Annotated in this window: 50 protein-coding genes; 29 read left to right on the plus strand and 21 right to left on the minus strand. The window is 59.7% G+C overall.

Features of this window, described 5'->3' with window-relative positions; translation table 11 throughout:
• Window positions 1-80 precede the first annotated feature (80 nt).
• Window positions 81-1163 carry a hypothetical protein gene (locus tag ACVW0B_RS06355; protein WP_457491243.1) on the minus strand — a complete coding sequence of 361 codons (1083 nt, stop codon included), beginning with the start codon at window positions 1161-1163 and terminating at the stop codon, window positions 81-83.
• Window positions 1164-1696: 533 nt separating this feature from the next.
• Between ACVW0B_RS06355 and ACVW0B_RS06360 the strand changes: the two genes are divergently transcribed.
• Window positions 1697-2677 carry an integron integrase gene (locus tag ACVW0B_RS06360; RefSeq protein ID WP_414343089.1) on the plus strand — a complete coding sequence of 327 codons (981 nt, stop codon included), beginning with the start codon at window positions 1697-1699 and terminating at the stop codon, window positions 2675-2677.
• A 241-nt stretch (window positions 2678-2918) separates the two neighbouring features.
• Window positions 2919-6881 carry a magnesium chelatase subunit H gene (locus ACVW0B_RS06365; protein ID WP_457491244.1) on the plus strand — a complete coding sequence of 1321 codons (3963 nt, stop codon included), beginning with the start codon at window positions 2919-2921 and terminating at the stop codon, window positions 6879-6881.
• A 77-nt stretch (window positions 6882-6958) separates the two neighbouring features.
• Here ACVW0B_RS06365 and ACVW0B_RS06370 read toward each other — a convergent pair whose 3' ends face one another.
• The 3 genes from ACVW0B_RS06370 to cphA form a co-directional block, all read right to left on the minus strand.
• Window positions 6959-7825 (minus strand): prepilin peptidase, encoded by an 867-nt coding sequence (locus tag ACVW0B_RS06370; protein ID WP_457491270.1) that lies wholly within the window; start codon window positions 7823-7825, stop codon window positions 6959-6961.
• A gap of 127 nt (window positions 7826-7952) precedes the next feature.
• Window positions 7953-8153 (minus strand): hypothetical protein, encoded by a 201-nt coding sequence (locus ACVW0B_RS06375; protein WP_011432545.1) that lies wholly within the window; start codon window positions 8151-8153, stop codon window positions 7953-7955.
• A gap of 322 nt (window positions 8154-8475) precedes the next feature.
• On the minus strand, window positions 8476-11172 hold the full coding sequence (gene cphA / locus ACVW0B_RS06380) for a cyanophycin synthetase (protein ID WP_457491245.1): 2697 nt from the start codon (window positions 11170-11172) through the stop codon (window positions 8476-8478).
• 257 nt (window positions 11173-11429) lie between these two features.
• On the opposite strand from cphA, the gene ACVW0B_RS06385 reads away from it, so the two are divergent.
• Both ACVW0B_RS06385 and ACVW0B_RS06390 read left to right on the plus strand, forming a co-directional pair.
• Entirely contained in the window at window positions 11430-13706 is a 2277-nt protein-coding gene (locus ACVW0B_RS06385) for a ComEC/Rec2 family competence protein (protein WP_457491246.1), read from the plus strand.
• A 203-nt stretch (window positions 13707-13909) separates the two neighbouring features.
• Window positions 13910-15127: an RNA-guided endonuclease InsQ/TnpB family protein gene (locus tag ACVW0B_RS06390; RefSeq protein WP_457491247.1), complete on the plus strand. Its 1218-nt coding sequence runs from the start codon at window positions 13910-13912 to the stop codon at window positions 15125-15127.
• A gap of 81 nt (window positions 15128-15208) precedes the next feature.
• On the opposite strand, the gene ACVW0B_RS06395 is transcribed toward ACVW0B_RS06390, so the two are convergent.
• The gene (locus ACVW0B_RS06395) at window positions 15209-15484 is read right to left on the minus strand and encodes a hypothetical protein (protein WP_238376900.1); all 276 of its coding nucleotides are present in this window, start codon (window positions 15482-15484) and stop codon (window positions 15209-15211) included.
• Between the two features lie 236 nt (window positions 15485-15720).
• Here ACVW0B_RS06395 and ACVW0B_RS06400 point away from each other — a divergent pair, with 236 nt between their 5' ends.
• From ACVW0B_RS06400 to ACVW0B_RS06410, 3 genes are all read left to right on the plus strand, one after another.
• Complete coding sequence (locus ACVW0B_RS06400) at window positions 15721-16524, plus strand: prohibitin family protein (RefSeq protein ID WP_457491248.1); 804 nt, start codon at window positions 15721-15723, stop codon at window positions 16522-16524.
• Between the two features lie 80 nt (window positions 16525-16604).
• Complete coding sequence (locus tag ACVW0B_RS06405; protein ID WP_457491249.1) at window positions 16605-17543, plus strand: prohibitin family protein; 939 nt, start codon at window positions 16605-16607, stop codon at window positions 17541-17543.
• Between the two features lie 194 nt (window positions 17544-17737).
• Window positions 17738-18763 (plus strand): HD-GYP domain-containing protein, encoded by a 1026-nt coding sequence (locus ACVW0B_RS06410; protein WP_457491250.1) that lies wholly within the window; start codon window positions 17738-17740, stop codon window positions 18761-18763.
• Here the strand turns inward: ACVW0B_RS06410 and ACVW0B_RS06415 are convergent.
• On the minus strand, window positions 18741-19445 hold the full coding sequence (locus ACVW0B_RS06415) for a ComF family protein (protein WP_414373186.1): 705 nt from the start codon (window positions 19443-19445) through the stop codon (window positions 18741-18743). The two genes, ACVW0B_RS06410 and ACVW0B_RS06415, sit on opposite strands and share 23 nt — an antisense overlap.
• A 209-nt stretch (window positions 19446-19654) precedes the next feature.
• Between ACVW0B_RS06415 and rpsL the strand changes: the two genes are divergently transcribed.
• The 6 genes from rpsL to dapB all read left to right on the plus strand — a co-directional run bounded on the left by rpsL (window position 19655) and on the right by dapB (window position 25578).
• Window positions 19655-20062 (plus strand): 30S ribosomal protein S12, encoded by a 408-nt coding sequence (gene rpsL, locus ACVW0B_RS06420; RefSeq protein WP_011432553.1) that lies wholly within the window; start codon window positions 19655-19657, stop codon window positions 20060-20062.
• 83 nt (window positions 20063-20145) lie between these two features.
• Window positions 20146-20616 carry a 30S ribosomal protein S7 gene (rpsG, locus tag ACVW0B_RS06425; RefSeq protein ID WP_011432554.1) on the plus strand — a complete coding sequence of 157 codons (471 nt, stop codon included), beginning with the start codon at window positions 20146-20148 and terminating at the stop codon, window positions 20614-20616.
• Between the two features lie 153 nt (window positions 20617-20769).
• A complete protein-coding gene (gene fusA / locus ACVW0B_RS06430) occupies window positions 20770-22893 on the plus strand; it encodes an elongation factor G (protein ID WP_011432555.1) in 2124 nt (707 codons plus the stop codon).
• Between the two features lie 31 nt (window positions 22894-22924).
• Window positions 22925-24154 carry an elongation factor Tu gene (gene tuf, locus ACVW0B_RS06435; RefSeq protein ID WP_414328727.1) on the plus strand — a complete coding sequence of 410 codons (1230 nt, stop codon included), beginning with the start codon at window positions 22925-22927 and terminating at the stop codon, window positions 24152-24154.
• Between the two features lie 124 nt (window positions 24155-24278).
• Complete coding sequence (rpsJ, locus tag ACVW0B_RS06440; RefSeq protein WP_011432557.1) at window positions 24279-24596, plus strand: 30S ribosomal protein S10; 318 nt, start codon at window positions 24279-24281, stop codon at window positions 24594-24596.
• 121 nt (window positions 24597-24717) lie between these two features.
• Window positions 24718-25578, plus strand: a complete 861-nt coding sequence (gene dapB, locus ACVW0B_RS06445) for a 4-hydroxy-tetrahydrodipicolinate reductase (RefSeq protein WP_457491271.1) — start codon at window positions 24718-24720, stop codon at window positions 25576-25578.
• Here the strand turns inward: dapB and ACVW0B_RS06450 are convergent.
• From ACVW0B_RS06450 to ACVW0B_RS06490, 9 genes are all read right to left on the minus strand, one after another.
• Entirely contained in the window at window positions 25575-26492 is a 918-nt protein-coding gene (locus ACVW0B_RS06450; RefSeq protein WP_457392568.1) for a methylenetetrahydrofolate reductase, read from the minus strand. The two genes, dapB and ACVW0B_RS06450, sit on opposite strands and share 4 nt — an antisense overlap.
• A gap of 77 nt (window positions 26493-26569) precedes the next feature.
• Entirely contained in the window at window positions 26570-28165 is a 1596-nt protein-coding gene (locus tag ACVW0B_RS06455; protein ID WP_457491251.1) for a hypothetical protein, read from the minus strand.
• A 224-nt stretch (window positions 28166-28389) separates the two neighbouring features.
• Window positions 28390-29256, minus strand: a complete 867-nt coding sequence (locus ACVW0B_RS06460; RefSeq protein ID WP_457491252.1) for an LmeA family phospholipid-binding protein — start codon at window positions 29254-29256, stop codon at window positions 28390-28392.
• A 106-nt stretch (window positions 29257-29362) separates the two neighbouring features.
• Window positions 29363-30811 (minus strand): NAD(P)/FAD-dependent oxidoreductase, encoded by a 1449-nt coding sequence (locus tag ACVW0B_RS06465; protein WP_457491253.1) that lies wholly within the window; start codon window positions 30809-30811, stop codon window positions 29363-29365.
• Window positions 30798-31412, minus strand: a complete 615-nt coding sequence (locus ACVW0B_RS06470; protein WP_414349906.1) for a nucleotidyltransferase family protein — start codon at window positions 31410-31412, stop codon at window positions 30798-30800. The genes ACVW0B_RS06465 and ACVW0B_RS06470 overlap by 14 nt, the downstream gene beginning before the upstream one ends.
• Complete coding sequence (tatC, locus tag ACVW0B_RS06475; RefSeq protein WP_457491254.1) at window positions 31402-32184, minus strand: twin-arginine translocase subunit TatC; 783 nt, start codon at window positions 32182-32184, stop codon at window positions 31402-31404. Before tatC ends, ACVW0B_RS06470 begins: the two co-directional genes overlap by 11 nt.
• A 158-nt stretch (window positions 32185-32342) precedes the next feature.
• Window positions 32343-33548, minus strand: coding sequence for an amino acid ABC transporter permease (locus ACVW0B_RS06480; RefSeq protein ID WP_414521744.1), 1206 nt, complete (start codon window positions 33546-33548; stop codon window positions 32343-32345).
• A gap of 3 nt (window positions 33549-33551) precedes the next feature.
• Window positions 33552-34724 (minus strand): amino acid ABC transporter permease, encoded by a 1173-nt coding sequence (locus ACVW0B_RS06485; RefSeq protein ID WP_457491255.1) that lies wholly within the window; start codon window positions 34722-34724, stop codon window positions 33552-33554.
• 108 nt (window positions 34725-34832) lie between these two features.
• Window positions 34833-35870: an amino acid ABC transporter substrate-binding protein gene (locus tag ACVW0B_RS06490; protein ID WP_457385320.1), complete on the minus strand. Its 1038-nt coding sequence runs from the start codon at window positions 35868-35870 to the stop codon at window positions 34833-34835.
• 263 nt (window positions 35871-36133) lie between these two features.
• On the opposite strand from ACVW0B_RS06490, the gene ACVW0B_RS06495 reads away from it, so the two are divergent.
• Complete coding sequence (locus ACVW0B_RS06495) at window positions 36134-36922, plus strand: amino acid ABC transporter ATP-binding protein (protein ID WP_011432567.1); 789 nt, start codon at window positions 36134-36136, stop codon at window positions 36920-36922.
• Window positions 36923-36930: 8 nt separating this feature from the next.
• Here ACVW0B_RS06495 and ACVW0B_RS06500 read toward each other — a convergent pair whose 3' ends face one another.
• Window positions 36931-37779, minus strand: a complete 849-nt coding sequence (locus tag ACVW0B_RS06500) for a class I SAM-dependent methyltransferase (protein WP_457491256.1) — start codon at window positions 37777-37779, stop codon at window positions 36931-36933.
• 28 nt (window positions 37780-37807) lie between these two features.
• Between ACVW0B_RS06500 and ACVW0B_RS06505 the strand changes: the two genes are divergently transcribed.
• From ACVW0B_RS06505 to ACVW0B_RS06560, 12 genes are all read left to right on the plus strand, one after another.
• Entirely contained in the window at window positions 37808-38023 is a 216-nt protein-coding gene (locus ACVW0B_RS06505) for a hypothetical protein (protein WP_457491257.1), read from the plus strand.
• 131 nt (window positions 38024-38154) lie between these two features.
• Window positions 38155-39570 (plus strand): ABC transporter substrate-binding protein, encoded by a 1416-nt coding sequence (locus tag ACVW0B_RS06510; protein WP_457491258.1) that lies wholly within the window; start codon window positions 38155-38157, stop codon window positions 39568-39570.
• 61 nt (window positions 39571-39631) lie between these two features.
• Window positions 39632-40447, plus strand: a complete 816-nt coding sequence (gene trpA, locus ACVW0B_RS06515) for a tryptophan synthase subunit alpha (protein WP_457491259.1) — start codon at window positions 39632-39634, stop codon at window positions 40445-40447.
• A 471-nt stretch (window positions 40448-40918) separates the two neighbouring features.
• On the plus strand, window positions 40919-41437 hold the full coding sequence (locus tag ACVW0B_RS06520) for a phycocyanin subunit beta (RefSeq protein WP_011432573.1): 519 nt from the start codon (window positions 40919-40921) through the stop codon (window positions 41435-41437).
• A 98-nt stretch (window positions 41438-41535) separates the two neighbouring features.
• Window positions 41536-42066, plus strand: coding sequence for a phycocyanin subunit alpha (locus ACVW0B_RS06525; protein WP_457385328.1), 531 nt, complete (start codon window positions 41536-41538; stop codon window positions 42064-42066).
• Window positions 42067-42381: 315 nt separating this feature from the next.
• On the plus strand, window positions 42382-42651 hold the full coding sequence (locus ACVW0B_RS06530; RefSeq protein ID WP_011432575.1) for a phycobilisome linker polypeptide: 270 nt from the start codon (window positions 42382-42384) through the stop codon (window positions 42649-42651).
• Between the two features lie 73 nt (window positions 42652-42724).
• Window positions 42725-43495, plus strand: coding sequence for a HEAT repeat domain-containing protein (locus ACVW0B_RS06535; protein ID WP_457491260.1), 771 nt, complete (start codon window positions 42725-42727; stop codon window positions 43493-43495).
• Between the two features lie 64 nt (window positions 43496-43559).
• Window positions 43560-44201: a HEAT repeat domain-containing protein gene (locus tag ACVW0B_RS06540; RefSeq protein WP_457491261.1), complete on the plus strand. Its 642-nt coding sequence runs from the start codon at window positions 43560-43562 to the stop codon at window positions 44199-44201.
• 58 nt (window positions 44202-44259) lie between these two features.
• Window positions 44260-44985, plus strand: a complete 726-nt coding sequence (locus tag ACVW0B_RS06545) for a phycobilisome rod-core linker polypeptide (RefSeq protein WP_414349917.1) — start codon at window positions 44260-44262, stop codon at window positions 44983-44985.
• 124 nt (window positions 44986-45109) lie between these two features.
• Entirely contained in the window at window positions 45110-45421 is a 312-nt protein-coding gene (locus ACVW0B_RS06550; RefSeq protein WP_414343148.1) for a DUF6825 family protein, read from the plus strand.
• Window positions 45418-47154: an ABC1 kinase family protein gene (locus tag ACVW0B_RS06555; RefSeq protein ID WP_049749563.1), complete on the plus strand. Its 1737-nt coding sequence runs from the start codon at window positions 45418-45420 to the stop codon at window positions 47152-47154. The genes ACVW0B_RS06550 and ACVW0B_RS06555 overlap by 4 nt, the downstream gene beginning before the upstream one ends.
• Entirely contained in the window at window positions 47154-47873 is a 720-nt protein-coding gene (locus tag ACVW0B_RS06560) for a PP2C family protein-serine/threonine phosphatase (protein ID WP_011432581.1), read from the plus strand. The genes ACVW0B_RS06555 and ACVW0B_RS06560 overlap by 1 nt, the downstream gene beginning before the upstream one ends.
• Before the next feature lie 11 nt (window positions 47874-47884).
• On the opposite strand, the gene ACVW0B_RS06565 is transcribed toward ACVW0B_RS06560, so the two are convergent.
• Complete coding sequence (locus ACVW0B_RS06565) at window positions 47885-48802, minus strand: histone deacetylase family protein (protein WP_457491262.1); 918 nt, start codon at window positions 48800-48802, stop codon at window positions 47885-47887.
• A 131-nt stretch (window positions 48803-48933) separates the two neighbouring features.
• Here ACVW0B_RS06565 and ACVW0B_RS06570 point away from each other — a divergent pair, with 131 nt between their 5' ends.
• Window positions 48934-50841 (plus strand): serine/threonine-protein kinase, encoded by a 1908-nt coding sequence (locus ACVW0B_RS06570; RefSeq protein ID WP_457491263.1) that lies wholly within the window; start codon window positions 48934-48936, stop codon window positions 50839-50841.
• Between the two features lie 3 nt (window positions 50842-50844).
• Window positions 50845-53199 carry a transglycosylase domain-containing protein gene (locus ACVW0B_RS06575; RefSeq protein WP_457491264.1) on the plus strand — a complete coding sequence of 785 codons (2355 nt, stop codon included), beginning with the start codon at window positions 50845-50847 and terminating at the stop codon, window positions 53197-53199.
• Window positions 53200-53372: 173 nt separating this feature from the next.
• Here ACVW0B_RS06575 and ACVW0B_RS06580 read toward each other — a convergent pair whose 3' ends face one another.
• The 3 genes from ACVW0B_RS06580 to ACVW0B_RS06590 form a co-directional block, all read right to left on the minus strand.
• A complete protein-coding gene (locus ACVW0B_RS06580) occupies window positions 53373-53711 on the minus strand; it encodes a YccF domain-containing protein (RefSeq protein ID WP_457491265.1) in 339 nt (112 codons plus the stop codon).
• A gap of 131 nt (window positions 53712-53842) precedes the next feature.
• Complete coding sequence (locus tag ACVW0B_RS06585) at window positions 53843-55123, minus strand: MDR family MFS transporter (RefSeq protein ID WP_011432585.1); 1281 nt, start codon at window positions 55121-55123, stop codon at window positions 53843-53845.
• A gap of 43 nt (window positions 55124-55166) precedes the next feature.
• A complete protein-coding gene (locus ACVW0B_RS06590; protein WP_414331694.1) occupies window positions 55167-55385 on the minus strand; it encodes a hypothetical protein in 219 nt (72 codons plus the stop codon).
• Between the two features lie 781 nt (window positions 55386-56166).
• On the opposite strand from ACVW0B_RS06590, the gene ACVW0B_RS06595 reads away from it, so the two are divergent.
• Window positions 56167-56388, plus strand: coding sequence for a hypothetical protein (locus tag ACVW0B_RS06595; RefSeq protein ID WP_457402261.1), 222 nt, complete (start codon window positions 56167-56169; stop codon window positions 56386-56388).
• Window positions 56389-56554: 166 nt separating this feature from the next.
• On the opposite strand, the gene ACVW0B_RS06600 is transcribed toward ACVW0B_RS06595, so the two are convergent.
• On the minus strand, window positions 56555-57073 hold the full coding sequence (locus ACVW0B_RS06600; protein WP_457491266.1) for an HNH endonuclease: 519 nt from the start codon (window positions 57071-57073) through the stop codon (window positions 56555-56557).
• Window positions 57074-57077 lie beyond the last annotated feature (4 nt).

The raw sequence follows: 57077 nt of genomic DNA on the forward strand, positions 1-57077 counted from the left end.
GAAGACTTCTTTACTACTGATCAATCCATCCTCCTTCCGAAGTTGGTTTGCTAAGTGCTGCTATTGTACCCCTTGAGCCCTTAACAGGCTGTAGCACGGAAGGCGTTTGTGCATTCGTTCATCAGAGGGTCGTTCCAGAATCTTGCGATAAAAAGCAACTCGCCAAGCGTCGGCGGATGGCCCTCAGCAGATGCACGGGCTTGTATTGTGTCATAGGTCAGCTTGCGTGATTGAATTCTCTTTCTCGCTCGCTCCGATGCCGGCTCTGGCGGGGTCCAAGACGCTTGCTGGAAGTTCCGGCACCAAGGCAGGAATATAGCCCTTGCGAGTTCGCGTTCAACGACCCTGCACAGGGCCAGCGCGACCGCGGTCCAGGAAGTGAGCACTTGCTGGCGTAGCAGGTACTCCATCGAAAAGGCATCCGACAGCTCATCTCGCGACTCCCGTTCCAAGGCTGTCCACACGCTCGGCGTCAAGTACTCGGACCAGAACCGTTCGCTCGCGATCCGAAGGCGACCGACGAGGTTGGGTGCTGGATCGTATTCCGGTCCGCGAAAGTCGCGTTCGATGTCGCGTAGTCTACGCCTGCGTAAGTCTAGTTGTTGGTTTACCTCTGTTGCTTCAGCGACGCGACCCAGACGTGACAGCGCCTCACCGACGCACGCAGCATGCGCAAAGAGCGCCTCATCACTGTACGCCGTGGTTTCTCCGCCCATGTAGTGAAAGAGGAAGAAATCCAATCCACGGAGTTCGTACAAGGTGGCAATGAACGATGGGCCAAAGGGAAATGGCAGGACTTCGACATGAAAGTCCTCGTAGTTCAGGAGATGTTGAATGACCGGATCTTCGTCACGCGTCTGGCTTGCAATGGCGACAAGCAGGTCGCACTTTGCATGAGCCCATTCGGCGTACCCCTCCAATGGCGCCACGCCTTCGAAGGCCTGAAAGTACGCTAACTGGAGGTTTCCGAGCCAGTATGCCTCGTCCGCGGACAGAAAACGTCGCATGGCGTCCAAGTCCCCGGAGCTAAGTGCAGCCCGAATGTCCGACACGATATCTGCGCGTACGGCCGGATCAAGCACTGTCCGCCCGTATCTGGCGAGCGCAGGTTTGATTACATCGGCCACATTTACGATTGGAATGCCGTCAATTTGGTCGGTCATGGCTTCACCACACCGGTCGCTCCTGCCGCCCAACGGCTGAACTCACCCGCCACCCCAAACCAGGGATCCCAGCCCATAATCTATCCCAAGGTCGGGTGCAGTGACTTGTTATGTTGGGTGACTCTCTCTACCTAGATCTACCTGGATCCTCAGTGACCAGCCCCCAGGGATCCTTTGACCCAATCATCCACAATCTACCGGGGCTGGCAACATAACGGCTAAGCTCACCTGCTACTAACAGCTTTGGGAACTGCTCAGAGTATAGCACTGGGTCAGGTGCAGCGACTTGTTATGTTGTGTGGATTTGTGTACCGATCGCCTCTGCTACCCACCGACCCCAGCGCCCCTTCACCAACAACCTTAACTAGGCACAAGTCTGGCGCTGGCAACATAACATGTGTTTCTGCAGCTAGATGACTGATAATCACCTAAGAAGCAGACTTTTCCATCGCCTAGTGTAATGCTACCCTAACTTGTCTGTATAGTCAACATTTTGAGCGATAATTACCTCCAAAGGGTTTTTATCTGGCTGAATGAGCATTAACACACCCATACCTAGACCCAGAAAGCTCCTGGAGCAAGTCAGTGATGCCCTCCGGGTCAAACACTACTCCTACCAAACCGAGAAATCTTATCTTCTCTGGATCCGTCGCTTTATCTTGTTTCACAACAAGCGACACCCCAAGGAGATGGGCGGCGAAGAAATCAACGCCTTTCTCACTCACCTGGCGGTGGAGGGTAAGGTTGCCGCTTCCACCCAAAACCAGGCTCTCAGTGCGCTGTTGTTCCTTTACCGAGAAGTGCTGCATCTGGAGCTAGACCTTGACCTAGACGCCGTGCGAGCCAAACGGTCACGCTATTTGCCTACGGTCTTAACCCCTGAGGAGGTCAAAGCCATCATTGTGCATCTATCCGGGATCCATCGCTTGGTGGTGCAGGTGCTGTATGGCAGTGGCTTGCGATTGGCGGAAGCCCAGCAGCTCCGGGTCAAAGATGTGGATTTTAACCAACGGCAACTGGTGATTCGCAATAGTAAAGGGATGGAGAGCCGGTTAACGATGCTGCCAGAAACCTTAGTGGAACCTTTGCAAGAACACTTGCTCTGGGCAAAGCGACAACATCAGCAGGATTTGGAACAAGGATACGGCTCAGTCTATCTGCCATTTGCTTTGGAGCGCAAGTATCCCAATGCGGAGCGGGAGTGGAGCTGGCAATATGTCTTTCCGGCAGAAAGGTTATCTCAGGATCCTCGCACTGGCATCACCCGCCGCCATCATTTGCATGAGTCTGGATTACAACGGGCGATTAAACAAGCTGTCCAAAAAACCGGGATCCCCAAGCGGGTCAGTTGCCACACCTTCCGCCATAGTTTTGCCACTCATCTCCTGCAAAACGGCTACGACATCCGCACCGTCCAAGAATTGTTGGGCCACAAAGATGTCAAAACCACCATGATTTACACCCATGTGCTGAATAAAGGCGGGCGCGGGGTGAGAAGTCCATTGGATCCTTAGAAGGGGACGCTCTCTGGGGAAGGGATCCTCTTCCCCTTTACAGTACCTCAGCGATCATTGCGAATTATTACGACCTTGCCGCCATGCCCCCAGCAGGGATCCGTTTCTCTGGTAGAACGGGAAACAGACAATAGGGGATTCTGCCTATCGCGTCAGCGGGACGGAGTCCTTTCGCGTCAGCGGGACAGAATCCTTTCCCCGGTTTACCCAATTTTTGCATTGCACGACGGAGAGCGACCGCATGTTTACTCTGGTTAAGCCCATCACCCGCCACGTTACCCCTGCCGAGGTGGGGGATCGCCGCCTGATGAAGGTGGTGTACGTGGTGTTGGAGCCGCAATATCAGAGTGCCCTGACGGCGGCTGCGCAGCGCATCAATGCCCACAACTCCAAGCTGGCGGTGGAGCTGTCCGGCTATCTGGTGGAGGAGCTGCGGGATCCCGCGGGCTATGAGGCTTTTCGGCGGGATCTGGAAACGGCCAATGTCTTTATTGGATCCTTGATCTTCATCGAGGACATTGCCCAGAAGGTGGTGCAGGCGGTGCAGCCCCTGCGGGAGCGGCTGGATGCGGTGGTGGTCTTCCCTTCCATGCCAGAGGTGATGCGCCTGAACAAGATGGGATCCTTTTCTATGGCGCAGCTGGGCCAGTCCAAGAGCGCCATTGCCCAGTTCATGCGCAAGCGCCAGCAGGGATCCAACTTCCAGGAGGGGATGCTAAAGCTGCTGCAGACTCTGCCCAAGGTGCTGAAGTATCTGCCCTTCGACAAGGCGCAGGATGCCCGCAACTTCATGCTCAGCTTTCAGTATTGGCTGGGGGGATCCCGCGAGAACCTGGAGAACTTTTTGCTGATGCTGGCGGATCGCTACCTGCCGGGGATGCGGGGGCAGCTCTCCTTTGCCGAGCCGGTCACCTACTTGGAGATGGGCATCTGGCACCCCTTGGCGCCGCAGATGTTTGCCAGTCTGGCGGAGTATTTGGATTGGTACAACGCCCGCGAGGATCTGCCGCAGGACGTGAAGGATCCCTTGGCTCCCTGCGTGGGGTTGGTGTTGCAGCGCACCCACCTGGTGACGGGGGATGATGCCCACTACGTGGCCATGGTGCAAGAGCTGGAGTCGCGCGGGGCGCGAGTGGTGCCGGTGTTTGCCGGGGGCCTGGACTTCTCCAAGCCGGTGAACGAGTTTTTCTGGAATGCCCAAAAGACCACTCCGGTTGTGGATGTGGTGGTGTCGCTGACGGGATTTGCCCTGGTGGGGGGGCCGGCGCGGCAGGATCACCCCAAAGCAGTGGAAGCGCTGCAACGGCTGAATCGCCCCTACATGGTGGCGCTGCCCTTGGTGTTTCAATCGACGGAGGAATGGGCTGCCAGCGACCTGGGGCTGCACCCGGTGCAGGTGGCTCTGCAGATTGCCATTCCCGAGCTGGACGGGGCCATTGATCCCATCATCCTCTCAGGGCGGGACGCGGCCACCGGCAAAGCTCACGCAATGCAGGATCGGATCGAGCTGATCGCGGCGCGGGCCATTAAATGGGCCAATTTGCGGCGCAAGCCCAAGCTGGAGAAGAAGATCGCCATCACCGTCTTCAGCTTCCCACCGGACAAAGGCAATGTGGGGACAGCAGCCTACTTGGATGTATTTGCCTCTATTCACCGGGTGATGCAGGCCCTGGCCCACAACGGCTATGACCTCGGCCCCGAGCTGCCCAAAACCCCGCAGGAGCTGATGGAGTCCATCCTGCACGATCCCCAGGCCCAGTACGCCAGCCCGGAGCTGAATGTGGCCGCCAAACTGTCGGTGCGGGAGTACGAGGCGCTGACACCCTACGTGAAAGCCATCGAGCAATACTGGGGGCCAGCGCCGGGGCACCTGAATACCGATGGGCAAAATCTGTTGATCTACGGCAAGCACTTTGGCAATGTGTTCATCGGGGTGCAGCCCACCTTCGGCTATGAAGGGGATCCCATGCGGCTGCTTTTTTCCAGGTCAGCCAGCCCCCACCACGGCTTTGCTGCCTACTACACCTACCTGGAGAAAGTTTGGGGGGCGGATGCGGTGTTGCACTTTGGCACCCATGGATCCCTGGAGTTTATGCCGGGCAAGCAGATCGGCATGTCGGGCGAGTGCTATCCGGATAATCTAATTGGATCCCTGCCCAACCTGTACTACTACGCCGCCAACAACCCCAGTGAGGCCACTATTGCCAAGCGGCGGGGCTACGCCTGCACCATCAGCTACCTGACGCCGCCGGCAGAAAACGCCGGCCTCTACAAGGGGCTGCAAGAGCTGCGGGAGATGATCGGCTCCTACCAAACCCTGCGGGAGGGGGCGCGGGGCATCGCCATCGTCAACGCCATCTGCGACAAGGCGCGGCTGGTGAACCTGGACAAGGATGTGGAGTTGCCCCAGGGGGACGCCGCCCAGTTGAGCTTGGAAGATCGGGACACGGTGGTGGGCAAGCTCTACGCCCAGCTGATGGAGATCGAGTCGCGGCTGTTGCCCTGTGGTCTGCACGTCATTGGAGCGCCCCCCACAGCAGAGGAGGCGATTGCCACCCTGGTGAGCATTGCCAGCATTGACCGCCCCGAAGAAGGGATCCTCGGCCTGCCCCGCATTCTCGCCCAAAGCCTGGGCCGGGATATCGATGAGATCTACCGCAACCGGGATCGGGGACACCTGGCGGATACGGAGCTGCTGGATCGCATCAACAAGGCCTGCCAGAAGGCGGTGGCGGCGCTGGTGCAGGAGCAGACCGACGCCCAGGGCCGGGTCGCGCGGGTGGCCAAGCTCAACTTTTTCAACATGGGCCGGCAAGCCCCCTGGTTGGCAGTCCTAAAAGAAGCGGGCTACCCCCAGGTGGATCCGGATCTTTTGAAGCCCTTGTTTGAATTTCTGGAGGAGTGCCTCAAGCAAATTACGGCAGATTATGAGCTGGGATCCCTGCTGCGGGCCTTGGAAGGGGAGTACATTTTGCCGGGGCCAGGAGGGGATCCCATCCGCAACCCCAATGTGTTGCCGACAGGGCGCAACATCCACGCTTTGGATCCCCAGTCCATCCCCACGGCAGCCGCCATCCAGTCGGCGGAGATGGTGGTGGAACGGCTGCTGGCTCGCGAGATGAGCAGTAACGGTGGCCGGTACCCGGAAACCATCTCGGTGGTGCTCTGGGGCACCGACAACATCAAGACCTACGGGGAGTCGCTGGCGCAGGTGCTGTGTTTGCTGGGGGTGCGACCCAAACCCGATGCCCTGGGGCGGGTGAACAAGGTGGAGTTAATCCCCTTGGAGGAACTGGGCCGGCCCCGCATTGATGTGGTGGTGAACTGCTCGGGGGTGTTCCGGGATCTGTTTGTTAACCAGATGGACCTGATCGACCGGGCGGTGAAGCTGGCGGCCGCAGCGGTGGAGCCACCAGAGCTGAACTTTGTGCGCAAGCACGCCTTGCAGCAGGCAGAAGAACTGGGGCTGACGTTGGAGCAGGCGGCAACGCGGGTCTTTTCCAACGCTTCCGGATCCTACTCCGCCAACATCAACCTGGCGGTGGAAAACAGCTCCTGGGAGGACGAGAGGGAGCTGCGGGAGATGTACCTATCCCGCAAGTCCTTTGCCTTCGGCTCCAACCTGCCCAACCAGCAGATGCGACAGCTCTTCGAGGCCAGCCTGAAAACGGTGGATGTGACCTTCCAGAACCTGGACTCCTCGGAGATCAGCCTGACCGATGTCAGCCACTACTTCGACGCGGATCCCACCAAGCTGGTGCAAAGCCTGCGCCCCGACGGCAAGGCCCCCTCGGCCTACATGGCAGATACCACCACGCCCAACGCCCAGATCCGCACCCTGAGCGAAACCATCCGTCTGGACGCCCGCACCAAGCTCCTCAACCCCAAGTGGTATGAGGGGATGCTCAAGCACGGCTACGAAGGGGTACGGGAGATCGCCAAGCGGCTGGTCAACACCTCCGGCTGGTCAGCTACGGCAGGCGCGGTGGACAACTGGATCTACGAAGAAACCAACGAGACCTTCATCAAGGATGAGGCCATGCGGCAGCGCTTGATGAACCTCAATCCCCACTCCTTCCGGCGCATTGTCGGATCCCTGCTGGAGGTGCATGGGCGTGGCTACTGGCAGACTTCCCAGGCCAATATCGAGCGTCTGCAGGAGCTGTACCAGGAAGTGGAAGACCGGATCGAGGGGGTGGAGTAGAGAGTTCTCCCTGTCCTAAGTTGGCCCGAACGGGCATCTCTACCCCTCTCTCTCCTGGGGAGGGGGGCAGGGTAGCTCTACCCCACCAGGTCAAGCCAGCGCAGGTAGCCCTCCACCAGTTGGGATCCGGCTAGAGCGGCTACCCCTCCACCCAAGGCCAGGTAGGGGCCAAAGGGGATGGGTTTTCCCAAGCGGGCCCGCCCCTTGGTCATGGCCAGCAAGCTAGCCAGCAGGCCAAACCCGGAACCAAAAAGAAGGGCCACCACCACCCCCTGCCAGCCCAACCACATGCCGATCAGGGCCAACAGCTTGCCATCTCCCCCGCCCATAGCCTCCCGCCCCAAGACCCAACGGGCCAAGAGGCCAATGCCCTCCAGCAGCCAGAGGCCCAGCACAGCTCCTGCAATCCCTTCCACCAGTGACAGGCCTGTAGCGGCCAGGGATCCGGATCCCTGGAGCCACGGCAGAGCCAGGCGGGCCAAAAGCCCCACCACCAGGCCTGAACGGGTCAGCTCCTCCGGCAGCAAAAAGGTATCCAGATCGATGAGCGCCAGGGCCAACAGCCAGCTCAACAAGATGCAGGTGAGGATCCCTTGGGCAGAAAACCCCAAAGCGCCGATGCTGAGGGCAAACAGGCCCATTGTCAACGCCTCAACGGCAGGGTAGCGCCAGCTAATCTGCGCTCCACAATGGCGGCAGCGACCGCGCAGCAACAACCAGCCTAGGATGGGAATGTTCTCCGTGGGGCCCAGCGGCGTCTTGCAGCTTGGACAATGGGATCCGGGATGGAGCAGAGAAAGACCCTGCGGCAGGCGATAGACCACCACGTTCAAGAAGCTGCCCACACAGGCCCCCAGCACCAGTACCAGCACCCAGGCCAACAGGCGCAGCTCCCAGATTCTGTTGGCGTCGGCGCTGCTCAGCCACATCATGCTCAGCCACATCATGTGAGCGTTGTGCAGTAGGGGAGAACCTCGAGCATGGCAGCCATTCCCATCGCGTCGGCGGGACGGAGTTCCCAAAAGCAGGAGAGGAAGGGGGGATCTGCTCTGTCAGCGCCGACCTCGTGCCTCACCGCAGCGGCTCCAACTGCTGCAGCGGAATAAAAGTTTCCTGGGGCAGCAGGATGGGGAACTCGGAAAAGATCAGATCCCCTCGCAGGGTACGGCGGTGAATAACTACTCCCCGCGGGGGTTGCTCCAGCACTTCCGGTCGATACTGCAGATGAAATTGATAAATCTGGCGAGCCGCTTGAAGCAGAGCGCTGTCCATGAGCTGTTTTCCTTGCCAAATTCACAACTACCCTAACGACATTCCCATCGCGTCGGCGGGACGGAGTCTTTAGACCTTTTGGGATCCCCAAAGTTCTGTCTGCCATCCCTCAGACTTTTTTAGAACGGTTAAGGCTTCTGAAAAGCCGAGGATCCCCTGAGCCGAACACCTGCTGCTGCCCAAAAGACAAGTCACCCGCCCCCGCCAGCCTAAACTTAGGATATCGCCGCCGAGGACTTATGGGTCACCTCCGCCCACTCAATTCTCGATGTCTGTCCAGGAATGGAGGCCATAGAGCACTCTGGAGTTGTCGGCAGCCAGCCTAAGACAGTTTGACGTCAGGGCTGGGGGAGATCAAATCTGGGCCAATGCTGTAGGAAGAGCCACGGTAACTGGGTTTGGGATTGAGCTTGTCTTGAAAGCGGGTGATGATCTGGATGGTGCGCTGCACATCTGCCGGAAAGATCACCACCAGGTCTCCAGGTTCGGCCTTTTCCAAAGCGGTTTCGATAGCAGTTGCCTCATCCAAGACTTCCTGCAGACGATCCCCTGCCTTTTCCTGTTCCCAACCCTGCCGGATTAGGGCGGCCACCTCGCCTGGTTCCCGTCCTCGCCGGTCATCATCTTCTTTGACAATGGCTCGGTCGAACATGCGCGCTGCCAAGACTCCCAGCTCTCGTAGGTCGCTGTTGCGCCGATCCCCAGGCCCGCCGATAACCCCAATTTTTCGTTGGCAATCCCAGCGCTCCAGGGTACTTTGAATGGCCTCGTAACCTGCCGGGTTGTGGGCATAGTCCACCAACACCTGGTAGCCCCCTACATCAAACAAGTTGAGGCGACCGGGGGTCTGGGCTACAGAACTGGTGAAGGTGCCCAGCGCCATGCGGATGTCGTCGATGGAAACCCCGTGCAGGAAGGCTGCCAAAGTAGCGGCCAGCACATTTTGGATCATGAAGCTGGCCTTGCCAGAGAGGGTGAGGGGAATTTTGGTTACATCTTCTATGCGCAGTTTCCAGCCCCGTTTCAAAATTGAGATGTGGCCCTCTTCATAGACAGCTGCTATGCCCCCAGAAGCAATGTGCTTTTGAATGAGGGGATTTTCCGGGTTCATGCTGAAATAGGCCACTGTCGCCTTGACATTGGCGGCCATGGCGGCCACCAGACCATCATCGGCATTCAAGACAGCGTAGCCCCGCTCGTGTACCGCTTCCACCAAGACGGATTTGACGCGGGCCATGTCTTCTAGGGTTTCGATATCCCCCAACCCCAGGTGATCTGAGGTTACGTTGAGCACCACGCCAATATCGCATTCCGGAAACCCCAGCCCCTCTCGCAAAATGCCGCCTCGCGCCGTTTCCAGCACCGCCACTTCTACGGTGGGATCCCTGAGCACCAGGCGGGCGCTGTGGGGGCCGGTCATGTCTCCCTTGGCAATTTGATGGTTTTGGATGTAAACGCCGTCGGTGGTGGTGAAGCCGACCCGCTTGCCGATGCCTTTGAGGATGTGGGCGATCAGGCGGGTGGTGGTGGTTTTGCCGTTGGTGCCGGTGACGGCCAGGATGGGGATGCGGGTGTGGCTGCCGGGGGGAAAGAGCATGTCGATGATGGGCTCAGCCACATTGCGCGGGATCCCTTCGCTGGGGGCCAGGTGCATGCGCAAACCCGGAGAAGCGTTCACCTCGACAATGCCGCCCCCGGTTTCGTTGACGGGCTGGGCAATGTCCGGGCAGATGAGGTCGATGCCCGCCACATCCAGGCCGATGATCTGAGCTGCCCGTTCGGCAATGAAGGCGTTGTAGGGATGGATGATATCGGTGCAATCGACGGCGATGCCTCCGGTGCTCAGGTTGGCGGTGGATTTGAGGGTGCAATGTTCTCCTTTGGGCAGCACCGTATCCAGGGTGTAGCCTTTGCTTTCGAGGATACGCAGGGTCATGTCATCAACGCTAATTTGGGTCAGCACGTTTTCGTGGCCAAACCCCCGCCGCGGATCCCTGTTGACTTCGTCGATCAGCTCTTGAATGGTGGAGCGGCCATCTCCCACCACATAGGCTGGGATCCGCTTGGCCACAGCCACCAGCTTGTTGTTGATCACCAGCAGTCGGTAGTCATCCCCCACCAGGTGCTTTTCCACCAACACCACATCGGAGTATTGGCTGGCGGCATCGTAGGCGATCTCGGCGGCTTCCAGGCTGGTGATGTTGACGGTGATGCCCTTGCCGTGGTTGGCGTTAAGGGGCTTGATCACCACCGGAAAGCCCCCCACATCCTCGATGGTGGCTGCCAACTCGCTGCGGCGACGCACCGTATAGCCCTTGGGCACCGGGATCCCCATGTCCTGCAGCAGCTCTTTGGTGGCCTGCTTGTCGGCGGCCAGGTCGGCGGCAATGATGCTGGTTTTTTCGGTGGTGGTGGCTTCGATGCGCTTTTGATAGACGCCATAGCCCAGTTGCACCAGGGATCCCTTGTTGAGGCGCAGATAGGGGATCCCGCGCAGGGCGGCCTCGTCCAGCAAAGCTTGGGTGCTGGGGCCGAAGCGGACGTTCTCTCGGATCTCTCGCAACTCTTGAATGTCCAGTTCTAGGTCGCGGCGGTAGTCTTCTCCATCCACCAAAGCCTGACAGAGGTAGACTGCAGCTTTGGCCGCAAAGCGCCCGGCCTCTGCCTCTTGATACTCGAACACGACGTTGTAGGTGCCGGGGGTGGAGGTTTCGCGGGTGCGGCCAAAATCCACTTTCATGCCGGCCAGGGTCTGCAGTTCCAAGGCCACATGCTCCACCACATGGCCCATGAGGGTGCCCTCTTCCACCCGTTGCAAGAATCCCCCATAGCAGCCGCGGGAGCACTGGTGTTCCCACAGTCCCGGCAACAGGGCCTCCAACCTTTCTTTGAAACCCGGGATGGTGTTGGTGGGTCGCTCCTGCAAGTCTTCCAGATCAAGCCGCATTTGAATCAGCTTATGACGACGGATGCTCCAGTAGTTGGGGCCACTGAGAACGCGGATGGATCGGATGCGCATAGGGTCTAGGGGAAACAGCGGGGAAGGGGACAGATAACTTAGGGTCGTTTTAGGGTCGTTTTCAGGATGCCGGCGCAGGAAACTGCCAAGGACTACATCCCGCTGGCGCGACCAGCCCTAATCTACACTCCCTTTGCCAAGGTCGAGAAAGAGTATCCTTTAATACAATTCTTTCGGCAGGCGAGCAAGGTTAAGACAACGCAATGGATCCCGCTTGACCACATCGGTACAGTGGGGGGCAGACGGGTCTGCGGCACATGGAAAGAACCTATCTGCTGGGGTTGGGCTGGATCTTGGGCCTGCTGGTGCGGGCTTGGCCCCAGGCTGCCGGGTGGGGCTGGGGGATCCCTCTGGGGTTGGGGCTGGCGGGATCCCTGCTGTGCCGGCGGCAACCGCGTCTGGCCCGCACTTGGCTGGCGATGGGTCTGGTGGGGTGTCTGGCTTGGAATTACCTGGGTTGGCGGCAGCCTTTTCCCGGGCCGACGGATATCAGCCTGTTGGCCCCCCAGCAGCAGATGAACTTGGTGGGCACCGTCCTCTCGGAACCTCGTCCCACCCGCAGCGAACGGCGGCAATTTTGGCTGAGAGCAGAGCAGGTGCTCAACGCCGACTCCACGGCCCGCCAGGTCAGCGGCAAGCTCTACGTCACCACCGGCCCTGAGGCCCTCCAGGACAAGGATCTCCACCCCAACCAACGGGTGCGCCTGACGGGATCCCTGTACCTTCCCAGTCCGGCCTTGAACCCGGGCAGCTTTGATTTTCAAGCCTACCTGCAGCGCCAGGGGGCTTTTGCCGGCTTCAGCGCCCGTGAGGTGATCCTGCAGCCGGGGGGAAGAGGTTGGGGGGGCTGGGTGTTGCGGCGGCGGGTGCGGGAAGCGTTCATCGCCGGGCTAGGAGAGCGGCAGGGGAATCTGTTGGCTTCCTTGGTGCTGGGATCCCGGGCCGCCCAATTGGATTTCGACTTGCAGGATGCCTTCCGGGAAATCGGCATGGCCCATGCGCTGGCCGCTTCTGGGTTTCATGTGTCGCTGTTGGTGGGGGTGGTGTTTGTCCTGACGCGCCGGCTGGCGGTGCGCCTGCAGCAGGGGACCATTCTGGCAGTGCTGGGGCTTTACATTGCCCTGACGGGGTTCAGCCCTTCGGTGTTGCGGGCAGCACTGATGGGGGCAGCAGCCATGGTGGTGCTGACGGAGCCGCGCCTGGAAGGAAAGGTGAAGCTCAATCCGCTGGGCACGTTGCTGGTGGTGGCGGTGGTGTTGCTAATCTATCAGCCCATGTGGATTACGGATTTGGGGTTCCAGCTCAGCTTCGCCGCCACCCTGGGCCTGCTGGTGGGGACAGCTCCCATCGTTTCCCGCTTGGACTTTTTGCCCCCGGCAGTGGCCACCGCCTTGGCCGTTCCTCTGGCCGCCCAGATCTGGACTTTGCCGCTGCAGGTGGCCATCTTTGGCCGCATCCCCACCTATTCACTGCTGGCCAATCCCCTGCTGATGATCCTGTTGCTGCCGCTGCTGGTGGCGGGGTTCGGGGTGGCGTTTGGGGCTTTGCTCTCTCCAGGGCTGGGATCCCTGCTGGCCCGGCCCTTGACGTTTTTGATCATGCCTTTAATCAACTGGGTGAACTGGATGGCCAGCTGGCCCTTCAGCTCCTACTACACCGGCCGGGTCTCCCTGCTCCAGTGCCTGCTCCTCTACGGGGCGCTGGTGGCCCTAACCTTTTGGCCGCGGTGGCGACAGGCCTTCCGCTGGCAGGGCACAGCCCTGATCATGGCCGCCATCCTCCTGGGTCCAAGGATGTGGCCGGGGCCGCCGGTCCAAATTACCGCCCTGGCCAGTGGACGAATTCCCATCCTGGCCATTCAAGCGGAAGGGCGCCACCTCTTGCTCAACAGCGGGGATCCCCGTTTGGCAGAACGCACGGTGTTGCCCTTTTTGCGGCAGCAGGGCTTGCGCCGTCTGGACGGGGCGGTGGCCATGACCTCTGTCGGCTCTGCCAATGGCGGCTGGGAGATCCTGCTGTCGGCTTTCTCCAAAGGAGTACGTCCCGCCAACGCGATTGGGCAATTTTGGGATGGGGGAGGGGCCAATGCGGCTTCCGAAAGTTACCTGCGCTCCCTCAGTGCTGTGCAAGCTGCCGGGATCCCCTATCGAGTGTTGCAGCCTGCCGACCGGATCCCGGTGTCGCAGCGGTTGAGCCTACAGGCCATCCACACCAACCCCCTGGTGTTGACTTTAGAAACAGAGGGATCCCATTGGCTGCTGCTGGGCTCTGCCGGCACCTATGTGCAAGCCGAGCTAACCGGATCCCCGCTGATGCCGGCCCAGATCGACTGGCTGTGGTGGGACGGGGGATCCCTGATTTTGGATCTCCTGGAGCGCTTTCAGGTGCAGGCGGGCATTAGCTCTGGCTCTGTCGGCGAGACGGTGGTCACCTGGTTCCGGCAGAAACAACGACCCCTCTACGTAGCCGATCGGTCTGGAGCGGTAAGCTGGTCGCGGCGGGGAGTGCAAACCTTGAGGTCACAATTGGATTGAGCAGCGCTGTAGTCTGGGGTACAAACTCGGTAGAATTCGAGCAAAAAAGCTTGCAGCTTCCCAAACAAAGTGGGAGAGAGGCTAGCAGGGCAAGGCGGCGGGGGATGTCTTAGACATGTTCAGCTAGAAATCGCAGGAGCCCCGCACTGTACCCGTAGGGTCACTGCCGGGAGGAATGCGCTTTGATGAAGTACAATGAACTTATGAGCCAAATCCTGACCATCTCCTGCAAGCTCAAGGTGTCCCAGTCGCAAGCCGCCAAATTGGACGCGACGATGGATGCCTTTGTGCAGGCACTGAACTGGGTCAACCAGAACACGCCGGAGAAGATCGTTAATGCGGTCAAACTGCAATCCCTTTGCTACTACGAGATTCGCGCCCGATTCGGCTTGTCTAGCAACTTGGCCCAACAGGTCTGCAGACGGGTGGCCGGCGCCCGCAAAGTGGCGAGACAGCGCAACCGTCCAGTTAAAGAGTTCAAGCGTAGGTTCGTTACCTACGACGCACGCATCTTCTCGTTCCGTCAAAAAGACTGGACGGTGTCGCTGACCACGGTGGAAGGGAGAGAACGCTTTGAGCTAGCCATTGGTAACTACCAGAGGGGAATGCTGGCTGGCTCTAACCCCAAATCGGCCACCCTAGTCCAGCGGAAGGATGGCTCCTACTACATCCAGATTTGCGTAGAGAAAAACCCGCCCAAGCAACAAGATACCGACAAGGTGATCGGGGTGGACTTTGGAAGGACAGATATTGCCCATACGTCAGAGGGGGACAACTGGAATGGACAGCAGTTGAACCGAGTCCGCGACCACTACTCCCGGTTGAGGGCGGTACTCCAACGCAAAGCCAGTAAGGGCACACGCAGTTCGCGGCGCAGATGCAGAGAACTGTTGCAACGGCTGTCTGGCAAGGAGAGGCGCTTTCAGTCGCGTCAGCGTTGCGTAGCAAAAACGTGGGTCAATCATCGCATCTCCAAAGCTATTGTCTCTAGGGCAAAGGCGACAAACAGCGCTATTGCTCTGGAAGACCTGACAGGGATCCGGGAAAGGGTCAATCAACAGCCACGCAGCAAAGCCGAGCGGCGTAGGACCAACAGTTGGGCGTTCTACCAACTACGTCAGTTTCTGGAGTACAAGGCGAGGGTTGCAGGGGTTTCTCTGGTTCTTGTGCCGCCCGCCTACACGTCGCAGACCTGCCACAAGTGTTTGCACATCCATCCCGACCCTGCGCAATCCTACCGCAGTGGCAAGTCGTTCAAGTGTGGGCACTGTGGATGGGAAGGAGATGCGGATTTGAATGGTGCGAATGTGATTGCGCTCTTGGGGGCTGTCGTAAACCAGCCTAGAGGTCCGGGCTTGTTTTGTTCTCTGGTAGAGCAGAACAGGCTCAGGGCTACTGAAAGCCCGCTCCGTACCGCTTAGCGGTCGGAGCCGGGTAGTTTACAGTAGCTACAGAGGAATAGCTACAGAAGCCGATCCCGCATTCGTCCACAGAGGGTACCCCTACACCTGCAGCGGTTCCCTGGGACAAGCGGGCAGTTGCCAGCACATCTCCAGCCAGCTTTTTAGCTCCTCAGGTTGGCCCATGAGGCTCATTTCCACCAGCAGAATGGCGGCTCGGTCGGCGGCTCCTTTGGATCCCAGACGAATCAAGGCAGACAGGCTTTCTTCCCGCCAGCAGACGGATACCCCCTGCCGGATCAAGGCCCGGGCGGCAACGGGGATGCACGAGAGTGGCACTTGGATGTCCCGCCGCTCGTAATCGGGAATGGACAGCATGAACGGCAACCCAAATCTTTATTGTGTCTTAATCTTCTTCCCTTTTCGCTTGTCCGTCACGGGTCTTTGCAAAGTATGAAGTAATCTTTTGTAAACTTTGTAGAGAACTCGACATCGTTGCGAATAGTGGGAGAGAAAGACAGGGATCCCTGTAGAAGGCTTAAAAGATAGCGGCGATTTCTCAGCCTCATTTCCCCACAGCCGCGAGAATGGCTGCATGCGCAGGAGATGGGGAGATGCGAGCAGAAGGTTGGGAAAGGCGAGTTGGTCGCTGGTTGCCCAAGGCCACCCTTGCCGGAGCCGTATTGATCCTAGTGGCGATGGGCAGGCCGCTGCGACTGGTGGGCAACGGAGAAAATATGGTGGTGTTCACCTGGGGAGGGGGGGTGAGCCCGATGGCTTTGCAGCCAGGTCTGCATTGGGTGCCGCCTTTTGTCTCTCGCACGGTGATTTTTGATGTAAAAACCCAAGCTCTGACCTGGAAAGACAACGACCCGACCGCCTACGCACCGCGGCTGGTGGCCCTTTCTCAGGATGGGCAGCAGATTGCGGCTGAGGCGACGCTGCAGTTTCGCATTGTGGACGCCCCCAAGGTCTATACGCAACTGGGGGAAAATTACCTGGATCGCATCGCCCCCATCGTCCGGTCGGTCATTCTGAATGAGACCAGCGGCTTTTCCGCCCAGGCTCTGTATTCCACCGAGCGCCCGCTGCTCCAGGGCCAAATCCGCGAACGGGTGGCTCTTCTGCTGAAGGAATACGGCATCGAGGTTTTGGATTTTCTGCTGCGGGATGTGGATTTCGATCCTGATTTTGTAGCGGCCATTGAGGCAAAAACCATTGCCGAAAATCAACTGTCGCAAAAGCAGTTCGAGATCGAGCAGGCCCGCCAAGATGCTCGCACCATCATTTCTCAAGCTGAGGCGGAAGCCGGTCAATTGAGAGCCAAAGCACAGGCCCTCACCCAAAATCCGCAGTACCTAGAGGTGGTGAAAGCCACAGTACTGGGATCCCGCCTGGAAACTTTGATCACCAAATAACTCAACAGGAAATCAATCCTTTTAGCCTGTCCCCAATTTCCTCAGCTCTTCTCACCGACCCTAAAACGGGAGCAGCCGCCATGTATCCAACAGGAGAAGCACCCCACAGCAGAGCCGGTTGGCTAACCGCGGGAGGGATCGCCCTCTTGGCAGCTCTGGGGATGTTCCGCTCTTGCCTGTACGTCACTTTGCCCGGACATGCCACTGTAGTGTTCAATACCTTTTCCGGGCTGCAAAAGGGGCGGGTAGAATTGCCGGGGGTCATCTTCCGGATCCCAGGGATCGAAACGCCGATCACCTACACCGTGCTCACCCGCGTTTGGGAGTTTACCAACAACCCCGCTTCGGCCAATGCCATCAGCAACGCCATCACCGTGAACACCGCCGATGGGCAAGCCTTTGCCATCGATGTAGCCATTGCCCTCAAGCCCAACCTCGCCACTTTGGACGAGCTGCACGCCAACATCGGCGAGAACTATCTTTCCACGGTGGTGGTGCCGGTGGTGCGCTCCAAAATTCGGGATATCTCCGCCTCTTTCGATTCGGAAGACTTCTACCGGAAAAGCCAGCGGGCTGCCATCGAACAACGAGCGCTGGACTTGATTCGCCAAGAGATGCCTACTGTCAACCGCGATGGCCAAACCCTGCCTCTGGTGCAGGTGGAGGGCCTGTTTCTGGGCAACCCCGATTTCCCACAAGCCTTAAGAGACTCGATTGAACGCAAACAGGTGGCCTCGATTACAGCACAAACGGCGGCAGTGCGGGCGCAAATTCAGGAAAAAGAGACCGAGCGGCTGCTGATCTTGGCGGCGGCCAACCAGCGGGCCATTGAGCTGAAAGGACAAGCGGCAGCGCAGAACGCGCAACTGGCGGATCTGCTGTTCTACGAGAAGCTGCAAGAGCGCATCCAAAACCCGACGGACTCGCTGCCCCCTTTGCGCATCATCCGCGTCGAGGGAGATGCCACCGTGTTTCTCAATGTGGATCCCCATCAGGCAGCCCTGCAAAGAGGGCAGTAGGTTCAGCGAAGTTGCGGAGTACAGTCTTAAAAACCTGGGTGTAGAGTGTGTCCAGATACGAGGGCTGAGGGATGCCGTTTGAGTTTGTTGGCATCCTACCGCCAAGTGTTTGGACTGGGATCCCCTGTGGGGTTGCGCCGAATCCGGCTGAGGGGGAAAGCTCGTACTCGATGCAAGACTAGATTTTGGCCGCCATGAACTCCCGCCTGACTCACACCCCCTTTCCCCGTCTAAACCCGAAGCTGGCGGAGGCGGATCATGTTTTGGTGGTGGACGATCAGGCCAGCAGCCGCCTCTACATCGGTGAGCTGTTGCGGTCGGCCCACTTCCGCGTGAGCGAGGCCACCAACGGCGAAGAGGCTTTGGAGGCTGTGGAGCGGCTTCGGCCAGACTTGGTGCTGTTGGATGTGCTGATGCCGAACATGAGCGGGTTTGATGTCTGCCGGCAACTGAAGGCCAATGAGCTGACCCGCCTGATCCCCGTTGTGCTGATCACTGCCCTGACCGACCGCTCCAATCGCCTGATGGGGATGCAGGTGGGGGCCGACGACATTTTGACCAAGCCCTTCGATCACGTGGAGCTGCTGGCGCGGGTACGCTCATCCATCCACCAAAAGCGCTTGAACGAAGACCTGGATCACGCCGCCAAGGTGTTGTTTGCCATTGCCCGCGCCGTGGAAAGTCGGGATCCCATCACGGGTGACCATTGCGAACGCTTGGTGGCCATGGGGGAACAGTTTGGCCGTTACTTGGGGCTGTCTCGTCAACAGATCAAGGCCCTGCGCTGGGGCGGCTACCTGCACGACATCGGCAAAGTCGGGATCCCGGATGCGATTTTGTGCAAGCAGGGCAAGCATACCCCGGAAGAATGGGAGATCATGAAATCCCATGTGTTGATTGGCGAAGACATTTGTCGGGGCTTGCGCACCATGCAGGATGTGCTGCCGATCATCCGCCACCACCACGAGCGTTGGGATGGCAGCGGCTACCCAGATGGACTGGCAGGCGAAGAGATCCCTCTGTTGGCCCGCGTCTTTCAGGTGATCGACATTTTCGACGCTCTGACCTCTCCTCGCCCCTACAAACCGGCCTTGACCGCCGAACAGGCCCTGGAAGTGCTGCGGGAGGAAACCCGCAAGGGCTGGCGGGATCCGAACTTGGTGCGCGAGTTTTGTGACTTTATGTTTGTCACCGCCTTTAATTTGGTGGAGGCGGGATAGGGTCTGGAGGGCCGGGCCAGTCTGGAGAGGCGGCTTTTGGGGTTTGAGCGGCAACGATTACCCCGGCTACACGGATCCCGGCAGCGGCCAATACCTGCTGGGCGGCTTGCACAGTAGAGCCGGTGGTGTAGATGTCATCCACCAGCAACACCGGTGTGGCCGGAACTTGTTTCAGGGCAAAGGCCCCGGCCAAGTTGTGCTGTCGTTGCAGCGGGTTGAGCTCATGTTGAGCCGCTGTGGCCCGCACCCGCACCAGAGCCTCAGGCCAATGTCTCAGACCTGTCCGCTGGCAAAAGGCTTGGCTGATCAAGGCGGCTTGGTTGTAGCCCCGTTGCCGCAGGCGCTCCGCATGAAGCGGGATGGGCACCACCGTATAGTCCAAGCCATAGGCCCTACGGGAGCCTGAAGACGGCTGTCGGCTTTCCACCCAGCGGGATCCCAGCCATTCTCCCAAAACCGAGCCAATGCGCCGTTGTCCTTCGTACTTCAGGCAGTAGATGGCCCTGCGCAGCGCCCCCCGGTGGATCCCCCAGGCGTAAAGTGGCCAAGGCGAGGTGGTGACTGGCCAAGTGGCAAGGCGCTCCGCCTGCAACCGCCTTTGACAGTCTTGACAGAACACGGCCTTGGCAGGGCGCCGGCAAAGCGGACATGGAGGCACAATCCACCAATCTAACCAGCCCATCGTCTGCTAGGGATCCTTTCTGGTGTGCAGAGTCTCCTAAAAAGCTGAGGCAAGGGGGGAACGAGGCCGAAATTCAGACTCGGCCAGGCTAACAGCCCAGCAGTCCATCCCCAAGTTGACGCTGGGATCCCGCCTTGCTAGGATTCAATATCGCCGGATAATTCAACCGGATAATTTAAAATTTAAGCCGTGACCTTCTCTGCCAGCCCATGCCCACCATTCAGCAACTGATCCGCGAGGAGCGCAGTGTTGCCGCTCGCAAGACCAAGTCTCCTGCCCTGAAGGCTTGTCCACAGCGGCGGGGGGTTTGCACCCGAGTGTACACGACAACGCCCAAAAAGCCCAACTCGGCCCTGAGAAAAGTGGCTCGCGTTCGCCTCACTTCCGGCTTTGAGGTCACCGCTTACATTCCCGGCATCGGCCACAACCTACAAGAGCACTCTGTGGTCATGATTCGCGGTGGGCGGGTTAAGGATTTGCCCGGCGTGCGTTACCACATTATCCGGGGCACCCTCGACGCTGCAGGGGTCAAAGACCGCAAACAAGGCCGCTCCAAATACGGGGCGAAACGGCCCAAGCCGGGCCAAGCTCCAGCCGCCGCTGGCAAGAAAAAATAGCTTTGCCCTCACCCTCAACCCTCCATATCCCACTCGTCATCTTTCTTTCTGTCATCCCCATCTGAACAAGCAACCCAGCTCCTATGTCTCGCCGCAACCGTGCCCCTCGTCGTGATGTGCCCCCGGATCCCAAGTATGGGAGCCGTCTGGTTACCATGCTGATCCGCAAGTTGATGATGAGGGGTAAGGCATCCCTGGCTGCCAGGATCCTCTATGAAGCTCTGGACATTGTGCGGGAGCGCACTGGCCAAGACCCACTCCCCTTGCTGGAAAATGCTGTTCGCAACGCCACCCCATTGGTGGAGGTGAAAGCCCGCCGGGTGGGCGGAGCCACTTATCAGGTGCCTGTGGAGGTGAGAGGAGAGCGGGGCACTTCTCTAGCGCTGCGCTGGCTGGTGACCTTTTCGCGCACCCGTCCAGGTCGCACCATGGCTGCCAAGCTGGCCAATGAGCTGATCGATGCAGCCAACGAAACCGGCAGCGCCATTCGACGGCGGGAAGAGGTGCATCGCATGGCCGAGGCCAACAAGGCCTTTGCCCACTACCGCTACTGAACTAGCCTGGCGGAGCAGTGGAGACTTTTGGGATCCCTGTTCTGCCCAGCCCGAGTTCCAGCGAGGTGGAGAAAAATCGGCAAAAAAGATTAGAATTGTAAAGGATTTTTTAGTTTGCCCAAGTCGCAGGGCGACGAGGATTGGGAGGTTGACGTGGCACGCACAGTTCCCCTAGAACGAGTCCGAAACATCGGCATCGCGGCTCACATCGATGCTGGCAAGACCACGACCACAGAGCGGATTCTCTTCTACTCCGGTCTGGTGCACAAAATTGGCGAAGTTCACGACGGAACTGCGGTCACCGATTGGATGGCCCAGGAGCGGGAGCGGGGCATCACCATCACCGCTGCGGCCATCACCACCCGTTGGACTAAGCGGGATCCCGCAAATCCTTCCCAGCCCCTCTCCGGCGCACCGGAGTACACCATCAACATCATCGATACTCCTGGGCACGTCGATTTCACCATTGAAGTTGAGCGCTCCATGCGGGTGCTGGATGGGGTGATCGCCGTCTTTGACTCGGTGGGCGGCGTGCAGCCTCAGTCTGAGACCGTCTGGCGGCAAGCCAATCGTTACAATGTGCCCCGCATTGCCTTCGTCAACAAAATGGATCGCATGGGGGCCAATTTCCTCAAGGTTTACAACCAGATCCGGGAGCGCCTCAAGGCCAATGCTGTGCCCATCCAACTGCCCATCGGTGCCGAAGACGGGTTTTGCGGCATTGTTGACTTGGTGCGGATGCAAGCCCGCATTTATATGGATGAGATCGGCAAAGACATTCGTCCGGCCCCCATCCCTGAGGAGATGAAAGATCTCGTGGCAGAGTATCGGGCCAAGCTGGTGGAAGCAGTGGCCGAGACGGACGAAGCTCTGATGGAAAAGTACTTCGCCGAAGAAGATCTGAGCGAAGCCGACTTGATGGCGGGTCTGCGCAAAGGCACGATCAGCGGCCAAATTGTGCCCATGCTGTGTGGCTCTGCCTTCAAGAACAAGGGAGTCCAGATGCTGCTGGATGCGGTGGTGGATTACCTGCCCTCGCCTGTGGATATTCCGGCCATCAAGGGGGTGCTGCCAGATGGCTCAGAAGTGTCCCGCCGTGCCAGCGACGATGAGCCCTTCTCCGCCCTGGCCTTCAAGTTGATGAGTGATAAGTACGGGGATCTCACCTTTATTCGCGTCTACTCGGGGGTGTTGACCAAAGGTACTTATGTGCTCAACTCCACCAAGAACAAGAAGGAGCGAATTTCGCGGTTGGTGGTGCTGAAGGCCGATGAACGCTTGGACGTGGATGAGCTGCGGGCAGGAGATCTGGGAGCTGTGGTGGGCCTCAAGGACACCACCACCGGAGACACCCTCTGCGACGAAAATGCGCCGGTGATCCTGGAGTCTCTGTTTATCCCAGAGCCGGTGATCTCAGTAGCGGTAGAACCCAAAACCAAAGCCGATATCGATAAGCTCTCCAAGGCCCTGCAGGCCCTGGCCAAGGAGGATCCCACCTTCCGCGTGTCTGTGGATCCCGAGACCAATCAAACCATCATCTCTGGGATGGGCGAGCTGCACCTGGAGATCTTGGTGGATCGGATGCTGCGGGAGTTCAACGTAGAAGCCAATGTTGGTAACCCACAGGTGGCCTACCGCGAAACCATTCGCAAGCCGGTTAGCCGCGTGGAAGGCAAGTTTGTTCGCCAGAGTGGTGGCCGCGGCCAGTACGGCCATGTGGTTATCGACCTAGAGCCGGCGGAGCCGGGTACAGGATTTGAGTTCGTTTCCAAGATTGTGGGTGGCGTTGTGCCCAAAGAATACATTGGGCCAGCCGAGCAAGGGATCCGAGAAGCCTGCGAATCCGGTGTGCTGGCGGGCTATCCCCTGATTGACATCCGCGCCACTCTGGTGGATGGCTCCTACCACGAGGTGGACTCCAGCGAAATGGCCTTCAAGATCGCCGGTTCGATGGCTCTGAAGGAGGCTGCTCGCAGGGCAAGCCCTACCCTGCTGGAGCCGATGATGAAGGTCGAGGTGGAAGTCCCTGAAGCCTTTGTGGGGGATGTCATCGGGGACATCAACGCCCGCCGCGGCCAGATGGAGGGGATGAATACAGAAGGCGGCATTACCAAAGTCAATGCCAAAGTTCCCTTGGCGGAGATGTTTGGCTATGCCACCGACATTCGCTCCAAGACCCAGGGTCGAGGCACCTTCACGATGGAGTTCAGCCACTACGAGGAAGTTCCTCGCAGTATCGCCGAAGCCATCATTGCCAAAAACAAAGGAAATGAGTAGCTGACTGAAACCAAAAAGGAAGTGACGATTCATGGCACGCGCTAAGTTTGAACGCACCAAACCCCATGTCAACGTTGGCACCATCGGCCATGTTGACCACGGCAAGACCACCCTGACGGCTGCCATCACCACCACCTTGGCTGCTTTGGGTCAGGCCACAGCCAAAAGGTACGATGAGATCGACGCAGCGCCAGAGGAAAAAGCTCGCGGCATTACCATCAACACCGCCCACGTCGAGTATCAGACTGCCAACCGTCACTACGCCCACGTGGATTGTCCCGGCCACGCCGACTACGTGAAGAACATGATCACAGGCGCGGCCCAGATGGACGGAGCCATCTTGGTGGTGTCTGCGGCTGATGGGCCTATGCCCCAAACGCGGGAGCACATCCTGCTGGCCCGGCAGGTGGGGGTGCCCAGCTTGGTGGTCTTCCTAAACAAAGAAGACATGGTGGATGATCCAGAGTTGCTGGAGTTGGTGGAGCTGGAAGTGCGGGAGCTCCTCTCCAAATACGACTTCCCCGGCGACGACATCCCCATCATTAGAGGATCGGCGCTGAAAGCCCTAGAAAGAATGACCGCCAACCCCAAAACCCAGCGGGGCGAAGATCCTTGGGTGGACAAAATTTATGAGCTGATGGATGCGGTGGACTCCTACATTCCCACGCCTGAGCGGGATGTGGACAAGCCCTTCCTGATGGCTGTGGAGGATGTCTTCTCGATTACTGGTCGGGGCACGGTGGCCACGGGCCGGATCGAGCGGGGTCGCATCAAGGTGGGCGAAACGGTGGAACTGGTGGGCCTGCGAGAAACTCGCTCTACCACCGTTACCGGCCTGGAGATGTTCCAGAAAACCCTCGACGAAGGGATTGCCGGCGACAACGTTGGTGTGCTGTTGCGGGGCATTCAGAAGAACGAAGTGGAGCGCGGCATGGTGCTGGCCAAGCCCAAGACCATTACTCCTCACACCAGCTTCGAGTCTGAGGTGTATGTCCTCAAGAAAGAAGAAGGAGGTCGCCACACGCCCTTCTTTGCCGGCTATCGTCCTCAGTTCTATGTGCGCACCACCGATGTAACCGGCACCATCTCTTCCTTCACGGCTGATGACGGATCCCAGCCGGAGATGGTGATGCCCGGCGACCGCGTCAGGATGACGGTGGAGCTGATTCAGCCCATCGCCATCGAGCAGGGGATGCGCTTTGCCATTCGCGAGGGTGGCCGTACCGTCGGAGCGGGTGTTGTCTCCAAGATCCTGAAGTAAGCTGCTTTTTCTCGGCAGGGATTGAGTGCTGGCGGCCCCAGACCAACTCGGTCGCAACAGTGGTGCGGAGCACTTTCCCTGCTGACCTTTTCGAGTCCACCGTTCTCTGGATTGCTCTCCGGCCATGCCTACTTTGACCCAACAGAAAATTCGCATCCGCCTGAAGGCTTACGATCATCGGCTGCTGGATACTTCCTGCGACAAAATCGTGGATACGGCTCGTCGTACCGACGCCGTGCCGGTTGGCCCGATTCCTTTGCCTACTCGGCGCCGCATCTACTGTGTGCTGCGTTCCCCCCACATCGACAAGGACTCGCGGGAACATTTTGAAACCCGCACCCACCGGCGCATTATCGACATCTATTCCCCCTCTTCCAAAACCATCGATGCTCTCATGAAGCTGGATCTGCCGGCAGGAGTAGATATTGAGGTGAAGCTGTGATGGATCTGCAGGGATCCCTCGCTTTCGCAGTCATTTCGTAGAGCTTGGATGAGGGCAGCAGCGGGTGACAACATCGGTTGATCCGGTCGATCGCGATAGTGGTGCAGACCCCTCTCAGGGGTTGGCAACTCCAGGAGCGGCCCAATCCCCCATCCCGGTTTTGGTGGTGGGGGCCCTGGGCAAAATGGGGCGGGAGGTGGTGCGGGCCGTTGCCCAGACGCCCGACATGAGGTTGGTGGGGGCGGTGGCCCGCTCTCAACTGGGCTCGGATATTGGCGAGGTGCTGGGCCTGGGATCCCTGGGGGTGGAGATTACCGATGACTTGTCGGGGCAGTTGCTGAGGTTGTCGCAGCGGAGCAACCGCGGCGTAATGGTGGACTTTACCCATCCTCGGTCGGCATTTGAACATGTTCGCTCGGCCATTGCCTTTGGCGTACGCCCGGTGGTGGGGACGACGGGCCTGACGCCGGAGCAGGTGGAGCGGCTGCGGGATCTGGCGGACAAGTCGGGTGTGGGCTGTTTAATCGCGCCCAATTTCGCCATCGGCATGATTTTGCTGCAGCAGATGGCGCTGCAGGCGGCGCAGTATTTTGACCATGTCGAGATCATCGAGCTGCACCACAACCGCAAAGCGGATGCCCCCAGCGGCACGGCTCTACAGACGGCCCAACGGCTGGGGCAATTGGGCAAGGCCTTTAACCCGCCCGTTCGCGACAGCGGGACGGAGTCCTCAGTGGAAGAAAAAGAGCTGATCCCCGGTGCGCGGGGAGGGCTCTCTGGCCCCAACATTCCCATTCACAGCGTTCGTCTGCCGGGGTTGATCGCCCATCAGGAGGTCATTTTTGGTGGGATGGGGCAAACCCTCACGTTGAGACACGACACCACGGATCGGATAGCTTTTATGCCGGGAGTGATCCTGGGGATCCGCAAGGTGCTGCAGCTCAAAGGTTTGGTCTACGGGCTGGAGCAAGTGTTGAGCTAGCCGGTCAGGGGAGGGATCCCGGCCTCATCCAGAATGCGGGGGATGAGGTGCTCGGCTTTGACGGCCATCAGATGCACCCCATGGCAGATCTGGCGGGCCTGCCGCACCTGTTCGGCGGCAATGCGGATCCCTTCTTCGAGGGGGTGGGCGGCGTTGGCCAGCCGCTGGATAATCCCGTCTGGGATCTTCACTCCTGGCAGGTTGCGGTTGATAAACTCGGCATTTTTGGCCGACTTGAGCAAAAAGATGCCAGCCAGGATGGGCTTGCCGGCGGGACGGCCCAACTTATCCATGAAGCGCTCCAGCTGCTCGAAGTCGGTGACCATCTGGCTTTGGAAAAATTGGGCTCCGTTTTCCAGCTTGCGGTGGAAGCGCCGCTCCAGGCCGGAAAAGCTGCCCGATTGGGGTTCTACTGCTGCTCCTGCCAACAGATGCGTGCCCCCATCCGGGAGAGGTTTGCCGTTGCAATCGAGGCCATTGTTCAGCCGTTGGATAAGCTGCAGCAAGCGCACCGATTCCAGATCGAATACGGGGCGGGCATCGGGGCAATCGCCGATGTGGATGGGATCCCCGGTGAGGGCCAACACATTGCGCAGGCCGAGAGCTGAGGCCCCCAACAGATCCCCCTGGAGGGCCAGGCGGTTGCGATCCCGACAGGCCAACTGCAGGATCGGTTCAACACCCGCCTGATGCAACAGCACCGAGGCCGCCAACGGGCTCATGCGGGCCATGGCTCGGTTGGAGTCCGTAATGTTGATGGCATGCACCCGCCCCTTGAGCTGCTGGGCCAAAGACAGCAGGGTGCTGGTGTCGGATCCCTTGGGGGGGGTGATCTCGGCGGTGAGCAGAAATTCCCCCCGCTGGATGGCCTGGGCGAAGCGGGACAGGGGAGGTGATGAGGGGATCAGGGCCACAATTCCTGAAGGAAAGGTAAAACGGCTGGCTTATTATCGACTTTTCCGGGAGGTTTTTCCAGACAGGTCGTCCTTTCTCAAGGCTTGGGCGAGGGAAGGGGGCTGGGCGGGGGCTGCACCCGCATTTCCCCCAGCCATATCTGGGGATCCCCCTGTTGCAGATGCTGCCGCCAATCCTGTGCTGCTGCAGGAGGGATCCCGTCCCCGCTCAAGGCCCAGCTCCAGCCGATCACCTGAGGCCAGCGTTGGGCCTCTAGGGCTGCCAGCAGAGGTTGAGAGGCTTCCGAGCCCAGGGCTGGCCCGCGGATCACCACAGGCACTTCCGGGTTGAGGGCCTCAAGGCGGCGGTACAGCGGTTCAAAAGCGGCGGGATCCCCCGTTACCTGTAGGCTCAGCCAGTCCATCTCAGGGAACCGAGCCCAGGTGGACACGGCCTTGGCATCTTCTCCGTCCAGCTCCACCACCCAGAGCAAATTGGCCGGGGACTCCGTCCCGCTAACGCGAACAGAGCGCAGGGTTTGCATCAGGTGTTGGTAAGCCCGTTGTTGCAGCGAGGACTCCGTCCCACCAAAGGGCTCCCCACCGCTACCGCGAGCGCGTTCGGGATCCCCGTCGCCAACAACGACGGCCAGGATGATGGGGGTGGCAAAGCGCTGGATCCCGCGGGCCCAAGAGCGCAAGGTCTCATCGTGATCCCCATTGGCCAAGGCAGAAAGTTGGGCTGGATCTAGCCGCAGGCGCAGGTAGGGGACTGAGCCGCTTTCCCGCAGGCGACTGGCCAACTGCTGTGGAAAGTCCTGGCGGGGATCCCAGAGGTGATCCACGGCTGCCCAGGCGGGGGGTTGACCGATGGCCTGGCGATAGGCGAGGAGTTGATCCCAAGTGGGAATGCCCGGCCAAGCGACCCCGTGATACAGCCGGCCCGGAGGTGGCGGCAGCGGCCTACCCCGCAGAAAGGGGGCGGAATCGGGTGGGATTGGCGAGGTGAGAACAACCTCCAGCCGCAGCGGCGGCAAGACATCACCGGCAGGGGGATGCGGCAGGGAGAAAGGGAGGATCCAACTGCGCTCCTGGAACTGGCCTCGGATGATCTGCTGAGGGTGAAAGTCCTGGGGAGGTGGCAGCGGTTCCAGCGGGTCTTCCCCCCAGAAAGCCCGTTGGATTACCAAGCGCACCCCTGCGCCGGGGTGGATCAGAGGCGTGGTGGTATCCAGGTGAAAGCTACCCCTGAGGCGGGTGGAGGTCTCGTTGGGCTCAACCCGGAAGGAGAAGGTGAGCTGGTCAGATCGGTAGGTGCCTGGAGCGGGGGAAGCAGTGGGGGGCGGGGATCCCGGCAGGCTTTCGCAGTCGGTGCAGGGAAAAATGGCCTGCGGATGGAGAGAGACAGAAGCCTCGCGGGCAGATTGCAATTGCTGGGGGCTGATGACAAAGCTGGCCCAAAGATGCTTCAGACGGGGATCCCGACCGGGCGAGATATCGGAGAAGGTTCGGCCCTCAGGAGTGGCCGTGCGGGTGCCGGCAGCCGTGCCGTCCAGAGGCACCGTGGAAACTGGGTCGCCAGCACAGCCCCCCAAAAAAACGACCGACAAAATCAGCAGCAGCGCCCAGCCGCAAGTGCTCCGCACCGCTACCGCGACCCAGGGGTCGAGTTTGCAGTTGGATGGCTGGATCATGATCTCACCTCAATACACCACTCCTGCCCGGCTACCGAAGGGAGTCGATGCCGCTCTCGTCTTGTGGACGGTGCGGTTCCCGACGGGGCACCAACGCAAACGGCCAGCAAGATCCCTTTCCCTCCGGTTGCTAGAGGGATCCTCGCCCAGAGGCACACCCTTTGAGATTGATCCCGATCACACCCGTTGCTGAACGGGAAAGGTCTCCGTCCTGCCCAGGCGAACTATCCCTGCGGCACGGTTGCGACTTCTGGGTAAATGGTCAGGATCCCTTCGTAGAGGATTTGGCCGGGCTGCACCTCCAGGCGGTCGATGCGCACGCCGGGATCCAACTGAATGGGGAAATCGGCCAGGCCGGGGATGGGGATCTCTTGGCCTTCGCTCACCCAGAGGGGATTGACCAGCCGCAACCGGTTGGGGCCTTGGGCTTCTAGGCCGGTCAGCACCGTCACCGGCGCTTCCACCCCTTCCGGAGTGGTCAGGTTAGCCTGGATGCGCAGCCGACCCTGTTCCAGCGTGACCTGAGGCTGGCGGATGAGAAAGGGCACCACTTGGCCCCCAACGGGCAACTGCACCTGGGCCTGAGCCAGTTGGGCTTGGATGAGGGGAGTCTGGAGGGTGCGGTTCAGGTCTTCCTCGGTAAGGCGCAAGCTCACCTGCACCGGCACAGGGGCCAATAGCCGCAGCGGGCTCCGTCCCTGGATGGCTTCGCCCACATTGAGGCGAATATCCTGGCCCCGCAGCCGCAGATGGCTGACCTGAAAGCCTTGATAGCTGAGGTTGTCTCCCGACACCTGGGCCTGAGGGATCTGCCCGTTCAAAATCTGGGCGTCGGAGCCGGCAATTTGCACTTGCAGGTTATCGACCCTCTGCACCTCCGAACGGATCCAAGCGGCCACCAAGGGGCTGAGAAGGGATCCGGCAATTTGGGCAAATCCGGGCCAAGGCCAAAACATGGTGGGTAGGCTGAGCAGCAGAGCAAACCCCAGCCGCTGCCCCGCTTGCGAAAGCCGTTGGCGGCGACAGGTTGCCGATTGGGTTTGGAGAGGAGACGGATCTGGACTGGGCCGATGGCAAGACGTGAGCAGCACTGGATACCTCGGGAGCAACAACAAGCGATGGTTTCCACCCAACTACGACCAGACTAGGGCAGGACTTCTCCGCCGAACAGAGGGATCCCCCGCACACTTGGAGAGGCTATCCATCCGTCAACTGCCACCAAAGATACCCCAGCCGCAGGTAGTGAAGCCGTAGCCAGGGCAAAGGGAAAGCGCGGGGCGGCTGGCGAAACAGAGCGCTCATCTGGGAAGGGATCCCGGCGATCTCCTGGGCCAGCATTTTGCCCGCCCACACTGCTGTGGCCACACCGCTGCCGTGATAGGCCAAGCCGTACCACAGGCTGGGATCCGCCGGCGAAGGGCCAATATGGGGGTGAAACTGCCGAGAAAGGCAGACCAGTCCATTCCAGGCGTACTCGATCTCCACCCCTTCCCAAGCAGGGAAAAGACGATAGAGCTGTCGGGTCATCCAAGTGCGCAACTGCTGTCGCTCCGTCGGGGTATCGCGGGTGCCACCCCGTCCCCCAAACAGCAGGCGCCCATCCGGCAGCAGACGGTAATAGAACAGCAGCCGCCGCATGTCGTAGAGCGGCGTCGGATCCCACCACCCCTGCGCTTTCTGCTCCTGAGGCGTTAGAGGTCGGGTGACCAGGATGTTGGACAGTGCCGGCAACAGGGATCCCGCCAGTTGGGGATACAGGGCCTCTGGGGTGTAGCCGTTGGTGGCGATGACCAAGTGTCGAGCGCGCACCGTTCCTCCCGGCGTGTGACAGATGTGTTGGGATCCCACCTTTTCCCAGGCCATGACCGGACTGCCGCTGTACAGTTTTGCCCCCCACCGGTGGGCTGCTTGGGCCAGCCCTTGGGTGAGCTTGAGGGGGTTGAGGCCAAACCCCACCCCGATGTGCAAAGCGCCGTGGTTCTCTTGGCTGTTGAAGCCGCGTTCCCGCAGCTCTTTGGGGTTGAGGAGCTGGGCCGGGTAGCCCGCCACCTGAGTACAGATCTGGTACTCGGCCTCTAACTCCGACCATGCCTGTGGACGATGGGCCACTGCGTAGCAGCCCTGTCCCTGAGCCTCTAGGGAGAAGCCCTCGCTGGCCGCCAGCTCCCGAACGGTTTCCACCGCCTGCCATTGATCCCGATAGTAGCGCTCCGTCTCCGCCAGCCCCACCCGCCGCACCATCTGGGCGTGGGTGAGGTGGCTCGCCCCCACCCCGCAAAAGCCACCGTTGCGTCCCGAGGCCCCCCAACCCAGGGATCCCGCCTCCAGCAGGCAGGCAGAAATGCCATGGTCGCGGGCCAGGTGCAAGGCCGTCGATAGCCCCGTCAATCCTCCCCCCACAATGACCACCTCCGCGCCCACCTGCGCTTGCAAAGGTGCCGGATGCCGCCAACCGGGATCTGCTATCGTGCTGTCCCAGTAGCTGCCGACCGGGCAGGCAGGATCGTAGGTGCTGGCAGGATAAAGGCCCTTTCTCATACGAGCAATGGGAAGAACATCTTGCTGGGCAACGCCGAAGTGCTCGGTACCGCTGAGGCGACCGGTCGCAGGACAAGTGCTGAAGGGGATCCCCTTACTCCTGGGCAACGCTGTCGCAACCGGCAGCAGCGGCCTCCATATCGGCAGGGGTATTGCAGTCCAGGAAGATCTCAGGAGTGTAGAGCTCCACCTCCTGTACCCGCCTGCCCAGATCCTGCAACAACCGGCGCAGGCCCAGGGTTTCTTCTCGGAGATCCAACAGCTTTTCCCGCAAGCGCCTGTCGATCAGGGTAGGGTGCCCCCGTCGCCCTCGATGCACCGGCACAGTAACCCAAGCGCGATGGCGCAGATGGTACTCCAGCAAGCTGTGGTAGATCCACGCCGGGCGGGGCTGATCCACCGCCGAAATGGCCAGCACCTGAAAATCGGCAGGGATCCCTTCCACCCCTACCCGAATGGAGTGGGTCTTGCCCAGCTCAGGAGCCGGATTGACCAGCACCTCTGCCCCTGCCAAGTGGGGTTGGGCTGCCGCCAAATGCTGGGATCCCAGCACCACCCAGGGTTGAAACCCCGCCTGTCGCCACTGAAAAATCTGGTAAGAGAGCAGGGTTTGCCCGTCTTTCCAGGGCAGAAAGGCTTTCGGCTCTCCCATCCGCGTGGAAAACCCAGCCGCCAAGATCAGCGCATGCAGCTTCGGCTCATTTGCCAAGGAGCTTCACCAGCAGAATGCCAAACAAATATAGAAACGTCACAGCCCCGGCCAACAGGCTCTGGGTAAGGGGATCCGTCGAGGGGGTGAGAATGGCCCCCGCCACCACCGCGCCCAGAACCACATAGCGCCAGCCCTTGAACATCTGCTCGGCAGTCACCAGACCCAGCGCCCCCAGCAGCGCCTGCAAAATCGGCACCTGAAAGGCCAGGCCGGTGCTGAACAGCAGCAGCAGCACAAACTCAAAGTAGCGGTCGATGGACCAAGCCTGATCCACCACCCCTTCGCCGTAGCGAATGAAAAAGTTGAGCGCCGCCGGAATGAGGAGATAGTAGGCAAAGACCAAGCCGGCCACAAAGAGAAGGCTGGATCCCAGCACCACCGGCCCCAGCAGCTTGCGCTCCTTCACGCTCAGCCCCGGCAAGACGAAGCGGGCAATTTGGTAGAGCAAAAAGGGTGTGGCCAGCAATAGCCCCGAGTAGGCCGCCACCTTCACAGAAACGAAAAAATACTCCCCCGGCGCCAGTTGCAAAAAGGTAACCCCCCGAGCGGGCACCTCCAGCAGGGCGACAATGCGGTTCACCACGGCAAAGCAAGCGATGATGCAGATCACCACCGCGATCACGCTGGCCAACAGGCGGCTGCGCAGCTCTTCCAAGTGCTCCATCAAGGTCATCTCGACCTCGTAGGGAAACTCCGGATCCCGCACCCGACCAGACTCAGGGGCCGCCGCGGCTTGCTCCGGGGATTCGGTCTCAGAGGCAAGGGTCATGGGCCAAGGTGTAACGAGACGTTCCCCGCTATCTTAGCGCTGCCCCCTCTCCAGGGAAAAGCACTTGTCGAGCCGCTATAGGGGGATGTAGCCCTGGCCTGTTAAGGGGATCCCGGGGCCTGAGCAGATGAAACTGGGAAGGGGAGCGGTTGCAGTTTTTAGCGCTTGCCCAAGCCCAGCGCCTTTTCCACCTGCTGGGCGGCATAGGCCATGGCAAAACAGCAGATAAAGTAGATCAGGCCGATAAAAAACAGCACTTCCCGCTGGGTGCCCAGCCAGTTGGGGTTGGTGAACACCACCCGCCCCGCCTGCAGCAGGTCGATGAGGCCGACAATGAACACCAGCGACGTGTCTTTGAAGAGAGTGAGGAACTCGTTCACCAGCGCCGGAACGGCTGCCCGCAGTGCCTGGGGCAAAATCACCAGAGCCGTCACTTGAAAGGGGTTCAAGCCCAGCGCCCGTGCCGCTTCTAGCTGGCCCAGCGGGATTGACTGCAGGCCGCCCCGCACGTCCTCGGCCACGTACACGGCTGTAAACAAGATGAAGGCCACCTCCGCCCTGATGATCAGGTTGACGCTGATCCCCCCCAGAAAGAAGGGCACCAACAGCCAGGCGGCAAACAGAATGGTGGTCAGGGGCACCCCCCGCACCAGCTCGATCACCAGCGTGCAGAAGATCCGGATTACCGGCAACGCCCGATTGGCCCGGCCCAACGCCAGCAACACCCCAATGGGGAAGCCGATGATCATGGCGGCTGCCGCCAAGATCAAGGTCAGCAGCAGTCCAGACAGTTGCTCAGCCCGCACTGCCGGCCAATTGGGGCCCAGGTTGCCCAGCAGCAGCTCCAGACAGAGGGGCAAGATCAAGGCCCAAACCCAGATGGAAGCCAGCCGCCAGGATTCCCGTCCGCGACTGAGGGCAATAGCGGCAAAAGTCGCTCCAGAGCAAACCGCCAGCCACCCCTGCGACTGGGTTCCCAAAGGCAGGAAAGCGGCCAAGCCCATAGCAGCTCCCAAGAGAATGAGGTAGTGCAGCAGCACACCGCCCCAAGCCCCCCCCGCTACCCCCAAGGTGGCCAGCACAATTCCCAACACCGCCCACACCCGCCACAGTTGGCTGCTGGGGTAGGTGCCGCTGGCAAAGATTTTCAGGTTGGCCGGGATCACCTCCCAGCGGGCTTGGGTGAACGCCCAGTTCCAGAACAGGGAAATTGCCCAGGCCAACACCAAGGCAGAGACCAAGGTGAGCAAGGTGCTCAGCCAGGAGTCGAACAGGTTGCGGCGCACCCAAGCCAGAGGACTTTGTTTCTCCCTGGGGGGGAGTACCTTTTCTTCTACAAGGGGAGAGGAGAGACTGCTGGGCATGGGTTAGCGCTCCACCAATTTGACGCGGGCATTGAGCCAGTTCATGCCGTAGGAAACCACCAGGTTAAAGGTCAGGTAGGTGGCCATGAGGATGGCGAACATCTCCACCGAACGTCCCGACTGGTTGATGATGGTGCTGCTGATGTTGAACAGATCGGAGAAGCCAACGGCAATGGCCAAGCTGGAGTTTTTAATCAAGGTGAGATACTGAGTGTTCAAGGAGGGGATCATGATCCGCAGGGCCTGGGGCACAATCACCAAGCGAAAGGTTTGCAGCTCCGACAGGCCGATGGCCCGGGCCGCCTCCCACTGCCCCCGCGGCACCGCCAAAAAGGATCCCCGCACCACTTCGGCAATGTAGCAGCCGGTGTAGGTCACCAAGCCCAGCATCATGGCGGTAAACTCCGCCGAAAGCTGGATCCCACCCCGGAAGTTAAAGCGCTCCAGTACCGGGACATCCAGCCGCACCGGCGGCTCTGGGAAGAGCACCCAGCAGGCCACCGCCAGCAGCGCCACCCCCGCAGCCACCCACAGGTTCCGCTGCCGGGATCCCAGCTCGGGTCGGCAGACTAGGAGCAGCTTGCGGATCCCCCACCCAGCCGCGATTACAATGGCCAGTGTAGGGATAAACCATCCGCTCAAATCCAACCCGGGCAGCTTCACTCCCCGCTGGTTGATAAAGACAAGCCCGCCGATGGAGAGACTGTTGCGCACCCCCGGCAGGGTGAGGATCACCCCCTGGTACCAGAAGATCACGATCAGCAGCACCGGGACATTGCGAAAGATCTCGGTGATGACGGTAGCCAATTGGCGGGCCAGCCAGTTGCTGGAGAGGCGGGCGATCCCCAAGACAAAGCCCATCGCCGTCGCCAACACAATGCTGACTGCCGACAGCCAGAGGGTGTTCACCGCTCCCACCGCCAGAGCCTTCAGGTAGCTCTCGGAGGGGTCGTAGGGGATCAGCCCCTCGGTGATCCCAAAGTTGGCGGAGTTGCCCAGAAAGCGGAATCCCAAACTGATGCCCAGGCGGCGCAGGCTGGCGAGGAGGTTCTGAGCAAGGATCCCGAACACCAGCAGCACGGCCACGACAAAGGCCACCTGCAGCAAGAGCTTCAGGATACGCTCATCCCGCCACCAGGGGGGGCGAAGGTGGGGCTGGTCAGACAGTGCAGTCATGGGGCGCAGGCAACAATCCAAAGTATGACAGGAAACAAGGGATCCCTGGCCGGTACTGACCAACCGAGATCCCTGTCCCAGGGGGGGCGATGGCTCCCGGATTTGCGATTAGCGGAAAGGCGGCGCGTACTGGATCCCGCCTTTGGTGTAGGGCTGGTTCAAGCCCCGCGGCACGCCCAAGGGGGTCAGGTGGCGGTCGAAGATCTCGCCGTAGTTGCCCACCGCCTTGATGACATTGACCACCCAATCCGGCTTCAGGCCCAGCAGCTCTCCCAGGTTGCCCTCCTGGCCCAAGAAACGACGGATATCGGGATCCTCCGACTTGAGAAACTCCTCCACATTGGCGCTGGTGATCCCCTTTTCTTCTGCATAGAAGAGGGCGTAGACCGTCCAGTTCATGATGTCGGAGAAACTCTCATCTCCGTGGGGAACCAGCGGCCCCAAGGGCTCTTTGGAAATGATCTCCGGCAAGATCACGTGGTCATCAGGAGAAGCCAAGCTGGCCCGGCGGGAGATGAGGGCGCTTTGGTCGCTGGTGATGGCATCGCAACGGCCCTCTTCGTAGGCGTTGAAAGAGGAATCATCGCCGTCGAAGGTTACTGGCGTAAAGGCAATGCCACGGGCGCGGAAGGTATCCGCCAAGTTCAGCTCGGTGGTGGTGCCGGCAATCACACAGATGGTGGCCCCGTTCAGGTCTTCCAGCTTTTCCACCCCCAGCGACTTCCGCACCATAAATCCTTGGCCGTCGTAGTAGGTGGTGGGGCCGAAGGTCACCGCCCACTCGCGATCCCGAGTGAGGGTCCAGGTGGTGTTGCGGCTAATCATATCGACCTCGCCCGACTGAATCGCAGACTGGCGATTGGCCGCCGTCAGGTAGACGTATCGAACCTTGTCCGGATCTCCAAAGAGAGCGGCAGCTACTGCCCGGCAGATGTCGATATCAAAACCCACATACTTGCCTTGGTCATCCAGGTTGCCGAATCCGGGCAGTTGGTTGTTTACCCCACAGATCAACTCGCCCCGAGCCTTGATGCGGTCGGTGAGCGGCCCCAGCTGCGCCCAAGCGGGAAGGGACTGCAGGCCCATAGACAACGCCAGTGCCCCGGCCAAGGGAGCCAATCCGTTCAAATGCTTTATCCAGTTCATAAAATTACCCCATGTCAATCCTCAAGATCTTCGTCGTCAACAGTCGTTCATACACGGCACTTCAACCGAGATACCGTGCCATTGGGTTACACTCCTGCCACACCCCACACCCCATAGAATGGTTTGCCATAGGCGCCTACGATTTTCTCAAAGCCTTACATGTCAGGGCGTATGGAAATGTTGCAGAGGCTACGGTTGTGGCTCGGCCAGTTCTGCCATGGTACCCATGCCTGCTTTGGTGAAACTTAGGGAGTCACCCACCCATGCAAGGATCCCCGCACATAAGGTCTTCACTCTCTCCGCAAAGTGCAGCCAGCGCTGACATTATCCAATGCGAAGATGTTCACAAATGGTACGGCGATTTCCACGTCCTCAAGGGCATTACCACCCGCATCCGCCGCGGAGAGGTGGTGGTGGTCTGTGGGCCTTCAGGTTCGGGCAAGTCAACGTTTATTCGCACGTTGAACCGCTTAGAAGAACACCAGAGAGGGCGCATTGTGGTAGATGGCATTGAGCTAACCAGCGACCTGCGCAACATCGATGCCATTCGCCGCGAGGTGGGCATGGTTTTTCAACAGTTCAACCTGTTTCCCCATCTCACGGTTTTGCAAAATGTAACCCTTGGCCCAATCCACGTGAAAAAGATGAAAAAAAGTGAGGCGATAGAGCGGGCTATGGAACTGCTGAGCCGGGTGGGGATCGCCGAGCAAGCAGAAAAATACCCGGGGCAGCTTTCGGGGGGGCAGCAGCAGCGGGTGGCGATTGCCCGCGCCTTGGCCATGAATCCGGCGGTGATGCTCTTCGATGAGCCCACCTCGGCCTTGGATCCAGAGATGATCAAGGAGGTGCTGGACGTGATGCGGGAGTTGGCCCGCTCGGGGATGACCATGGTGTGTGTAACCCACGAGATGGGCTTTGCCCGCGAGGTGGCGGATCGGATTATCTTCTTCGACCGCGGCAAGATCGTGGAGGAAAACACCCCCCAAGAGTTTTTCAGCAATCCGAAAGAAGAGCGCTCCCGCCTGTTTTTATCCCAGATCCTTTCCCACTAGCGAGTCCTTCAGAAGGGGGTGAGGCGTGCCAGAAAAGCCCCCTCCGGCTCTTGATAGACAATCTGCCCCTGCCAGCCGTTGGCGTGGGCACACTGCAGCAGGGTTTCCGGATCTACAAATAGCCAGGGAAAGGGATCCCCCCGCTGGCCGTTGTACTCGGCTACAAAGTTCACTACCTTGGCTTTTGCCTCGCTCCCTTCCTGCCAATCTTCTGAGCCACCTGCTTCGAGGTGGGCAGGAGCGGCCAGCTTGCCAGAGGGATCTTCCAAGTTTTCTAAACGCCCTCCCTCTTCTGCCGGCAGATTCCGCAGATCTGCGAGGTCGCTGGCATCGCTCAAATCGGTGGAATCCAGGAGCAACTGGCCAGTGGGCTGAACCCAGTGGCGAGCCAGGCGCAAAAAACGCTCCAAGCCCGACAGGGATCCCGCCAAGCCGACGCCGTTCATCAGCAGGAGTAGGGTATCGAAGGGCTCTCCTGGCCCCGCCCAGTGGAAAAGATCGGCGGCAATGCGGCAGCGCACCCCCCGCTCTGCCATAATCTGCAAAGCCACAGGGGAGCGATCCAAAGCGGCCACGGCAAATCCTTCTTCCTGCAGCAGCAGGCTGTGGCGGCCCGTACCGGCGCCGATGTCTAGCACCCGACCGCGGCAGAGTTCCAAGGCCAAGGCTTCCACCTCCGGCAACTCTTGGGTGAAGAACACCTCTGGGGAGACCACCTGGGGCTCTTCCGCCAGCGGGATCCCCTCCAGGCTGTAGGCATGTAAGAGAAGGGATCCCTTGGCCTCTCCTCGGTGCCAGTCCCATAGGGCTTGCTCTAAGGGATCCTGAAGTGGGTAATTCTCGACAGCCTTTATCATGGAAGGGGAAAGCTAAACCATTGACCCGATGGCCATCGTCGCCTTTCTTTACGGTGCCGCTATCGTCCTTTTGCTGATTGCAGCAGTGGTTTGGGCAACATCTCGGCAGTTCAATGTGGAGACCGAGACGCAGATCGGCACCTCGCCAGAAGAGCCCTCCGAGACCTCATCCGTTCCTGTTTCCATTGTGGAGCAGCTAGAGCGCCAATACCGCAACAGCCCTTCCTACCGTCCCGATCCGTGACATACTCCCGCACTCATGCTGATGCATAGTCGGAGATCCTTAGAGATCCTTGGAAAGATGACTTTTGAGGATTCCTGAGGATACAAGCAGTGTCTTTACTGGCCAAAAGCTAGCGTTTTCTCTCTCTATATATGGTTGTCAAGTCTCCGCCACCCATTGTCTACATCGTCCTGGGGCTATTGCTCCTCTGGGGCGGTCATCGCGCTTGGCGGGCGGGCTATGTTCGCTGGCCGGAAGGCATTTCTCTACCGCCAGTATCGCTGCCAGGGTTGGGGGGTGGAGCACAAGATCTGCTCCTGACCAGCGGCGAGCGCACCTTGTTTGCCGATAGCAGTCCCGCTGCCGTTGCCGCTGCAGAGCTGTTGCGCCAAGGTAACCTCAGCGCGGCCATCTCGGTGTTGGAGATGGGGCTGCAAAGCAACCGCAACGACCCGGAAGCTCGCATTTTCTTGAACAACGCCCGCGCCCAGCAGCAGGGCAGTCCCTTGAGCCTGGCGGTGGTGGTGCCCATCTCCAGCAACCCCAACCGCGCCAAAGAGACCCTGCGCGGGGTGGCGCAAGCTCAGGAGGAGCTTTTCCAACAGGGGGGAATCGGAGGACGGCTGCTGCGGGTAGTGATTGCCGACGATGGCGACAACCCTGAGCGAGCAGCAGCGGTGGCCAAAGCCCTGGTGGCGCAGCCTGAGATCTTGGGCGTGATCGGCCATAACACCAGCGATGCCACCCTGGCTGCAGCCGAGGTTTATCAGCCTGCCGGCTTGGCGATGATCTCCTCCACCGCCACCAGCACTCGCATCAGCATGCTGGGGGATGCCATTTTTCGCACCGTGCCCTCGGATCAAGTGGCCGGCACACAACTGGCCCGTTATGCTCTCAACACGTTGCGGTTGCAAAGGGTGGCCATCTTCTACAACCCCAACAGCGCTTACAGTACCAGCCTGCGGGACGCCTTTGCCTCCACCCTGACCAGCGAAGGGGGCATCGTGCTGGCGGAGTTCGACTTATCGGCGTCGGACTTCAACCCCCAGGCCAGCCTGCAAAGGGCCGTCAGCCAAGGAGCCCAGGTAGCTTTTTTAGCTCCCACGGCTTCCGTAGCCGAAAAAGCCCTGGCCGTAGCCCGCGAGAACGCTGTAGCTGGTAAGCCCCTTGCTCTTCTGGGCGGCGATGTGCTCTTCAGCCTCACCACATTGCAAGAAGGGGGAGCAGCGGTAGAGGGCTTGGTGGTGGCGGTACCCTGGCATCCCCAGGTGCCGCGCAACCGCGAGTTTGCCCAGAAGGCAGCCCAGCTCTGGGGAGGGCAGGTGAGCTGGCGCACCGCTCTGGCTTATGATGCCACCCGGGTTTTCTTGCAAGCTTTCAGCCGAGGAGCCACCAGCCGCAGCGCTGTTCTCGCCGCCCTGGGCGACCCGAACTTCCGCTTGCCGGACGGCGCTTCCGGAGAAGTGCGCTTCTTGCCCTCCGGCGACCGCAATGCTCCCCATGTGCTGGTGCGGGTTGAGCCCGGCAACCGCTCCGGTACCGGCTACGATTTTGTGCCTCTCCCCTAGGGATCCCGGCAGACGCTACAGTGGGGGATGCTCTCAATCTCCTCAGAATCGAATGGATCCCATGCCCACTCGGATCACAGCCTGCTTTCAGGCGCTGCGCAGCCGTGGTGAAAAAGCCCTCATCCCCTACCTCACCGCTGGGGATCCCAACTTGGAAACCACCTTTGAGGCTTTGCAGGTTCTGGATCAGAGCGGCGCCGATCTTATCGAGCTGGGGGTACCCTACTCGGATCCCTTGGCGGATGGGCCGGTGATCCAAGCAGCAGCCACCCGCGCCCTCAGTCGGGGAGTCACTTTGGGCGTCATTCTACAAGGCTTGCGCTGTCTCTCGCTGCAGGCCCCCCTGATCCTGTTCACCTACTACAACCCCATCCACCAGCTCGGCATCCCCAACTTTCTGCATCAACTGCGGCAGGCCGGCTGTGCCGGCTTGGTCGTCCCCGATCTGCCTCTGGAAGAGGCGGGATCCCTGCGACAAGCAGCCCAGGCCGAAGAGATCGACCTCATCCTGCTGGTGGCCCCCACCAGCCCCCCGGAGCGCATGCGCCGCATTGCCCAGCAGTCCAGTGGCTTTGTCTACTTGGTCAGCACCACCGGCGTTACCGGCGAACGGGCCACCCTGGAAAAGCGGATCCCGGCTTTGCTGCAGCAACTGCGCCAACAAACCCCCCTGCCGATTGGGGTGGGCTTCGGCATCTCCACTCCCGACCAGGCCCGCCAGATCGCTCTCTGGGGAGCAGATGCGGCGATTGTGGGCAGCGCATTTGTGCAACGGCTGGCCAAAGCCCCCACGCCTGAAGAAGGACTGCAACAAATAGCTCACTTTTGTCGAGCCCTCAAAGCGGCCCTGCAAGAGGTGACCCCTCCAGAGCGCTGACCGAAGCGCGAGGAGCGTGGAGCGGCGGAAAAATCCCCCGGCTTTAGCCGTGGGGAGAACGTCAGTTCTGTTCAGGAGGGCGCCAACTCAGGTTGCTTCCATCTCAAAACAAATGTTTACATTCCGTAAGCCAGCCTGTAGACCCATTTCCCCCCTGCTGCGCCCCATAGTCCAGGGATCCCAGCCTAGGCAGACATTTTGGGGTTGGTAGGTTTGCAAATCTTCACAAAACACTCATCCATCCCGCGATATAAAATTAGGCTGGATGCTCGGCTGTCTGAAAGTCGCAGAGGTTCTTGACCTATCTAAAAATTGGGGGGTTCGGTGGGGGTAGTTTTGAGCAGCCTGCTGCCACGGAATCCCCAGTTTTTGGAGGTCAAAGAGGATCCCGCAAAAAAGCTTGGGATTTGGCTTTTGGGAGGTTCAGCCAGTCGCTCATCGCTTTTTGGAAAGACCAGAAGGAGATCCATCATGCAAGACGCCTTTACCCGGGTGATCGCTCAGGCAGATGCACGCGGTGCCTTTTTAAGTGACCAAGACTTTGACCGTCTGGCGGCTTTGGTGGCAGAGGGCAACAAGCGCCTGGATGCCGTCAACCGCATGACCAGCAACGCCGCCCAAATCGTAACCAACGCAGCTCGGTCTTTGTTTGCTCAAGAGCCGGATCTGATCGCTCCCGGTGGCAATGCCTACACCAACCGTCGCATGGCCGCCTGCCTACGGGACATGGAGATCATCTTGCGCTACATCACCTATGCCACTTTGGCCGGGGATAGCTCTGTGCTGGAAGATCGCTGCCTAAACGGCCTGCGGGAAACCTACATTGCTCTGGGGGTGCCCACCACTTCTGTGGCCAACGGCATTGCTGCCATGAAGAAAGAAGCCCTGGCCAAGATCATGGATCCGAAAGGCATCACCCCTGGCGACTGCTCTGCGCTGCAAAGCGAAGTGGCCAGCTACTTCGATAAGGCTGCTGCCGCCATCGTTTGAGCTTTGGGTCGAAGCTGGCTTAGTCGTCCCTTTTTAGATCGGTTAGATCCCTTCATTTCTGATAGGCAGGTGGAGATCCAGTCCGCCTTTCCTACAGAATGTTCGTTAACAACACAATTGATGAATTTAGGAGTTGCAAGGTGAAAACCGTCATCACTGAAGCGATTGCTGCCGCTGACAATCAAGGGCGTTTTCTGAATGCCAGCGAGCTGCAGGCCGTGAATGGTCGTTACCAGCGTGCTGCTGCTTCTCTGGAAGCGGCCCGTGTCCTAACCAACAATCAGCAAACCCTGGTGCGGGAAGCGGTGCAGGAAGTGTTCAAGAGGTTCCCTTACTTGACCCAGCCGGGTGAAATGGGCCACGGCGATGTGTTTCAGGCCAAGTGTGCCCGCGACATCGGCTACTACCTCCGCTTCATTACCTATTCCCTGGTTGCGGGTGGCACCGGCCCCCTCGATGAATACTTGGTAGCCGGGCTGCGGGAAGTGAACCGCTCCTTTAACCTCTCTCCGAGCTGGTACATCGTGGCTCTGCAGTACATGAAGAGCCGCGCTCTGGGCATGCTGAGCGGCCAAGCGGCCAACGAAGCTGCCATCTACTTCGATTACGCCATCAACGCCCTCAGCTAAGGGATCCCAGGGCAGAGATCCCTGCTTGTTGGGAGTGGACGATCTCTTTCTTTGTCTTCCAATTGTGTGTCTCTCCAGAGCAGGCGACGGCTCCAAAGAGGTCTATTCCACCTGTTTCCAGGTTGGTTTGGCGCCTTGGCTTCTCTTAAGCCGGTTGGGTTGGTCGCCTGCTCTCCAGTCTGGGGTAGTTAGCCTTTGGATTGTAGGCATTGCCCAACGGCAGCGTGCTGGTTCGCGAGAATAGCCGGTACGGCTTGTTCGCTGGTCAGTTTGCCTGTCTTCCAAACGAAGTCTCATAGATACCTGGGGAAAGCGATGTTTGGTCAAAGCACCACCAGCCCTGAAGCCCTGACAGAAGCCGGCAGCCGGGTTTACCGAGTTGAGTACACCGGTCTGCTCAACCCGCCCGATGCTCTGGCCACCTCTGCCAAAGTTCGCCGCAGCACCCTGAGCACCACCGTTCCCTACAGTCGGTTGTCTGCCGAGATGCAGCGCATTCTGCGGATGGGTGGCAAAATCGTGCAGGTCACTGCCTTGTCGGGAGCCAATGCCTCTCCCGCTCAGGGCAACGGCGCTGCTGAGTGAGGGAGGCCCGACGGCCGACTGAAGTTACCGGCAAGGTTGCCCAGGTGTCATGAACAGCTCTGCAACGGTTCGTATGGCATCCAACACGGCGGTGCTGCCGCAGCAGCTCACTTGGGAGCAGGCGATAGCCCGGCTGCAGGGGGATGACTTGCAAGATCGCTACTATGCCGCCTGGTACTTGGGCACAGTTCGGGATCCAAGGGGGGTAGAGCCGCTGCTTTTGGCGTTGCAGGATGAACGGGATCGCACCGCCTTGGGGGGCTATCCTCTGCGCCGCAATGCTGCCAAGGCCCTGGGGCAAATCGGGGATGCGCGGGCCGTGCCCGGTTTGATCGAGGCCCTCACCTGTACTGACTTCCACGTGCGGGAAGAGGCTGCCTATGCCTTGGCTCAATTGGGGGACAAGCGAGCAGTGGATCCCTTGCTGGCACTGTTGCAGTCCCGCGAGCAGGAGCAGCCCTGGGAAGCCCTTATCGAGGCCTTGGGTCAGCTTCAGGCCACTGAGGCTGAGGCAGCGATCCGGCCCTTTTTGAGCCATCCCTCTGAGCGGGTGCGTTCGGCAGCGGCTTGGGTGCTCTATCGCTTTACGCAAGCCGAGGAGCTGACCCAAATCCTGGTGGCGCTACTGGCCCACTCCAACTCCAGCCTACGACAGGCCGCTTTGTTCGACCTGGCCGAATCGGGATGGGTGGCGGGGGCGCCGCTGCTGGCCACAGCCGACGTGGCTCTCAACCTGCGCATCAATGCTCTGAAGCGGCTGTTCGATGTGGCGCTTCAGTTGGGGTGGGTGCCGCTGGCTCAGGTGACGGCGGTGATCCTGCCGCAACTGGAGAAGCTCTTCTAGGATCCTGGGGCGCTCAGTGCCTTTGATCAGCGGTTTCAAGTGTACCTTTGACTACTCGTTGCCTATGTCCTCCGCCTCGGCTGCTCAAGCGCTTCCCACTGCTGTGGCTCAACTGGCGGCAGAGTTGGAGCAGGCCACGTCGCCTGAGGACTTGCTGCGGGTGGTGAGGGCGCTGGGGGCTCTGGGCCAAGTGGAAGGGATCCCCATCTTAATTCGCGCCTTTGGGTTTAATCGCCCTGCAGTTGGGGAGGCTGCTCTGGAGGAGGTGCTGCGCTTTGGGGAAGCCGCGGTGCAGCCCTTGCTGAGCCATATTGACGGTTTTGACTATGGGGCGCGGGCCTATTCGGTGCGGGCTCTGGCCCGTATTGGCCATGGGGATGCCTACCCCTTTTTGGCGGAAGCCATTGTAGCGGACTTTGCCCCCAGTGTGCGACGGGCGGCGACCCGTGGGCTAGGACGAGTGGCGGCCAAGCGGCCCTTGCTCGATCAAGAGCGAGCCTTGCACCTATTGCGGCAATGCCTTGCCGATGCCGATTGGGGAGTCCGCTATGCCGCCGTCGGATCCCTGACGGACTTGGCTCTCCAGGGTGAACAATCTCTGCGCCCCTCAGCCGAGGCTGCGCTCCAGATGGCCCTGGAAGATGCCGATCCTCTGATCCCTCTCCGCGCCCAGATGAGCTGGCAGGAATTGGCTGCTGAGCCTTAGCTTCCCTGCCCCACTGTGTTTTTCTTAAGTTTTTCTCGTTTTTTTAGGAGCACCATCTATGTCCCTTCCGTTGCTTGCCGATCGCCCCACCACCCAAAATGAACGGGTGCCTCGCTACTTTGTAGCCAGCGACGAAACCCCGCCGGTCTACCGTCCTGACGACCCGACAGGAATTGACAACATCATTCGCGCCGCCTATCGCCAGATCTTCAGCGAGCATCTGATGCTGGAGAGCTATCGGCAAAAAGCTCTGGAGTCCCAATTGCGCAACGGGGCGATCTCGGTCAAAGAGTTTGTGCGCGGCCTGGGCAAGTCGGAGGTGTACCGGGATCTGGTCATGGTTCCCAACGACAACTACCGCTTTATTGAAGTCACCTTCCAGCGCTTCTTGGGTCGGCCCACCTACAGCCAACAGGAGCGCATCAAGTACTCCATCATCGTTGCCACCAAGGGGCTAGATGGCTTCATCGACGCTGTGGTGGATAGCGAAGAGTACAATGCCGCCTTTGGAGACGATGTGGTGCCTTACCAACGCCGTCGCCTGTCGGAAAAGCCCGCCAACCTGGTAACCCCCCGCTATGGAGCTCGTTGGCGCGATGTCTCCGGCGTGAAGCGCTCGACGCGGGAAGTGGTGCGCACCTATCGTCTCACCCGTCCTCCCAAACCCGGGGATCCAGAAAACTTCCTCAACATGGCCCGCATGCTCAATCCCAAGCCGGCTGCACGGCAAAACATCAGCGTCTTCGATCTGAAGATCCCTGACATGACCACCAGCCGCCGCTAGGACTGGACGAACTCCCCAATCCGCCGGGCCGATCGATCCGCTGCTGTTCGGGTGGGTCGGCTCGCCGCTGTGTTTGAGCAGGATTCGTTATAATCTGGGTGATGCTTCTTAACACTTGGGTCGCATGAAGAATCCGGTTGTGCAGGCTTTTTTTGTCGGCAAGGCTGTGGCAGACGTTCTGCGCGAGCGTTTGGAAAGCGCCCTCACCGATATTGCCGGGGAAGTGGGCAAGGTGTGGGCTGAGCTGCAGGAGGGCTGGCAAACCTTTGCCCAGGATGTCATGACCCGGGCTGAGGCAGAAGCATCCATGGCCGCCCAGGAAAGGGTGCCGCTGCCTTTCCAGACAGAAGATTTGCAGGCAACTCTGGACGACTTGCGGGCGGAAGTGGCGCAGCTGCGCTCCGAGTTGCAGAAGTACCGGAGTCGAAACGCTTGAACGCGAGCCTTTTGGGATCCCGGACTTCTTTGGGATCACAACCCGTCAAGCCCTATACCGCCTACCGCTGGGCCCGGGAGAACTATACTCGCCAGGGCCGCATGCTGGACATTTGGCGATTTGTGCTCACCTGGCTGTTTTACCTTTGGCTGGATCAGCAGGCTTGGAGCTATGGGGGACAACCCACGCCCGAGCGAAAGGCCCAGCGCCGCCGGGCCAGAGCCATTTGGATCCGCGAAACGCTGCTTAACTTAGGCCCTACTTTTATTAAAGTGGGGCAGTTTTTCTCCACCCGCGCCGATCTCTTCCCCTCGGAATATGTCGAGGAGCTCTCCAAGCTGCAGGATCGGGTGCCTGCTTTCAGCTACGAACAGGTGGCGGCAATTGTGCAGCAGGAGCTGGGCAGGCCGATAACCCAAATCTACAGCTATTTTGATCCCACCCCTTTGGCCGCTGCCAGCTTAGGGCAGGTGCATCGCGCCAAGCTGAAAACCGGGGAAGAGGTGGTGGTGAAGGTGCAGCGTCCGGGGCTGACCCGGCTGTTCACCATCGATTTGGAGATCTGCCGTGGGATTGCCGAGTTCTTTCAGTATCGCACCTCTTGGGGCGGGCCGGGCCGCGACTGGATCGGCATCTACGAAGAGTGTCGGCGCACCCTCTGGGAAGAGGTGGATTACCTCAATGAGGGCCGCAATGCCGATACCTTCCGTCGCAACTTTCGGGATATGCCGCAAATTGCTGTTCCCAAAGTGTATTGGCGTTACACCTCTCCTCGCCTGTTGACATTGGAATACCTGCCGGGGATCAAAATCAGCGATTACGAAGCCTTGAGTGCGGCAGGGTTGGATCGCAAGGTTTTGGCTCGTCTGGGGGCAGAGGCTTATCTGCGGCAACTGCTCAAGGATGGTTTTTTTCACGCCGATCCCCACCCCGGCAACATTGCCGTGAAGCCCGATGGCACGTTGATCTTCTACGACTTCGGCATGATGGGCCGCCTGCGCTCCGATGTGAAAGAAAAGCTGATGGGCACGCTGGCAGGTGTGGTCTCCAAAAATGCCGATCAGGTGGTGGCCTCGCTGGTGGAACTGGGGGTGCTGGTGCCCACCGCCGATCTGGCTCCGGTGCGCCGCTCGGTGCAGTACATGCTGGATCACTTTATGGACAAACCCTTTTCCAGCAACTCGGGAGAAATCTCGGTGGCGGCCATTAGCGAAGACCTTTACGAGCTGGCCTACGATCAGCCGTTTCGTTTTCCGGCTACCTTTACTTTTGTGATGCGGGCCCTGACCACGCTGGAGGGGCTGGGGAAGGGGCTGGATCCGGAGTTCGACTTTATGGAGGTGGCCAAACCCTTTGCGGAAGAGCTGATGAGTTTAAACGGAAGCAAGACTGAGACCCTCTTGGCCCAGGTTGGCCGTCAAGCGGCTGAGTTCACCAGCAGCAGCCTCAGCTTGCCGCGCCGGATCGAGTCGACCTTGAGCAAGATAGAACAAGGGGAGCTACGCCTGCGGGTGCGATCCAGCGAGACGGAGCGCTTGCTGCGCAAGCTGAACAACACCGGGCTGGGAGTTAGTTATGCAGTGTTGTTTGCGGCCTTTTTTTTGAGCGCAACTCAGCTCTTTTTGGCCGGACATGCTACCTTAACGGTTATCACTTTGGTTTTGGCTGCCCTCGCTGCTCTTGCTTTAATCAGAGTACTCTTAAGGTTGAATCGGTCAGAGCGATTGATGTGATGCGACGATATGCCTGCGCTACGGATCCCGGCAAGATCCGCAGCAGCAATCAGGATGCCTACTACTGCGATCCAGAGGGGCGCTATTTTATTGTTGCCGATGGTATGGGAGGACATGCTGCCGGGGCTACAGCCAGCCTGTTGGCTGTCGAGACCATCCGAGAATATCTGGATCGAGGCTGGAAAAACGTGCCGGCACCCCGGTTGCTCAGCGAAGCCGTAGAAGCAGCCAACAGTGCCATCCTCAAGGATCAGCGGGAAAATCCAGAGCGGGCAGACATGGGCACTACGGTGGTGGTGGCCATGGTGGATCCCAAGGGCAACTGCTGGAGCGCTCACATCGGTGATTCTCGCCTCTATCGCCTACGGGGATCCGAAATGCAGCAAATGACCGAAGATCACACCTTAGTGGCTCGCTCCATTCGACTGGGGGAGCTGACCTATGAGCAGGCCCGGATTCACCCTTGGCGACATATTCTCGAGCGCTGCCTGGGCCGACCCGATGCGGGTCCACCTTCTGTGCAGCCGATTACAGTTTACCCAGGGGATCGCCTGTTGTTGTGTAGCGACGGCCTAACTGAGGAGCTGGACGACGAAGTGATCATCGAGTATTGCCTGCAGGTGGAAGATTTGGAGCAACTTCCCCTAAAGCTCATCGAGGCGGCCAAAGAGCGGGGCGGGCGAGACAACATCACAGTAGTGATTGCCGAATACGCCTAGTTTGCGCCCGGCTAAAGACGGTATTGGCGGTACACTTCGCTGGCAGCCCGGTGCAGCAGGGAGTGGCGATACACGAGGCGGTTGAGGTCTTTGCCGTAGCCGCCGCCGATGACGCAGGCGACAGGATAGCCCTGCTTTAGACAAGTGTTCAGCACTTGCATGTCCCGCCGAAACAGGCCCTGGTCGCTAAGGGCCAGCTTGCCCAGGAGGTCTTCTTCGTGGGGATCCACACCGGCATCGTAGAGCACCAGGTCAGGGCGCACCTGAGCCAACAGATCGGGCAAGTGGTCGGCCAAAGTCTGGAGATAGGCTTCATCTTCCATGCCTACCGGCAGGGGCACGTCCAGGTCGCTCTGTTGTTTGGTGGCGGGGAAGTTGGCCTCGCAGTGCATGGAAAAGGTGAACACCCGCGGCTCGGAGCGAAAGATCCAAGCAGTGCCATCTCCTTGATGGACATCCAGATCCACGATCAAGAGCCTTTGCACCAGCCCTTGCTGCAGCAGGACTTGGGCGGCAATGGCCAGGTCGTTGAAGATACAAAAGCCGGAGCCGTAGGCGGGGAAGGCATGGTGGGTGCCGCCGGCGGTGTTGCAGGCCAAGCCATGGCGCAGGGCCAATTGGGCAGTCAGGATGGTGCCGCCCACCGCTCGACAGGTGCGCTGTACCAGCTCTGGGCTCCAGGGCAGGCCGATACGCCGCTGCAATTTGGCTTCCAGGGATCCCTCACAGTAGGCCCTGACGTACTCAGGGGTATGTACCGACTCAATCCAGGCGAGAGGGGGCAGCTCAGGGTGGTGCACTTGTTGGGGGCGGATCACCCCTTCCCGCAGCAGCAGCTCTTGCAAGAGGCGAAATTTTGGCATGGGAAAGCGGTGGTCCGGCGACAGGGGGGCACTGTAGTCGGGGTGGTAAACAATTGGCAAAGACATCAAGGGCAACTGGATTGACGGCGGCGAGCATGGCCTATGACGGCTCCAGTGCTTATGGTAGAGGTAGCCCGCTCCTGCCGGATCCCTTCGCGAGGCTTGCAAACCTGTTCTCTGTACCGCCGCGATTCCCTATGTTTACTGCGTCGGATCCCTTTTTGGGTCGCCTCTTGGCTCAGCGTTATCGACTCGTACATCTGCTGGGACAGGGGGGCATGGGGCGAGTCTATTTGGCTCAAGATTTGCTCTTTGGTGGGGTGGAAGTGGCCGTCAAGCTGCTCTCCCAGCCGGCAATGGATCAGCGCAGCCGCCTGCGCTTTGAACGGGAAGCGAAAGCCTGCGCGGCTTTGGGCCAAAAAAGCCTGCACATTGTCAAAGTCAATGACTATGGCCTTACCCCCGATGAGGTGCCTTTCTATGTGATGGAATACCTGAACGGCCAAACCCTCAAGGATATTCTGGCCGCAGGGGCTTTGCCTTTGGAGCGCTTCTTCCGGCTGGCCCGTCAAATTGGCTTGGGGTTGAAAGCAGCCCACGAGGGGATCCTCATGGAAGGGCAACGGGTGCAGGTGATCCACCGCGATTTGAAGCCGGCCAACGTGATTGTAGTGCCTGACAGCAGTTTTGGGGAACTGGCGAAGCTGGTGGATTTCGGCATTGCCAAGCTGCTCAACAGCCATGAATCTTTGAGCTTTACCCATGCCTACCTGGGAACGCTGGCCTATTCTTCCCCGGAACAGCTGGAAGGGTTGCCGCTGGACGCCCGTTCCGATATCTACAGCTTCGGGATCATGCTGTACCAGATGGTGTCTGGCCAGATGCCCCTCAAGCCCACCACCGAATCTTTCCCGGGCTGGTACCAGGCCCACCACAAGCGCCGCCCCATTCCTCTGGAAGACCTGGGATTGAAGTTCGCGCTGCCCGCCGGTTTGTCTGACTTGATCCTCGGTTGCCTGGCCAAAGATCCTGCCGCCCGCCCGCAGTCGGTGGCCAATGTGTTGGCGGAGCTGGAGCACATTCAAGCCAGAGCACAGGGATCCCAAAAAGGATCTCCAGAGACCGTTGCCCTTCAATCTCCGCTGATCTCCTCTGGAAGTGTTGCCTCTGGCCCACTTTCTGGAGGTCTCCCTGCCGCTGCGCCGTCCTTGGTTACAGCCGGTACTCTGCGGCTCAGGCCCCTGACGGCGGCCACGGAGGTCGAGAACGGGGGATCCCTGCTTTGGGTGCGCCTGATTCCCTTTCTGATGGGCGGGCTGCTGGGCTGGGTTTTGGTGAGTTGGCAATGGGGACAGTTGCTGCAGCGCCCCTCGGCCCCCCGTGTTTCCGGGTCAGGATCTCGTCCGGCAGTGGAAGATCCCATTGCCCCAGAGAATGTCCATCCTATGCCTGGGGAGCTTGTCCCTAAGCCCCTTGTTTTGGCTTCAGAGCAGAGCAAACGGCGGGATCCCGCGCCGGAGCTGGAACCCTACACCCGGAGCGAGCCGGTGTTTCGCGCCTTTCCCTTGGAGACTTCCCGCGAGACGGTACGAGCCAGCCTGGGATCCCCCAACCAGCAGGGGCATGGTGCTTGGCCCAATACCGTGTACGACCTGTACCGCTTTGGCGGGGTGGACTTGGGCCTCACCTACGACGAATCCAGCCTGGCCCTGCGGCAAACCGAAGCCACCGTCACCGCTGGCGTACCCACCCCGCAAGTGGAAGGCCTCTTGGAGGATATGCTGCAAGCCCCCTTGCCTGCTCAACTGCAGCGAGAACTGCAGGCTGTGCGCGAGGGACGTTCCGGGCGAGTGCAATTCCGCGTTGGCCCCTGGGCCGGCAGGATCGAACGCAACGCCCAAGGCCATCTTTACATGGCCCTCTGGGATCCCACGCTGCCCAGCGGTGCTCCACCACCTTCCCCCTCCTCTCCCACCCTACCCCCGGCTGCCCCCGTTGCCCGGCCTCCCAAGGCCCGTAACCTCAATTCAGCAGCAGGCGGCCCTCGTCCCGGCCAGACCATGCAGGAGCTGCTGCGCCGTGCGCGCGAATTGCGGGGGGACTGAGCCATGTCTGCTTCTGAAGACAAAAAGCCGCTGTTGGGCACCGTCGCTCGCTTCTTCAAAACCCTGGCCAGGCCCTTCCCTATCGGGCCTACAGCTCTCCTCAAACCCCCCGAACCTCCTCCCCCCAAGCGCCCGGTGCGCCTGCGGATTACCTGCCCAGGAGAGCCCCCCCAGGTGGTTGCCCTGAAGGGATCCGACATTCTCGGTCGCAGCCAGACGGTGGCCACCATTCGCATCCCTGCCCCCGCGGTGAGCCATCTCCACGCCCACATCCGTCCCCGCCCGGATTGGCGCCTGCCCGGTCTGGGTTGGCGGATCCCGTTGCCCCCCATTCTCTACTGGCTGGGGTGGAATGCCGGTCGCTACCAGCTAGAAGATCAAGACTCGACCAACGGCGTTTTCCGCCTCAAACCCTTCGGTGGTGTCGAGCGGGTGCGCCGGGTGATCTTGCGGCATGGCCAGCAACTGAGCCTTGGCCCGCCTCGGGATCCGGAGAGCGTCTGGATTCAAGTGCTGGATCCACCCCCACCACAGGTGTATGGGGTGCGCGGCTGCCTAATCCTGATGGTGGTCTTGGGGCTGGGGGCGAGGATTTGGATCGGCCATGAGTGGAGCAAGTTCTCAGTGGAGCCACCCCTCTCCGCGGATCGCAACCCCCTGATCGTCCTGGCCGGGGATCAGCAGACGGAGCTGCGCCGCCATCAGGGGGACACCTACCGGGAGCTGCCCAACCTAGAAGCTTTTGGCCCAATTCTGCCCAAGGTGGTGGTCGCCGCCGAAGATCACCGCTTTTACTCCCACTTTGGGGTGGATCTGCTGGGCATTGCCCGCGCCTTTTGGGTGAACCTGCGCTCGGGGGAAGTGCAGCAGGGGGGCAGCTCCATCAGCCAACAACTGGCCCGCACCGTGCTGCGGGACTACACCGGCTCCGGCAACACCTTCGGGCGCAAGCTGCGGGAGGCCGTCGCCGCCCTGAAGCTGGAACAGCGCTACAGCAAAGACGAAATCCTCGCTCTCTACCTCAACAATGTTTACCTGGGCAACGGCATCTACGGCTTTGAAACTGCTGCCCAGTTCTATTTCGGGATCCCAAGCCGCCAGCTCAGCCTTTCCGAAGCTGCGACTCTGGCGGCCATTTTGCCCGCGCCCAATGCCTTTAACCCTGTCGCCAACTATGATGCCGCCGTTCGAGGCCGGGATCGGGTGTTGGATCGCCTGAGCGAGCTGAAAGTCTTCCCCGAAGAGGAGATTCGGCGGGCCCGGCGCAGTCGCCTCACCCTCAACCCCAATTTGCGCTCCCAAACCTCGACAGTTGCTCCCTACTTTTACAGCGCTGTCTTCCAGGAGCTGCGGCAGCTTTTGGGCCAAGACCTCTCGGCAGAGGGCAACTTCATCATCGAAACCACGGTGCATCTGCCCTACCAGCGTTTGGCAGAGCAAGTCCTGGCCCAAACAGTGCGCGAGTCGGGATCCCGCTTGGGCTTCAGCCAAGGCGCTTTGGTCAGTCTCGACAGCCGCAACGGCGAAGTGCTGGCTTTGGTGGGCGGGATCGACTACAACGCCAGCCCCTTCAACCGGGCTACCCAAGCTCAAAGGCAGCCGGGCTCCACCTTCAAAGTGTTCACGTATGCGGCTGCCCTCACCCAGGGGATCCCTCTCTCCCAAGTGTTGTCTTGCGAGCCCCTCACCTGGGGCAACCTCACCTTTCGGGGCTGTCGCTCGGGATCGGCCCCTATGGATTTGGCCCGCGGCCTGATCCTCTCCGAAAACGTGATTGCCCTGCGGTTGGCCCAACAAGTAGGTCTAGAGCAAGTGGTGGCGACGGCCCGGCAAATGGGCATCCAATCGCCGTTGCAACCCTATCCTTCTATGGTGATCGGCACCATGGAGGTGAACTTGCTGGAGTTGACAGCAGCCTTCACTCCTTTTGCCAATCGTGGCCTTTGGTCAAGGCCCCACACCATCCGCCGCATCTTGGATAGCAGCGATTGCGCCAACCCCAACGACTTTCGCACCTGCCGTGAGATTTACCCTGGTCGGGAGGATCCCCGTTCTCAGCGACTTGTCTTACCAGAAACCGTCGCCCAACAGATGACAACCGTACTGCAAGGGGTGATCAGCTCCGGCACCGGTACTACTGCCCGGCTCGGCATTGGAGAAGCCGGTAAAACCGGCACCACCACCGCCAACAAGGATCTGCTCTTTATCGGCTACACGCCCAACCCTCCCCTGGTGACCGGCATTTGGCTGGGCAATGATGACTCTAGCCCAACACGAGGAAGCAGCAGCATAGCTGCTCAAACTTGGGGAAATTACACGAGGCAAGTCATTACCAATAGTTTGACGATGGTTCAATAGAGCAACTCCGAGAGCAGCCTTGATAGAGCAACTCCGAGAGCAGCCTTGGCAATTGGCAACCCCAAATCCTGACAACCCGACAGAAAACTCTCCTGCATCCCAAGTGAGAAATGCCTAATAACCAGTTTGGCCGTACCCCTCAATAAACCCACAATCTAGGTTCACCCACTTTCTCAGCGCAGATCTCGGCCAAAGGGCAACAACGACAAAATAATTAACTTCATGTGTTGTTTGGCAAAGGGGATCCCAACAATGGTGATTGCCAGAATCACAGCCCAGAAGAGATGGTTAAGCACCAACGGCCAGCCAAACAGCAATAGCCAGATGACGTTAAAGATCAGCAGCAGCGGGCTGTTGGCATCGGGATACTCCACCACTTCCTTTCCGAAGGGGGCAAGCACTGCAAACCCCAGTTTGATGCTCTGCCAGCCAAAGGGAATGCCGATGATTGTCAGGCAAAGGCTCAGCAAACCCCCGAAGATTAGCCAGATGATGTTGCCAATCAAGCTCATGATTCAGATCCTCCACCGTTGAGACCAAATTGCAGGGTACAAGAGCAGAACTAGCCTTCCTGTTCGACATCCATACTCTAACCAGCTGTTGGCCAAGACTGGGATCCCAAAATCTGCTTCTTTCCTGGGCTCTAGCGTTCTGCGTCACCGAGGGGAGCGGGCTCCATCACCGGAGGCACTGCGGCCCTATTCACCTTGCAGGGCAGAATGCGGTTCAGAAAGCGGAGGATCCCCCAAACCCAACTGACGGTGATCACCCAAAAGATCCACAACCCGCTTGCCCACGGTTGCGGCAAGTCCAAGGCCATCCCCCCAATCATTGGGCCAAGAGCAAACCCCGCCGCCCAGCAGAGGGAGTTGACCGACAGATACACCCCCCGCAAGTGATCCGGCGCCAAATCCGCCACCAAAGCAGAGGCAGAGGGGTTGTAGCTCACCAACGCCAAAGAGAGCACCGCCAGCGCCAAGACTGCCACCGCCGGGGCCGGAGCCCCCAATTCCGCCGCCAGACCGCTAAGCCAAACCAAAAGAAATCCCACCCCCCACATCAGGGCGGATCCCTGCAACCCTTGGATGCGCGTCCGGCGATTCAACCAACGGGCCACCGGCATCTGCAGCAGAGCGATCAAGGCCCCATGCAAGGCAAACAAAATGCCGATTTGCACCTCTGGGATCCCTACCCCATTGCGGAAGTAAAGGGGCATGCTGCTGCTGAGCTGGGCCACATAGGTGGTGAACAGGATATTCGACAGGCCAAACACCAAAAGGGAGCGATCTCTAAGGGCGGTTTTCCAACCTGCCAACACAGGCTCTGCTGCCGGACAAGTCGCCCGAGTTTCCCGGATAAAAAACCAAAGTACTGCCAGAAAGATTAGAAAAGTGACACCGTCGATTACAAACAAGAGCCGATAGGCCCCCGTCAGAGCCACCAGCGTGCTGGCCATAGCCACCCCAAGGCTGAGGCCCAGGTTATCCCCTAGACGGTTGAGAGCGTAGGCTTCGTTGCGCTGCTCACGAGTGGTTAGATCTGCTACAATCGCTTCCGCAGGCGGCCAGTACAACCCCTGCCCCAAGCCTGCAGCCATATTGGCCAGGGCAAAACTCCAGAAGTCATAGGAGAGCGCAAACCCAAACGACCCCAAGGTGGAAATAGCCAGAGAGAGGATCAAAGTGGAACGGCGCCCCCAAGCTCCATCGGCCATCGAGCCGCCCAGGATGCGGCCAAACACCCCGGCAAAAGCCATAATGCCTAGCCCCAGGCCCACTTGGGTGGCGGTCAGCCCCACCTGATTCACAAAAAAGAGACTGGCATAAAACAAGGTAAAGCCGGTTCCAGTTTGGGAAAGCAGCCGACCGATAAAGATCAGCCAAACCTGAAAACTGAGCTTCGGCCACCAAGAAGGGATCCACATGTTGAGTGCAGCAGGATGTTGAGTGCAGCAGGGGAGGGCCTACCTAGCCTACGGGATCCCGATCCTTGAGGCCAGGGCAAGGAGCCTGCTCTGACAAGTAAACTGAAAATTTGTGCAGCCAGGCTTGATGTTCGTTGCCAGAAGGCTCTTCACCCAGCGAGCCAGCAGACAGGGCAACCCATTTCCCCAACTCCAAATATTCGCTCAACAGCCGCGCCAACTTATAAACTCGATAATCGAGCTGCACTAAGCTACTTTTCATCTGCCCCAAAACACCCAGTCCTCTTCTGAGCCAACTTACAACCTTCAACCTTTCCCAAAACCTGCTGATCGCGTCAGCGGGACGAAGTCCTTGCAGGAAGCCAGCCCCCATCTTGCTTGCTGCAGCCGAGGCGCAAGTTCCCTTTGCCCACAACAGAGCACCTGTAGCTCAGCCGCAAACCTGGACAAAGCTAGAAGAAGCTGTGCCTTACAGTTCTAGTACCAACAATTTTAACTAACGGGGGTGCGGGGGCAATAGGTCCCATGCTCTAGCCGCAGGGTGAGCACTGGGATACAGGGATCCCCGCCATACCCCTGAGCGAAATCTGTAGTAAAGCCTACTTATGCTGGCGGTAACCTACAAGTACTGGGCTTATCCAGATGCCTCCCAACAAACCAGCTCACGGGCGGACGACGGGGATTGACCTGGTTTTGGAGCAATTCCTGACGACTTCAGAGGGCGCTTTTGGGAACGGCCCAAGGGCTTCAAAGCCCTGCAAGGCCAGCTGAGAAGGCTGCAACCCAGGGGGGCGAGAAAACAGCAGGGGTCTTGCCACTGGAAGAGAGCACCACTGCAGGTTGCCAGGATGCAGCAGGGCATTGCCAATGGTTGCCAAGAGTTTCATTTCCAGAGGGCCTATTGGCGTTGAGACCGAGGGCAGACCCTCTCTATCTTTTCTTTGTGGAAGATCTTTGTGGAAGACCTCAAGGCCAAGGGCTGGGCAAGGGGGATGTTGCCCAAGGATTGCGTCGAGGCTGCCTGGGGATAGATTCTCTGCCTTCTGGAGTGGGTTTGCTGGAAGGGTGGGGTGGACTTTGCCAAGGTTGACCCCAAAGGAAGCGGCCAAATCGGTTGCAAGTGCTGGGGGATGGTTAGCAACAGCTGGGCTGTCGGGGGGCCTCAGTGCCCTGAATGCCGGTACCGGGTGCATCGGGACTCAGCCTCAGCCTTGGGAACTGTGCTGGGTGGATTAGAGGTTGTTTTGCGAGCTGGCAGTGCCTAGGGGGGAGGCTGGGGAAGGGGAACCGCCTGTCCAGTTGTTCTGTCGGGGGTTGTAGACCCAGACAAGTGGCGTGGGGCAGGAATGCCCGACCGCGAGGTAAGGACTCCGTCCTGCTGACGGGAAGGGTGGCCCGCGCTCTGTCCATAGGATGAGCGCCGGGAGGATGTCACTCTTGCCGACTTTGGTGTTCGCGCCAGAACTGCTCCGCAAAAGCCACCGTCGGGTGGAGAGGGGCACGGGGTTTGCTGCGCAGGGGCATGTTGGCCTCTTCAGGGGTGCGGTTGCCCTTGCGTTGATTGCAGCGTTCGCAAGCCGTCACCACATTGTCCCAACTGTGGGATCCCCCTTTGGAGAGGGGCACGACATGATCCAAGGTCAGATTGTGGGTGCTGCCACAATACTGGCAGGTGTGGTGATCCCGCCGCAAAACCTCCCGCCGATTCACAGGGGGCACGCGCCAAGCGCGCTCTTTGCCCTTGATGGTCAGGCGAATATGTTCGGGCACTTCAATGACCTGGCTGGGGGAGCGCACCTTCCACACCGGCACATTCATCATCGAGAGCGGTTCGGCTTTGCCTGTTAGCAGCAGCACGATTGCCCGCTTGATATTGACCCGGCTGATGGGCAAATAGTTTTGGGAAAAGACAAGGATCGACTGTTCCAGAAGGTGGGTAGCGGCAGTCATGGCT

It is taken from the genome of Thermostichus sp. MS-CIW-23 (genome assembly GCF_054059455.1).

What these genes read in the sequence shown, in the direction of transcription:
- ACVW0B_RS06360 (WP_414343089.1), top strand. Translation starts at nt 1,697, where the DNA reads ATGAGCATTAACACACCCATACCTAGACCCAGAAAGCTCCTGGAGCAA.
- ACVW0B_RS06500 (WP_457491256.1), bottom strand. Translation starts at nt 37,779, where the DNA reads ATGATAAAGGCTGTCGAGAATTACCCACTTCAGGATCCCTTAGAGCAA.
- ACVW0B_RS06480 (WP_414521744.1), bottom strand. Translation starts at nt 33,548, where the DNA reads ATGCCCAGCAGTCTCTCCTCTCCCCTTGTAGAAGAAAAGGTACTCCCC.
- ACVW0B_RS06370 (WP_457491270.1), bottom strand. Translation starts at nt 7,825, where the DNA reads ATGTGGCTGAGCATGATGTGGCTGAGCAGCGCCGACGCCAACAGAATC.
- ACVW0B_RS06365 (WP_457491244.1), top strand. Translation starts at nt 2,919, where the DNA reads ATGTTTACTCTGGTTAAGCCCATCACCCGCCACGTTACCCCTGCCGAG.
- ACVW0B_RS06490 (WP_457385320.1), bottom strand. Translation starts at nt 35,870, where the DNA reads ATGAACTGGATAAAGCATTTGAACGGATTGGCTCCCTTGGCCGGGGCA.
- ACVW0B_RS06415 (WP_414373186.1), bottom strand. Translation starts at nt 19,445, where the DNA reads ATGGGCTGGTTAGATTGGTGGATTGTGCCTCCATGTCCGCTTTGCCGG.
- tuf (WP_414328727.1), top strand. Translation starts at nt 22,925, where the DNA reads ATGGCACGCGCTAAGTTTGAACGCACCAAACCCCATGTCAACGTTGGC.
- tatC (WP_457491254.1), bottom strand. Translation starts at nt 32,184, where the DNA reads ATGACCCTTGCCTCTGAGACCGAATCCCCGGAGCAAGCCGCGGCGGCC.
- ACVW0B_RS06525 (WP_457385328.1), top strand. Translation starts at nt 41,536, where the DNA reads ATGTTCGTTAACAACACAATTGATGAATTTAGGAGTTGCAAGGTGAAA.
- ACVW0B_RS06385 (WP_457491246.1), top strand. Translation starts at nt 11,430, where the DNA reads ATGGAAAGAACCTATCTGCTGGGGTTGGGCTGGATCTTGGGCCTGCTG.
- rpsL (WP_011432553.1), top strand. Translation starts at nt 19,655, where the DNA reads ATGCCCACCATTCAGCAACTGATCCGCGAGGAGCGCAGTGTTGCCGCT.
- ACVW0B_RS06545 (WP_414349917.1), top strand. Translation starts at nt 44,260, where the DNA reads ATGTCCCTTCCGTTGCTTGCCGATCGCCCCACCACCCAAAATGAACGG.
- ACVW0B_RS06485 (WP_457491255.1), bottom strand. Translation starts at nt 34,724, where the DNA reads ATGACTGCACTGTCTGACCAGCCCCACCTTCGCCCCCCCTGGTGGCGG.
- ACVW0B_RS06580 (WP_457491265.1), bottom strand. Translation starts at nt 53,711, where the DNA reads ATGAGCTTGATTGGCAACATCATCTGGCTAATCTTCGGGGGTTTGCTG.
- ACVW0B_RS06375 (WP_011432545.1), bottom strand. Translation starts at nt 8,153, where the DNA reads ATGGACAGCGCTCTGCTTCAAGCGGCTCGCCAGATTTATCAATTTCAT.
- ACVW0B_RS06540 (WP_457491261.1), top strand. Translation starts at nt 43,560, where the DNA reads ATGTCCTCCGCCTCGGCTGCTCAAGCGCTTCCCACTGCTGTGGCTCAA.
- ACVW0B_RS06590 (WP_414331694.1), bottom strand. Translation starts at nt 55,385, where the DNA reads ATGAAAAGTAGCTTAGTGCAGCTCGATTATCGAGTTTATAAGTTGGCG.
- ACVW0B_RS06570 (WP_457491263.1), top strand. Translation starts at nt 48,934, where the DNA reads ATGTTTACTGCGTCGGATCCCTTTTTGGGTCGCCTCTTGGCTCAGCGT.
- trpA (WP_457491259.1), top strand. Translation starts at nt 39,632, where the DNA reads ATGCCCACTCGGATCACAGCCTGCTTTCAGGCGCTGCGCAGCCGTGGT.
- ACVW0B_RS06410 (WP_457491250.1), top strand. Translation starts at nt 17,738, where the DNA reads ATGAACTCCCGCCTGACTCACACCCCCTTTCCCCGTCTAAACCCGAAG.
- ACVW0B_RS06600 (WP_457491266.1), bottom strand. Translation starts at nt 57,073, where the DNA reads ATGACTGCCGCTACCCACCTTCTGGAACAGTCGATCCTTGTCTTTTCC.
- ACVW0B_RS06550 (WP_414343148.1), top strand. Translation starts at nt 45,110, where the DNA reads ATGAAGAATCCGGTTGTGCAGGCTTTTTTTGTCGGCAAGGCTGTGGCA.
- ACVW0B_RS06560 (WP_011432581.1), top strand. Translation starts at nt 47,154, where the DNA reads ATGCGACGATATGCCTGCGCTACGGATCCCGGCAAGATCCGCAGCAGC.
- ACVW0B_RS06585 (WP_011432585.1), bottom strand. Translation starts at nt 55,123, where the DNA reads ATGTGGATCCCTTCTTGGTGGCCGAAGCTCAGTTTTCAGGTTTGGCTG.
- rpsJ (WP_011432557.1), top strand. Translation starts at nt 24,279, where the DNA reads ATGCCTACTTTGACCCAACAGAAAATTCGCATCCGCCTGAAGGCTTAC.
- ACVW0B_RS06355 (WP_457491243.1), bottom strand. Translation starts at nt 1,163, where the DNA reads ATGACCGACCAAATTGACGGCATTCCAATCGTAAATGTGGCCGATGTA.
- ACVW0B_RS06495 (WP_011432567.1), top strand. Translation starts at nt 36,134, where the DNA reads ATGCAAGGATCCCCGCACATAAGGTCTTCACTCTCTCCGCAAAGTGCA.
- ACVW0B_RS06505 (WP_457491257.1), top strand. Translation starts at nt 37,808, where the DNA reads ATGGCCATCGTCGCCTTTCTTTACGGTGCCGCTATCGTCCTTTTGCTG.
- ACVW0B_RS06510 (WP_457491258.1), top strand. Translation starts at nt 38,155, where the DNA reads ATGGTTGTCAAGTCTCCGCCACCCATTGTCTACATCGTCCTGGGGCTA.
- ACVW0B_RS06575 (WP_457491264.1), top strand. Translation starts at nt 50,845, where the DNA reads ATGTCTGCTTCTGAAGACAAAAAGCCGCTGTTGGGCACCGTCGCTCGC.
- ACVW0B_RS06520 (WP_011432573.1), top strand. Translation starts at nt 40,919, where the DNA reads ATGCAAGACGCCTTTACCCGGGTGATCGCTCAGGCAGATGCACGCGGT.
- ACVW0B_RS06535 (WP_457491260.1), top strand. Translation starts at nt 42,725, where the DNA reads ATGGCATCCAACACGGCGGTGCTGCCGCAGCAGCTCACTTGGGAGCAG.
- rpsG (WP_011432554.1), top strand. Translation starts at nt 20,146, where the DNA reads ATGTCTCGCCGCAACCGTGCCCCTCGTCGTGATGTGCCCCCGGATCCC.
- cphA (WP_457491245.1), bottom strand. Translation starts at nt 11,172, where the DNA reads ATGCGCATCCGATCCATCCGCGTTCTCAGTGGCCCCAACTACTGGAGC.
- ACVW0B_RS06530 (WP_011432575.1), top strand. Translation starts at nt 42,382, where the DNA reads ATGTTTGGTCAAAGCACCACCAGCCCTGAAGCCCTGACAGAAGCCGGC.
- ACVW0B_RS06455 (WP_457491251.1), bottom strand. Translation starts at nt 28,165, where the DNA reads ATGATCCAGCCATCCAACTGCAAACTCGACCCCTGGGTCGCGGTAGCG.
- ACVW0B_RS06405 (WP_457491249.1), top strand. Translation starts at nt 16,605, where the DNA reads ATGTATCCAACAGGAGAAGCACCCCACAGCAGAGCCGGTTGGCTAACC.
- ACVW0B_RS06395 (WP_238376900.1), bottom strand. Translation starts at nt 15,484, where the DNA reads ATGCTGTCCATTCCCGATTACGAGCGGCGGGACATCCAAGTGCCACTC.
- ACVW0B_RS06390 (WP_457491247.1), top strand. Translation starts at nt 13,910, where the DNA reads ATGAGCCAAATCCTGACCATCTCCTGCAAGCTCAAGGTGTCCCAGTCG.
- ACVW0B_RS06565 (WP_457491262.1), bottom strand. Translation starts at nt 48,802, where the DNA reads ATGTCTTTGCCAATTGTTTACCACCCCGACTACAGTGCCCCCCTGTCG.
- ACVW0B_RS06400 (WP_457491248.1), top strand. Translation starts at nt 15,721, where the DNA reads ATGCGAGCAGAAGGTTGGGAAAGGCGAGTTGGTCGCTGGTTGCCCAAG.